This is a genomic window from Sorangium sp. So ce204 (assembly GCF_051526795.1).
Taxonomy (GTDB): Bacteria; Myxococcota_A; Polyangia; order Polyangiales; family Polyangiaceae; genus Sorangium; species Sorangium cellulosum_B.
This window is the reverse complement of the sequence record NZ_CP150317.1, coordinates 10558273-10615943: the sequence shown is the minus strand read 5'-3', so window position 1 is coordinate 10615943 and position 57671 is coordinate 10558273. Positions and strand designations below refer to the sequence as shown.

Annotated in this window: 48 protein-coding genes (2 of these 48 only partly in view); 38 read left to right on the top strand and 10 right to left on the bottom strand. The window is 71.5% G+C overall.

Annotation, left to right across the window (positions count from 1 at the left end):
- The 15 genes from WMF22_RS39880 to WMF22_RS39810 form a co-directional block, all read left to right on the top strand.
- Nucleotides 1-1040, top strand: the 3' portion of a protein-coding gene (locus tag WMF22_RS39880; RefSeq protein WP_438033123.1) for a PGRS family protein. 256 nt of this gene lie to the left of the window's left edge; 1040 of the gene's 1296 nt are visible here — the last part of the coding sequence; its start codon lies off the left edge, out of view; the stop codon is at nt 1038-1040.
- A gap of 358 nt (nt 1041-1398) precedes the next feature.
- Nucleotides 1399-2322 carry a hypothetical protein gene (locus tag WMF22_RS39875; RefSeq protein ID WP_438033122.1) on the top strand — a complete coding sequence of 308 codons (924 nt, stop codon included), beginning with the start codon at nt 1399-1401 and terminating at the stop codon, nt 2320-2322.
- Nucleotides 2323-2389: 67 nt separating this feature from the next.
- On the top strand, nt 2390-3934 hold the full coding sequence (locus WMF22_RS39870; protein ID WP_438033121.1) for a hypothetical protein: 1545 nt from the start codon (nt 2390-2392) through the stop codon (nt 3932-3934).
- A 442-nt stretch (nt 3935-4376) separates the two neighbouring features.
- Nucleotides 4377-5471: a PEGA domain-containing protein gene (locus WMF22_RS39865; RefSeq protein WP_438033120.1), complete on the top strand. Its 1095-nt coding sequence runs from the start codon at nt 4377-4379 to the stop codon at nt 5469-5471.
- Nucleotides 5472-5491: 20 nt separating this feature from the next.
- Entirely contained in the window at nt 5492-7054 is a 1563-nt protein-coding gene (locus WMF22_RS39860) for a PGRS family protein (RefSeq protein ID WP_438033119.1), read from the top strand.
- Nucleotides 7055-7214: 160 nt separating this feature from the next.
- Entirely contained in the window at nt 7215-8369 is a 1155-nt protein-coding gene (locus tag WMF22_RS39855; RefSeq protein WP_438033118.1) for a hypothetical protein, read from the top strand.
- A 44-nt stretch (nt 8370-8413) separates the two neighbouring features.
- Complete coding sequence (locus tag WMF22_RS39850; RefSeq protein ID WP_438033117.1) at nt 8414-9952, top strand: PGRS family protein; 1539 nt, start codon at nt 8414-8416, stop codon at nt 9950-9952.
- A 166-nt stretch (nt 9953-10118) separates the two neighbouring features.
- The gene (locus WMF22_RS39845; RefSeq protein WP_438033116.1) at nt 10119-11234 is read left to right on the top strand and encodes a hypothetical protein; all 1116 of its coding nucleotides are present in this window, start codon (nt 10119-10121) and stop codon (nt 11232-11234) included.
- A 17-nt stretch (nt 11235-11251) separates the two neighbouring features.
- Nucleotides 11252-12808, top strand: coding sequence for a PGRS family protein (locus tag WMF22_RS39840; RefSeq protein WP_438033115.1), 1557 nt, complete (start codon nt 11252-11254; stop codon nt 12806-12808).
- Nucleotides 12809-13002: 194 nt separating this feature from the next.
- The gene (locus WMF22_RS39835; protein ID WP_437295170.1) at nt 13003-13833 is read left to right on the top strand and encodes a PP2C family protein-serine/threonine phosphatase; all 831 of its coding nucleotides are present in this window, start codon (nt 13003-13005) and stop codon (nt 13831-13833) included.
- A 73-nt stretch (nt 13834-13906) separates the two neighbouring features.
- A complete protein-coding gene (locus WMF22_RS39830; protein ID WP_437295169.1) occupies nt 13907-14761 on the top strand; it encodes a helix-turn-helix transcriptional regulator in 855 nt (284 codons plus the stop codon).
- Nucleotides 14762-15268: 507 nt separating this feature from the next.
- Nucleotides 15269-15772 carry a hypothetical protein gene (locus WMF22_RS39825; RefSeq protein WP_437295168.1) on the top strand — a complete coding sequence of 168 codons (504 nt, stop codon included), beginning with the start codon at nt 15269-15271 and terminating at the stop codon, nt 15770-15772.
- A 568-nt stretch (nt 15773-16340) separates the two neighbouring features.
- Nucleotides 16341-17117 (top strand): PP2C family protein-serine/threonine phosphatase, encoded by a 777-nt coding sequence (locus WMF22_RS39820; RefSeq protein ID WP_438033114.1) that lies wholly within the window; start codon nt 16341-16343, stop codon nt 17115-17117.
- Between the two features lie 245 nt (nt 17118-17362).
- On the top strand, nt 17363-17614 hold the full coding sequence (locus tag WMF22_RS39815; protein WP_437295166.1) for a hypothetical protein: 252 nt from the start codon (nt 17363-17365) through the stop codon (nt 17612-17614).
- A 540-nt stretch (nt 17615-18154) separates the two neighbouring features.
- The gene (locus WMF22_RS39810) at nt 18155-18973 is read left to right on the top strand and encodes a DUF434 domain-containing protein (protein WP_438033113.1); all 819 of its coding nucleotides are present in this window, start codon (nt 18155-18157) and stop codon (nt 18971-18973) included.
- A gap of 16 nt (nt 18974-18989) precedes the next feature.
- On the opposite strand, the gene WMF22_RS39805 is transcribed toward WMF22_RS39810, so the two are convergent.
- Nucleotides 18990-19949, bottom strand: a complete 960-nt coding sequence (locus WMF22_RS39805) for an NAD-dependent epimerase/dehydratase family protein (RefSeq protein ID WP_437295164.1) — start codon at nt 19947-19949, stop codon at nt 18990-18992.
- A gap of 701 nt (nt 19950-20650) precedes the next feature.
- On the opposite strand from WMF22_RS39805, the gene WMF22_RS39800 reads away from it, so the two are divergent.
- Entirely contained in the window at nt 20651-21721 is a 1071-nt protein-coding gene (locus WMF22_RS39800) for a sulfate/molybdate ABC transporter ATP-binding protein (RefSeq protein ID WP_438033112.1), read from the top strand.
- A gap of 50 nt (nt 21722-21771) precedes the next feature.
- Nucleotides 21772-22728 carry a cysteine synthase A gene (gene cysK, locus WMF22_RS39795; protein WP_438033111.1) on the top strand — a complete coding sequence of 319 codons (957 nt, stop codon included), beginning with the start codon at nt 21772-21774 and terminating at the stop codon, nt 22726-22728.
- A 96-nt stretch (nt 22729-22824) separates the two neighbouring features.
- Here cysK and WMF22_RS39790 read toward each other — a convergent pair whose 3' ends face one another.
- Nucleotides 22825-23358, bottom strand: a complete 534-nt coding sequence (locus WMF22_RS39790; RefSeq protein ID WP_438033110.1) for a hypothetical protein — start codon at nt 23356-23358, stop codon at nt 22825-22827.
- 91 nt (nt 23359-23449) lie between these two features.
- Here WMF22_RS39790 and WMF22_RS39785 point away from each other — a divergent pair, with 91 nt between their 5' ends.
- From WMF22_RS39785 to WMF22_RS39750, 8 genes are all read left to right on the top strand, one after another.
- The gene (locus tag WMF22_RS39785) at nt 23450-24514 is read left to right on the top strand and encodes an AAA family ATPase (RefSeq protein WP_438033109.1); all 1065 of its coding nucleotides are present in this window, start codon (nt 23450-23452) and stop codon (nt 24512-24514) included.
- Entirely contained in the window at nt 24511-26649 is a 2139-nt protein-coding gene (locus WMF22_RS39780) for a hypothetical protein (protein WP_438033108.1), read from the top strand. The genes WMF22_RS39785 and WMF22_RS39780 overlap by 4 nt, the downstream gene beginning before the upstream one ends.
- On the top strand, nt 26646-27890 hold the full coding sequence (locus WMF22_RS39775; RefSeq protein WP_438033107.1) for an ABC transporter ATP-binding protein: 1245 nt from the start codon (nt 26646-26648) through the stop codon (nt 27888-27890). Before WMF22_RS39780 ends, WMF22_RS39775 begins: the two co-directional genes overlap by 4 nt.
- Nucleotides 27887-29635 carry an ABC transporter permease gene (locus WMF22_RS39770; RefSeq protein WP_438033106.1) on the top strand — a complete coding sequence of 583 codons (1749 nt, stop codon included), beginning with the start codon at nt 27887-27889 and terminating at the stop codon, nt 29633-29635. Before WMF22_RS39775 ends, WMF22_RS39770 begins: the two co-directional genes overlap by 4 nt.
- A 294-nt stretch (nt 29636-29929) precedes the next feature.
- Nucleotides 29930-31123, top strand: a complete 1194-nt coding sequence (locus WMF22_RS39765; RefSeq protein WP_438033105.1) for a serine/threonine-protein kinase — start codon at nt 29930-29932, stop codon at nt 31121-31123.
- 27 nt (nt 31124-31150) lie between these two features.
- Nucleotides 31151-31399 (top strand): hypothetical protein, encoded by a 249-nt coding sequence (locus WMF22_RS39760; protein ID WP_438033104.1) that lies wholly within the window; start codon nt 31151-31153, stop codon nt 31397-31399.
- A gap of 695 nt (nt 31400-32094) precedes the next feature.
- Entirely contained in the window at nt 32095-33330 is a 1236-nt protein-coding gene (locus WMF22_RS39755) for a hypothetical protein (RefSeq protein WP_437295155.1), read from the top strand.
- A gap of 139 nt (nt 33331-33469) precedes the next feature.
- A complete protein-coding gene (locus WMF22_RS39750) occupies nt 33470-34330 on the top strand; it encodes a hypothetical protein (protein ID WP_437295154.1) in 861 nt (286 codons plus the stop codon).
- Nucleotides 34331-34370: 40 nt separating this feature from the next.
- Here WMF22_RS39750 and WMF22_RS39745 read toward each other — a convergent pair whose 3' ends face one another.
- Entirely contained in the window at nt 34371-36230 is a 1860-nt protein-coding gene (locus tag WMF22_RS39745; protein ID WP_438033103.1) for a hypothetical protein, read from the bottom strand.
- 207 nt (nt 36231-36437) lie between these two features.
- Complete coding sequence (locus tag WMF22_RS39740; RefSeq protein ID WP_437295152.1) at nt 36438-36950, bottom strand: hypothetical protein; 513 nt, start codon at nt 36948-36950, stop codon at nt 36438-36440.
- Nucleotides 36951-37374: 424 nt separating this feature from the next.
- Here WMF22_RS39740 and WMF22_RS39735 point away from each other — a divergent pair, with 424 nt between their 5' ends.
- The gene (locus WMF22_RS39735) at nt 37375-38295 is read left to right on the top strand and encodes a transposase (RefSeq protein ID WP_437295151.1); all 921 of its coding nucleotides are present in this window, start codon (nt 37375-37377) and stop codon (nt 38293-38295) included.
- A 184-nt stretch (nt 38296-38479) separates the two neighbouring features.
- On the opposite strand, the gene WMF22_RS39730 is transcribed toward WMF22_RS39735, so the two are convergent.
- Nucleotides 38480-39244 carry a hypothetical protein gene (locus WMF22_RS39730; protein ID WP_438033102.1) on the bottom strand — a complete coding sequence of 255 codons (765 nt, stop codon included), beginning with the start codon at nt 39242-39244 and terminating at the stop codon, nt 38480-38482.
- A gap of 950 nt (nt 39245-40194) precedes the next feature.
- On the opposite strand from WMF22_RS39730, the gene WMF22_RS39725 reads away from it, so the two are divergent.
- Together WMF22_RS39725 and WMF22_RS39720 are read left to right on the top strand one after the other, a co-directional pair.
- Nucleotides 40195-40953: a DNA methyltransferase gene (locus WMF22_RS39725; RefSeq protein WP_437301664.1), complete on the top strand. Its 759-nt coding sequence runs from the start codon at nt 40195-40197 to the stop codon at nt 40951-40953.
- Nucleotides 40954-40998: 45 nt separating this feature from the next.
- The gene (locus WMF22_RS39720) at nt 40999-41958 is read left to right on the top strand and encodes a gluconeogenesis factor YvcK family protein (protein ID WP_437295149.1); all 960 of its coding nucleotides are present in this window, start codon (nt 40999-41001) and stop codon (nt 41956-41958) included.
- A 123-nt stretch (nt 41959-42081) separates the two neighbouring features.
- Here the strand turns inward: WMF22_RS39720 and WMF22_RS39715 are convergent, their stop codons facing one another.
- Together WMF22_RS39715 and WMF22_RS39710 are read right to left on the bottom strand one after the other, a co-directional pair.
- Entirely contained in the window at nt 42082-43611 is a 1530-nt protein-coding gene (locus WMF22_RS39715) for an APC family permease (protein WP_438033101.1), read from the bottom strand.
- A 9-nt stretch (nt 43612-43620) separates the two neighbouring features.
- Nucleotides 43621-43968: a hypothetical protein gene (locus tag WMF22_RS39710; RefSeq protein WP_438033100.1), complete on the bottom strand. Its 348-nt coding sequence runs from the start codon at nt 43966-43968 to the stop codon at nt 43621-43623.
- 460 nt (nt 43969-44428) lie between these two features.
- Between WMF22_RS39710 and WMF22_RS39705 the strand changes: the two genes are divergently transcribed.
- The 3 genes from WMF22_RS39705 to WMF22_RS39695 all read left to right on the top strand — a co-directional run bounded on the left by WMF22_RS39705 (nt 44429) and on the right by WMF22_RS39695 (nt 47592).
- Entirely contained in the window at nt 44429-44812 is a 384-nt protein-coding gene (locus WMF22_RS39705; RefSeq protein WP_437295146.1) for a hypothetical protein, read from the top strand.
- A 286-nt stretch (nt 44813-45098) separates the two neighbouring features.
- Entirely contained in the window at nt 45099-46217 is a 1119-nt protein-coding gene (locus WMF22_RS39700) for an STAS domain-containing protein (protein ID WP_438033099.1), read from the top strand.
- 145 nt (nt 46218-46362) lie between these two features.
- A complete protein-coding gene (locus WMF22_RS39695; protein ID WP_437295144.1) occupies nt 46363-47592 on the top strand; it encodes an STAS domain-containing protein in 1230 nt (409 codons plus the stop codon).
- Nucleotides 47593-47602: 10 nt separating this feature from the next.
- Here WMF22_RS39695 and WMF22_RS39690 read toward each other — a convergent pair whose 3' ends face one another.
- Nucleotides 47603-48544: a hypothetical protein gene (locus tag WMF22_RS39690; RefSeq protein ID WP_437295143.1), complete on the bottom strand. Its 942-nt coding sequence runs from the start codon at nt 48542-48544 to the stop codon at nt 47603-47605.
- A complete protein-coding gene (locus WMF22_RS39685) occupies nt 48541-49443 on the bottom strand; it encodes a slipin family protein (protein ID WP_437295142.1) in 903 nt (300 codons plus the stop codon). The genes WMF22_RS39690 and WMF22_RS39685 overlap by 4 nt, the downstream gene beginning before the upstream one ends.
- Before the next feature lie 154 nt (nt 49444-49597).
- Here WMF22_RS39685 and WMF22_RS39680 point away from each other — a divergent pair, with 154 nt between their 5' ends.
- Nucleotides 49598-50995: a serine/threonine protein kinase gene (locus tag WMF22_RS39680; protein WP_438033098.1), complete on the top strand. Its 1398-nt coding sequence runs from the start codon at nt 49598-49600 to the stop codon at nt 50993-50995.
- Nucleotides 50996-51032: 37 nt separating this feature from the next.
- Here WMF22_RS39680 and WMF22_RS39675 read toward each other — a convergent pair whose 3' ends face one another.
- Nucleotides 51033-51755, bottom strand: coding sequence for a polyprenol monophosphomannose synthase (locus WMF22_RS39675; RefSeq protein WP_437295140.1), 723 nt, complete (start codon nt 51753-51755; stop codon nt 51033-51035).
- 362 nt (nt 51756-52117) lie between these two features.
- Between WMF22_RS39675 and trxA the strand changes: the two genes are divergently transcribed.
- The 6 genes from trxA to WMF22_RS39645 form a co-directional block, all read left to right on the top strand.
- On the top strand, nt 52118-52441 hold the full coding sequence (trxA, locus tag WMF22_RS39670; RefSeq protein ID WP_012239959.1) for a thioredoxin: 324 nt from the start codon (nt 52118-52120) through the stop codon (nt 52439-52441).
- 260 nt (nt 52442-52701) lie between these two features.
- A complete protein-coding gene (gene gap / locus WMF22_RS39665; RefSeq protein WP_437295139.1) occupies nt 52702-53727 on the top strand; it encodes a type I glyceraldehyde-3-phosphate dehydrogenase in 1026 nt (341 codons plus the stop codon).
- Between the two features lie 4 nt (nt 53728-53731).
- Nucleotides 53732-54967, top strand: coding sequence for a phosphoglycerate kinase (locus WMF22_RS39660; protein ID WP_438033097.1), 1236 nt, complete (start codon nt 53732-53734; stop codon nt 54965-54967).
- 5 nt (nt 54968-54972) lie between these two features.
- The gene (gene tpiA, locus WMF22_RS39655) at nt 54973-55806 is read left to right on the top strand and encodes a triose-phosphate isomerase (protein ID WP_437301663.1); all 834 of its coding nucleotides are present in this window, start codon (nt 54973-54975) and stop codon (nt 55804-55806) included.
- A gap of 106 nt (nt 55807-55912) precedes the next feature.
- Nucleotides 55913-56185, top strand: a complete 273-nt coding sequence (secG, locus tag WMF22_RS39650) for a preprotein translocase subunit SecG (RefSeq protein ID WP_437295137.1) — start codon at nt 55913-55915, stop codon at nt 56183-56185.
- A gap of 6 nt (nt 56186-56191) precedes the next feature.
- Nucleotides 56192-57671, top strand: partial view of a hypothetical protein gene (locus WMF22_RS39645; protein ID WP_438033096.1) — the 5' portion only. Its footprint extends 173 nt past the window's final position; only the first 1480 of its 1653 coding nucleotides appear in the window; it begins with the start codon at nt 56192-56194; its stop codon lies off the right edge, out of view.

Here is a 57671-nt window from a genome sequence, read left to right as displayed (position 1 = left end):
TGCAGGCGCGCGGGATCGCGCCGGATGATGTGACGCTCGCGGGAGCGTCATCGATCGCGGCGGTGGCGGAAGAGGTGAACGTAGAGCTCGCGCGGTGCGTGCTGGAGGCGGGCGATGCGGCTGCGGGCGCAGAGGGCGCCGCGTACGAGACGAGCGCGACGGGGGGAGCCGAGGGAAAGAGCGGGGGCGAGGCATGCTCGGCGGCGTTCATCGTTCCCGGGCTCTCGGTGAAGAACGACTGCGGCACGCCGGAGGACGCGAGCGACGACTCCCTCAGCGGTGCCGGTGGCATCGGTCAAGCGGACAGCGGTGGTCCCGGGGCGAAAGGCTCGCCGGAGACCTTGGCCAACGGCGGCGAGGGCGAAGGTGCGAAGGTCTGCACCGACGGGAATGCAGGCGAGAACGGGACCGAGGGCGGACCGGGAGCAGGTGCGACGGGTCTCGGCGAGCTCAGCGCATCCGGTTACGTCGGCGCCGCAGGTGGCGACGGCGTGAAGGGCACCACGGCGCAGGGCGGAGGCGGAGGCGGAGGCGCGAAGGGCGGCGTGGGCGCAGGCAAGTGCACGGACGAAGCGTCGGCCGGCGGCGCGAGCGGCGGCTCAGGTGGCGCCGGCGGCTGCGGTGGTGCCGGTGGTCGAGGTGGTGGCGCCGGCGGAGCGAGCATCGCGCTGGTGAGCCTGAGCGCGACGTTGAGCTTCGAGGACGTGACGCTGAAGACGGGGCGCGGTGGTGCGGGCGGCAAGGGCGGCGCTGGGCAGGAGGGCGGTGCTGGACGGGCCGGTGGGCCCGGCGGCACGAAGCCCGAGGGGGCGACGGCGCTCAACATCGCGTGCGCGGGCGGCGCGGGTGGCAAGGGAGGCGTTGGCGGTCCCGGAGGCGGCGGGCGAGGCGGTCACGCGATCGGGCTCGCGTACAAGGGCACGGTGCCATCGGTGCAAGGAGCGGCGATCGAGCTGGGCGAAGCGGGCACCGGCGGCACGGGGGCGAACGCAGAGGGCGAGGGAGCGGTGGGCGTGAAGGCCGAGGTGCAGGCGTTCTGAGGTGACGCGGCTCGGTGCGGTGGCCGCGGCGAAGAGGACGCCGCCGCCGCGCCGAGCGAGGCGACGAGGATGAAGGGCGAGACGTCGCGCTGGAGCTGGCGCGACGGACGGCGGACGTGTGCGTGCGGTGAGAGCGCGACGAGGCGCGAGGAGCGAGCAGGTGGACGGTGGACCTTGCGCGGACGAGGGAGCGAACGTGAGGCGAGAGCTACACGCGGGGTGGCTAGCGATGTCGGTACTGCTCGGGAGCACGGTGGCGGGGAACGCCCGAGGAGAGGAGCGAGCGCTACCGAGGCCGAGTGCAGAGGGTGAGCGTGACCGTGCAGTGCGTGACTTCGAGGAAGGGCGGAAGGCGCACGTGGAGGGTCGCTTGGAGGAGGCGGAGCTTGCTTACCTGCGTGCGTGGTCGCGGCTGAAGTCGTCCGATATCGCGGTGAACCTCGGGCAGGTGCAGCTGAGGCTGAACAAGGCCGCGTCAGCGGCGAAATACCTGGCGTACGGGGTGCGCGCCGTGGGTCCAGAGATCGAGCCGGAGCGGCTGGGGCGGATGCTGGCGCTGCTTGATGCGGCGAAGGCGCAGGTGGGGACGGTGCGGCTTCAGGTGACGAACGCTGCGGACGCGGAGGTGTTCGTGGACGGCGAGCGCGTGCCGGCGGAAGAGGTGAAGCACGAGATCTACCTGGAGCCAGGAGAGCATCGGATCGTGATCCGGCGCGCGGGGTACGAGGAGGCGGCGATCCGCGTGGTGGCGGCGGCAGGGGTGCGGGAGACGGTGCCCGTGGCGATGAAGCCGGTGGAGGCGAAGGCGCCGGAGGCGGAGCGCGCGCCGGTTGCGGGGGGCGCGCCGGTGGTCGGGAACGAGAAGACGAAGGCGCCCGCGGCGGGGGCGAGAGTGGAGGAGCGGAGCTGGGTGCCGGTGATCGCGCTGGGAGCGGCGAGCGCGGTGGGGCTCGGCGTGGCGGTGGGGTTCACGGTGGCGTCGAGAGATGCGAGCGCAGAGGTAGATGCGGACGGGAAGGCCGTCGATGACGCAGGTGGGCGGTGCAAAACGCCGACGATCGCGCTCGCCGACCTTTGCGCGGAACTGCACGATGCGGGCTCGCGGCAAGAAACGTTCGGCAACGCAGCACGGGTCGCATTTGCAGCGTCGGGTGCGTTGGCCATTGCCGCTGTGACCTATGCGTTGTGGCCACGAGCAGAGCCGCGGGGGGCGGCACCGGTGCGCGTGCTCCCCGACGTGAGTGCTCATGGAGCAGGGGTCACGCTGTTCAGCGTCTGGTGACGGGTTCGAGAGACCAACGATGAGACTCCAAACGAAATGCTGGGCGTGGGCGACCGTGGGAACGGTCATGATGGCTACCGGCTGCGATGCGCTGTGGCTCGATGTCACAGGAGACTGCGCGCGGATGCGGACCTGCGATCACGTCACATCGACCGGCCCCGGAGGCGGTACGACGAACCCCGGGTGCGAGGCGGACCCGGCGCAGGACGCGAGCACGGCGACGGACGAGTGTGCGGTGTTTGCGAGCGCGAGCGCCGAGCCTGGTGGGGATGGAACGAAGGCACAGCCGTATGCGTCGCTCGCGGAGGCGGTGGCCAACGCGAACGGCAAGCGTGTGCTGGCGTGCGCGAGCGGGGCGTTCGCGGAGAGCGTGAGGATCGAGGCCGGGGTCGAGGTGATTGGCGGCTTCGACTGCGCGGCGGAGTGGACGTGGAGCGCCGAAGCGCGGAGCGCGATCGAGGCGCCCGCAGGGCAGATCGCGCTCACGCTGTCAGAGGGCGCGAGTGGTGCGAAAGTGCGGAGCTTCGCCGTGCGCGCGGCGAGCGCGACGGAGCCGGGCCGGTCGTCGATCGGCGTTGCGGTGGCGGCCATCGAGGCGGAACTCGCGAAGGTGGACGTGACGGCGGGCGACGGGATGGACGGTGCGAAGGGCGAGACGCCGGCCGAGGCGCCGCAAGTGGGAGCGAGCGCGGCGACGATGAGCGCGTCAAACGCGTGTGCGCTACCCGCGGACGTGCGAGGCGGTGAGGCTGGCGTGACCACATGCGAGGACGGTGAGACGCGCGGCGGCCGAGGTGGGCCCGGAGGAAGTCCGGGGATGGACGAAGGCAACGGGCAGCGCGGGGAGGACGGCGCGCCGATGCCGGAGGAGAACCCCAACAACAAGGGGCTGGGCGGCATCGGTCAAACGGATGCGGCTGAGGAGTGCAGACGTGGCGAGGACGGCAAGAGCGGCGAGTCCGGCACCGTCGGCGCCGCCGGCAGCGATACGACGCTCACGCTGGCCGGCATCGCGGGCGGCGACGGTGGCACGGGCACAAGCGGCAAGCGAGGTCAAGGCGGAGGAGGTGGCGGCGGAGCGAAGGCCGGCCTGTTCTGCCAGCCAGGCGCGGACATCGTGGAGGGTCCCGGCGCGAGCGGCGGAGGTGGCGGTGCCGGCGGCTGCGGCGGAAAGGGCGGAGGCGGCGGCAAAGCCGGCGGATCGAGCATCGGGATCCTCAGCCTGGGGACGAAGCTGGAGCTGGCCGACGTGACCGTCGCGGTGGGCAAGGCGGGTAAGGGTGGAGACGGCGCCGGCGGTCGAGGCGGTGCCGCTGGGGGCAGCGGCGGGCCTGGAGGGGCTGCTTCGTCCCTCGGTGGATCCATCGGCTGCCGAGGCGGCGACGGCGGCCAAGGCGGAACGGGCGGCCCCGGCGCTGGCGGTCGAGGCGGCCACGCCGTGGGCATCGCCTATGCGGCGGCTCTGGGTGAAGCGCCGGCGGTGCAGTTCACCCCCGGCACAGCGGGCGACGGCGGCAGCGCCGCGCCCGGTGGTCCGAAGGAGAGCGCTGGCGCGCCGGGCGTGAGCAGCGCGTGCTGGAACTTCGAGGCGAACGAGAGCTGCGGGCAGTGAGGATTTCGGAGGCGTCCGAGGTCTGACGAAGGTGAGCGCTCAGCCTCGCAGGTCGAGGCGCGCGTGAGACGAAGCAAAGGCGCGCGAGAGAAGCTTGCGCGCGGTGACCGAGATGAGAAGTCGCTCCGCCATCGTGGCGGAGCAGAGCGGTGATGTGCGCATGGAGCGATGCGAACTCGGCGCGCGCAGGGGTGACGTGCGCCCTGCGGCAGCGCGGGGGTCGAGGGCAGGACGTGGGACGAGGGCAGCAATGGAAACGATGAGCAGCAGGACGGCGAGCAAAGCATCCCCTCCCGTCCCGCGCGAAGCGCGGGGCGTGGGAGGGGCGGACCGCGCGCAGGCCCGAAGGGCCGAGCACGGGCCGGGGGTGGGCATCCTTGTCTTCGGCGCCCTTGCCATGTGCACATCAGCACGGGTTGCCTGGTGCCAGGAGCGCGGCGCGTTGCGTGTCGAGCTGCCGCGGGTACCCGAAGGAGCGGAACCAGCGCTGCTCCCAGCGTGGGCGCTGAACCCGCCATTCGAGCAGCTCTACCGGGAGGGGAACGAGGCGTTCAAGCAGAAGCGGTGGGCGGACGCGGAGCTGCTGTACCTGAAGGCGTGGGCGCTGGTGAGGACGTTCGACGTCGCGGCGAACCTCGGAGAGGTACAGATCCAGCTGAACAAGGCGCGGTCGGCGGCGGCATTCCTCGCGTTCGCGCTGAGGACGGCGCCGCCGTCGACGAAGCCGGAGCAGATCGCGCGGATCCGGCACTTCCTCGACGAGGCGAAGGCACAGGTGGGGACGTTCCGCGTGCGGGTGAAGAACGCGACAGACGCGGAGGTCTTTGTGGACGGCGAGCGCGTGCCGGACGAGGAGGTGAAGCACGAGATCTACGTGGAGCCTGGGGAGCGCATGCTGGTGATCCGGCGGGCGGGGTACGAGGACGAGGTGCTGAGGGTGGTCGCGGCGCCGGCGATAACGGACACGGTGATGCCGGAGCTGAAGCCGAAGGCGGTGAAGGCGCCGGAGACGACCGTGGGCGGGGCGGCGGAGCAGGGGCCGGCGGGGGCGAATGCGCCGGGGGTTGGGGGCGCGAAGGGCGCGGCGGGAGCGGTGGCGAGCGGCGAGGCGAAGACGAAGGCGTCCGCGGCGGGGACGGGGGCGAGAGAGGAGCCGCGGAGCTGGGTACCGGTGATCGCGCTGGGGGCGGCGAGCGCGGTGGGGCTCGGCGTGGCGGTGGGGTTCACGGTGGCGTCGAACGGAGCTAGCGCGGACATGCGCACGCAGCGGGCAGCGATCTATGCCGACGGCGGCGGCTGCTTGGAGACGTCGGACTCCTTCAACAGGCGTTGCCGAGAGCTAGATGAGATGGGATCTCGTGCTCAATCGTTCGGCAATGTCGCGATCGTGAGCTATGCGGCGTCTGGCGCGCTCGCCATCGGTGCGCTGGCGTGGGCGATCTGGCCTCGTGCGCGCGCGGTACCGTCCACTGGTGTCCGTCTGTTGCCAGAAATCCATGCGGGTGGTGGGCGCGTGACCCTGTCGGGGGCGTGGTGAGGAGAGTCATGGAGGGCGCTGTGAGGCGAACGCTCAACTTCTGGTTCGCGAGCATCGTGGTCGGAAGCGCGGTGACGACCTCGGCCTGTGACGCGATTTGGATCAACTACACGGGCAACTGCGAGCTGATGCTCACTTGCGAGCATTACCGCGGTCGTGGACGCGATGACGTGACGCCTGCTGGGTGCGTTCCGAGCGAGAACCCCGCCGCCGCGGTGGACGACGGGTGTGGGGTGTTCGTGTCGTCGTCTGGGAGCGACGAGAACGCCGCGACGAAGGAGGCGCCAGTGAAGACGCTGGCGGCAGCGCTTGCGCTTGCGGAGGAGAGCGAGAAGCGTCGAGTGTACGTGTGCGCGGAGACGTTCGAGGAGGCGGTGGAGGTCACGCAGGGCGTGACGATCTACGGTGGGCTCGACTGCGCGAGCGGATGGGGCTGGGCCGGGGCGCAGAGGAAGACGGTGCTGACGGCGGCCGCTGGGGAGATCCCGCTGGTGGTGCGCGGAGGCGGAGCTGAGGCGACGGTGCGCGTGGAGGACGTGCACGTGCAGGCGCGCGGGATCGGGCCGGATGATGTGACGCTCGCGGGAGCATCGTCGATCGCGGCGGTGGCGGAAGAGGTGAACGTGGAGCTCGCGCGGTGCGTGCTGGAGGCGGGAGATGCGGCTGCGGGAGCCGAGGGCGCCGCGTACGAGACGAGCGCGATGGGTGGAGCCGAGGGAAACGGCGGCAACGTGGCGTGCTCGGAAGCCCTCGTCGTTCCGGGCGGAGAAGTGAAGAACGACTGCGGCACGCCGGAGGATGAGAGCGACGATTCGCTCAGTGGTGCAGGCGGCATCGGCCAAGTGGGCACCGGCGGGGCCGGGTCGAAAGGCTTGCCGGAGATCTCGGCCAACGGCGGCGAAGGCGAAGGTGCAAAGGTGTGCACGGAGGGCACCGCCGGCGACGACGGCACGGACGGCATGCCCGGCGCGGGTGCGAGCGGTCTCGGCGAGATCAGCGCATCCGGTTACGTCGGCGCCGCAGGTGGCGACGGCGTGAAGGGCACCACCGCGCAGGGCGGAGGCGGAGGCGGAGGCGCGAAGGGCGGCGTGGGCGGAGGCAAGTGCACGGACGAAGCGTCGGCCGGCGGGGCGAGCGGCGGCTCTGGAGGCGCTGGCGGCTGCGGTGGTGCGGGTGGTCGAGGCGGTGGCGCGGGCGGATCGAGCATCGCGCTGATCAGCCTGAACGCGACGGTGAACTTCGAGGACGTGACGCTGAAGACGGGACGAGGCGGAGCGGGCGGCAAGGGCGGCGCTGGGCAGGAAGGCGGTGCTGGAGGGGCCGGTGGGCCTGGTGGCACGAAGCCCGAGGGCGCGACGGCGCTGCACGACGCGTGCGCTGGTGGTCCCGGTGGCAAGGGAGGCCCCGGTGGTCAAGGAGGCGGCGGGCGAGGCGGTCACGCGATCGGAATCGCGTACAAGGGCACGGCGCCACCGGTGCAAGGAGCGGCGGTGGAGCTGGGCGAAGCGGGTCCGGGTGGCGTGGGCGCGAACGCGGAGGGTGAGGGAGCGGCGGGCGTGAAGGCCGAGGTGCAGGCCTTCTGAGGTGACGTGGCTCGGTGCGGTGGCCGCGGCGAAGAGGACGCCGCCGCCGCGCCGAGCGAGGCGACGAGGATGAAGGGCGAGACGTCGCGCTGGAGCTAGCGCGACGGACGGTGGACGTGTGCGTGCGGTGAGAGCGCGACGAGGCGGGAGGAGCGAGCAGGTGGACGGTGGACCTTGCGCGGACGAGGGAGCGAACGTGAGGCGAGAGCTGCACGCGGGGTGGCTGGCGATGTCGGTGCTGCTCGGGAGCACGGCAGCGACGAGCAGCGTCCGCGGAGAGGAGCGAGCGGAGGCGAGGCCAAGCGCAGAGAGCGAGCGTGAGCGCGCGGTGCGTGACTTCGAAGAGGGCCGCCGGGCGCACGTGGAGGGACGGCTGGAGGAGGCGGAGCTCTCGTACCTGCGAGCGTGGTCGCGGCTGAAGTCGTTCGATATTGCGGTGAACCTGGGGCAGGTGCAGCTGCGGCTGAACAAGCCTGTGTCTGCGGTGAAGCACCTTGCGTACGGGGTGCGCGCGGTGGGACCGGAGATCGATCCGGAGCGGCTTGCGCGGATGCTGGCGCTGCTGGACGAGGCGAAGGCGCAGGTGGGGACGGTGCGGCTTCAGGGAACGGACGTGGCAGACGTGGAGGTGCTCGTGGACGGCGAGCGCGTGCCGGACGACGCGGTGAAGCACGAGGTGTACGTGGAGCCCGGGGAGCGCACGCTGGTGATCCGGCTGGCAGGCTACGAGGACGAGGTGGTGCGGGTGGTGGCGGCGGCGGGGGTGGCGGAGACGGTCATGCCGGAGCTGAAGCCGAAGGCGGTGAAGGCGGCGGAGGCGACCGTAGCGGGGACGGCGGGGACGGGCGCTGCGGCGTCGGGAACAGCGAGCACGCCGGGGATGAGGGCGGCGAAGCCGAAGGCGCCCGCGGCGGGGGCGCGGGTGGAAGAGCAGCGGAGCTGGGTGCCGGTGATCGCGCTGGGGGCGGCGAGCGCGGTGGGGCTCGGGGTGGCGGTGGGGTTCACGGTGGCGGCAAACGCGGCGAGCGCGGATGGAGACAGGCAGCAAGCGATGCTGCGTCAGGCTGGCGGTGGCTGCGTGGATGTCCCCGGCGAGTACAGCAATCTGTGCTCGGGGCTTCGCGACAGCGCGTCGCGCCACGAAACACGCACGCGTACGGCGACTGTCGCGTATGTGGCATCCGGTGCCCTGGCGATTGGTGCGGTGACCTATGCACTCTGGCCGCGTGCACGGACTGCAACGTCCCGCGGGATGCACGCCTCACCCGAGCTGAGTCCGGGCCGTGCTGGGATCGTCGTGCGAGGTGCCTGGTGAAACGCTCGCGAGAGGTTGCGATGAGAAGGCGAAGGAGGCGCTCGATGCGTGGGATCCTGGTGCTCGCAGTGCTCTGTTGTGGTTGCGACGTTGCATGGCCCAACACGACCAAGGACTGCGAATTTCTCATGACTTGCGAGCACTTCCGCGGGCTGTGGAACGAGGTGGAAACGCCATCGGACTGCGTGCCGAACGAGAACCCCGCCGCCGCGGTGGACGACACGTGCGGGGTGTTCGTGTCGTCGTCTGGGAGCGACGAGAACGCTGCGACGAAGGCGGCGCCGTTGAAGACGCTGGGAGCGGCGTTGGCGCTTGCGGAGAAGAATGAGAAGCGGCGGGTGTATGCGTGCGCGGAGGCGTTCGAGGAGGCCGTCGAGGTCACGGGGAGCGTGACGATTTACGGAGGGCTCGACTGCGCGAGCGGATGGGGCTGGGCCGGCGAGCAGCGCAAGACGGTGCTGACGGCGGAGGCAGGAGAGATCCCGCTGGTGGTGCGCGGCGGGGGCGCTGAGACGACGGTGCGCGTGGAAGATTTCCATGTGCAGGCGCGCGCGATCGAGCCGGATGACCTGGCGCTCGCGGGAGCGTCGGCGATCGCGGCGGTGGCGGAAGAGGTGAACGTGGAACTCGCGCGGTGCGTGGTGGAGGCGGGCGATGCGGCGGCGGGAGCCGAGGGAGCCGTGTACGAGACGAGCGCGATGGGGGGCGACGACGGGGAGCCGGGCGTGGAGGCGTGCTCGGGCGAGCGAACGTTCGGCGGGGCGTCGGTGAAGAACGACTGCGGCACGCCGGAGGAGGAGAGCGACGATTCGCTCAGTGGTGCCGGCGGCATCGGCCAAGCGGACAAAGGCGGGCCTGGGGACAAAGGTTCGCCCGGGGCGATGCTGAACGGCGGCATGGGTGCGGAAGGAATCAAGGTGTGCAGCGAAGGGACCGCAGGCGAGAACGGCGCCGAGGGCGGCGCTGGTGCGGGCGCGAGGGGTCTGGGCGAGCTCAGCGCATCCGGATACGTCGGTGCGGCAGGTGGCGACGGAGCGAAGGGCAGCATCGCGCAAGGAGGCGGCGGAGGAGGCGGAGCGAAGGGGGGCGCGAGCGCAGACAAGTGCCCGAACGAAGCGTTGGCGGGCGGGGCGAGCGGCGGCTCAGGTGGCGCCGGCGGTTGCGGAGGAGCCGGAGGTCGAGGAGGTGGCGCGGGCGGAGCGAGCATCGCGCTGGTGAGCCTGAACGCGGCGGTGAGCTTCAAGGACGTGACGCTGAAGACGGGGCGCGGCGGAGCGGGTGGCAAGGGAGGCGCTGGGCAGGAGGGCGGAGCTGGCGGGGCCGGTGGGCCTGGCGGCACGAAGCCCGAGGGCGCGACGGCGTTGAACGACGCGTGCGCGGGTGGTCCCGGTGGCAAGGGAGGCGCAGGCGGTCAAGGAGGCGGCGGTCGGGGAGGGCACGCGCTGGGGATCGCATACAAGGGCACGGCGCCTGCGGTGCAAGGAGCGACAGTGGAGCTGGGCGAAGCGGGCCCGGGCGGCGTGGGCGCGAACGCGGAGGGCGAGGGCGCCGCGGGCGTGAAGGCCGAGGTGCAGGCGTTGTGACGTGAGGTGGTGAGCGGCGCTGCTGCTGCGGGGGAACCATCACCGCCGCAGCAGCGCGGAGCGGGGCAGAGGAGAAGAGGGGCGAGACGGCGCGCTGGAGCAGGCGCGACGAAGGGCGGACGTGTGCGCGGCGAGAGAACGAGCGCTGCGAGCGAGGAGCGAGCACGTGGATGGCGAGCATGGTGTGGACGAGGAACCGACGAGGAGGCGAGCGCTCCACGTGGGGTTGCTGGCGATGTCGGTGCTGCTCGGGAGCACGGCAGCGACGACGAGCGCCCGTGGCGAGGACGAGCGAGCAGCGCCGGGGTGGAGCGCGGAGAGCGAGCGTGACCGCGCGGTGCGTGACTTCGAGGACGGCCGTAGCGCGTACGCGGCGGGCCGGCTCGAGGATGCGGAGCTCGCGTACCTGCGGGCGTGGGCGCGGCTGAAGACGTACGACATCGCGGCGAACCTCGGACAGGTGCAGCTACAGCTGAACAAGCCCGCGTCCGCGGCGAAGCACCTTGCGTACGGGGTGCGCGCGGCGGGGCCGGAGATCGAGGCGGAGCGGCTTGCGCGGATGCTGGCGCTGCTGGACGAGGCGAAGGCGCAGGTCGGGACGGTGCGCGTGCGGGTGAAGAACGCGGCGGACGCGGAGGTGTTCGTGGACGGCGAGCGCGTGCCGGCGGAGGAGGTGGAGCACGAGCTGTACGTGGAACCCGGGGACCACACGCTGGTGATCCGGCGGGCGGGGTACGAGGACGCGGTGAGGCGGCTGGCGACGGTGCCGGGGGCGACAGAGGAGATCACGATCGACCTGAAACCAAAGGCGGCGACGGCGCGAGAGGCTGTGGGCGCGCCGGTGAACGGGGAGGCGACCACGAAGGCGCTCGCGGCGGGGGCGCGGGCCGAAGAGCCGCGGAGCTGGGCGCCGGTCATCGCGCTGGGGGCGGCGAGCGCGGTGGGGCTCGGCGTGGCGGCGGGGTTCACGCTGGCGTCGAGCTCAGCGAGCGCGGATGCTCGCGCGGAGCGCGAGGCCATCCTGAGGGTCGGTCCTGGATGCCTGGACGCACCGAGCGCGCTCGCCGATCGGTGCGCACAGCTCGCCCGCACCACGGCGCGCAGCGATCGGCTCGGTGACGTCGCCGGGGTGACGTACATCGCATCCGGCACCGTCGCGCTGGCGGCCTTGGCCGTCGCGCTGTGGCCACGCACGGGGTCTGCGCCGGGGAGCGCTGTTCGCGTGGTCCCCGATCTGCGCGCCAACACGGCCGGAGTGTTGCTCTCGGGGGCGTGGCAATGAGCTCGAACGAGGGGAAGATGGGGCACCATCCGATGTTCTGGGCTGTGGGTGCGGCGGGCGTCGCGCTCGTCGCTTTGGCGTGCGAAGCGCCGTGGGGACACCTGGGGGACGACTGCGAGGGCACGCTCACGTGCGTGCGCCATGACTGGCTGAGGTACGATGGACGTACGCCTCCCGCGTGCGTGCCGAGCGAGAACGCGAGCGCGGTGGACGACGCGTGCGGCGCGTTCGTGTCGGCGTCCGGGAGCGACGAGAACGCCGCGACGAAGGGGGCGCCGCTGAAGACACTGCGGGCGGCGCTGGCGCTCGCGGAGGAGAACAGGACGCGGCGCGTGTACGCGTGCGCGGAGACGTTCGACGAAGCGGTGGAGGTGACGCAGGGCGTGACGATCTACGGCGGGCTGGACTGCACGAACGGGTGGGCCTGGGCCGGGGAGCCGAGGAAGACGGTGCTGACGGCGGGGGCCGGAGAGATCCCGCTGGTGGTGCGCGGGGGCGGAGGTGAGGCGAGCGTGCGGCTGGAGGACGTGCACGTGCAGGCGCGCGGGATTCAGCGGGACGACGTGGAGCTCGCGGGAGCGTCGTCGATCGCGGCGGTGGCGGAAGAGGTGCGCATGGAGCTGGCGCGATGCGTGCTGGAGGCGGGGGACGCGGCGCCGGGAGCGGTCGGAGCCGCGTACGATACGCGTGCCAAGAGGGGTGAGGACGGGAAGCCCGGCGGCGACGCGTGCTCGGCCGACCGCGTATGGCCTGGCTACCTCAAGACGAACGACTGCGGCACGATCGACGACACGAGCGACGACTCTCTCGGGGGCATTGGCGGCATGGGCGATCCCGATACGGGCGGCGTCGGCTCGCCGGGGCAGCCGAGCTATTCAGAGAACGGCGGTAGCGGCGAGCTCACCGCGGCGTGCACGGACGGCACCCGAGGCTTGAGCACGAAGGACGGCGAGCCTGGCGCCGGCGCGACGGGGCGCGGCGAGATCGGCGCCCGCGGCTACACCGGCACCGCCGGCAGCGACGGGGCGAGGGGGTATACCGCACAGGGCGGTGGTGGTGGTGGCGGAGCGAAGGGGGGCGCGGGCGCAGACAAGTGCCCGAACGAAGCGTTGGCGGGCGGCGCGAGCGGCGGCTCCGGTGGAGCGGGCGGCTGCGGCGGAGCCGGCGGCCGAGGTGGCGGACCCGGCGGGTCGAGCATCGCGCTGATCAGCCTGAACGCGCAGCTGAGCTTCGAGCAGGTGATGCTGAAGACCGGGCGCGGCGGAGCCGGGGGCAAAGGCGGCGCCGGGCAGGAAGGCGGCGAAGGAGGCGCCGGAGGTCCCGGCGGCGAGGCGCCCGCAGGCGCCCCGCGGCTGCACGACGGATGCGCGGGCGGCCCCGGCGGCACGGGAGGGACGGGCGGCCCCGGCGGTGGAGGCAGGGGCGGGCACGCGATCGGGATCGCGTACAAGGGCAGGGCGCCCTCGACGCAAGGCGCGACGATCGAGGTGAGCGAAGCGGGGCCCGGCGGCACGGGGGCGAACGCGGAGGGCGAGGGCGCTGCGGGCGTGAAGGCCGAGGTGCAGGCGTTCTGACGTGAGCGCGTGAGCGCTGCTCCTGCTGCGGCGGAGCCAGGCCGCAGCGGCGGAGCGGCGTGGGACGGAGGCTACGCGACGTAGCGAAGGCCGCGCGCGGCGCGGCCTGAGGACATCGAGGGAACCGCGCGCCGCGGTCGACGGCGCGCCATGGCTCGGCTCGTCCTGACGACGAGCGCGCGAGGAGGACGAAGGTGGTTCCACAGCTCGCCATCGAGGCAGCAGCGCATTCGGACGTGGGCCGGCGGCGCAGTCACAACGAGGACAGCTTCGCGGTGCTGCCGTGCCTGGGGCTGTTCATGGTGGCCGACGGGCTGGGCGGGCATGCGGCCGGCGAGGTCGCGTCCCGCATGGCGATCGAGGTGGTCAAGAGCTGCTTCGAGGAAGAGGGAGATCTGGAGGATACCTGGCCCTACGGCACCGCGACGCCGCACGACCGGGACGAGGTGCGGCTGGTGCTGAGCGTGCGGCGCGCCAACCGGGCGCTCTACGAGGCGAGCCAGAAGCAAGAGGAGGTGCGCGGCATGGCGACGACCTTCGCGGGCGTGCTGCTGGCGCCGGGCATGGCGTACATCGCGCACGTCGGCGACACGCGCGTCTACCGGATGCGCGGCGGCAAGCTGGAGCGGCTGACGCGGGATCACACGCTGCTGGAAGAGCTGCTCGGGGACGGCGACGGAGCGCGGGAGGCGGTCGAGGCGCTGAGCAACCGGGCGAGGACGATCACCCGCGCGCTGGGCGCCGACGAGAACGTGGAGATCGAGTCGCGCGTGGAGGCAACCGCGCCGGGCGACGTCTTTCTCGTGTGCTCGGACGGGCTGTGGGGGCCGGTGCCCGAGCGGCGCATCGCCGGGATCCTCGAGGCCCACCGCGACCTGAGCTTTGCGGCGGAGCTGCTCATCGACCTCGCCAACGAGCACGGCGGGCCGGACAACGTGACGTGCGTGCTGGCGCGGCTGGGAGGCGGCGCGAGACGGCGCGCTGAGGCAGGCGCGACGAACGGCGGACTCGAGGGGATGCCTTAGGTCGGGCAGCACGAGGCCGGGCTCCGCTGTGCATCGGACAGGAGTGCTCACGGTTCAGGAGTCAGGAGGGAACATGGAAGACATGCTGGGTGCAATGTGGCTCGTCTCGCCGCTCGGGCTCGCGATGATCGCGTGCGTCGCGATCGGCTTCGCGGTCACCGCGCGCGAAGCGCTGGGACGAGAGCGCGGGCTTCGTGAGGCGCGCGAGCACGCGCACGATGAAGAGGAGGCAGCCCTCACCGGTGCGAAGGAGCAGGCAGCGGGGGAGCGGGACCGTTACCGGCGCCTGCTGGAGTGTCACGTCGATGCGGCGCTCGCCGAGCTGAGAGACACTCGAGGGCGCCCCGTCCCCTGGCCGGGAAGGGTCCTCGAGTCGTTCTGTGCGACGACACCTTCGTGGAGGAGAAAGCTGGGCGAGAGCACGGGGTTGGAACCGAGGGAGGTGGAGCGGCTGCTGAGGAGCGACCTGCCCATGACGCCCGGCCTCGCGCGGCAGCTGGAGGCCTTCACCGGCACGCCGGCGCGGTACTGGGAGCGCCTCTGGCGGCTGCACGACGACCGCCGGGCGGACGCGGAGGATACCGTGGCGATCCGGGTCGGGGCGCCCGTCACCGAGCGTGAGAGCTCGGCGCCGCCGCCGGTATCTCCCCGCGCGCTCGACACGCCTCCGCCCGCGGTGCCGTCTCCCGAGCTCGCGGCCAGGAGCCCGCGGGCGAAGCTCCCGCCGCCTCCCCTGCCGCAGCTCCGGCCACCGCGCCCTGCCCGCGCCGCCACGGGGGAAGAGCTCGCCCGTCGCGCTGCCCCCCTGACGAGCTTCCCGCTACAGCCCGACGGAGGGGGGACGAGCCCTGCCAGTGCGTCCGATTGGGAGGAAGCAGAGCGCTCTCCCCTGAACACGACACTTCCGGGAGTAGGGCGCCATGGGTGAGAAAGTCTCTCCCTCCGGGATCCCTGGCCGGACTCCTGGCGGGTGGACCACGAGGAGAAGCCGATCGCGGCGGACCGGACAACGTGACGTGCGTGCTGGCACGCCTGGGAGGCGGGTAGTGGCCAAATTTGAACATCAAGGCGGGAAGGCGGGAAGAAAAGATCAATGAACTTCCCGCCTTCATGTGGACTCTCTCCGGGCAACGTCGACCACGAGCTTCCAGGCGGGGCCGTCGCTCGCGTGCGGCGGGCGAGGCGGTGTGGCCGCACGCGCGGCGGTGTCATCGCGTTTCGCGGCCGAGACGAAGGCGGGATCGAGAGGAGGACCACGGCGAGGCGGTCTTCGGACCTTTCGATGACAACCGGGGTGTCGGGGATGGACGCGCCCGCCCCGTACCGCGCGGAGCGCGGGACATGGGGCGGGCGGACCGCCCGCAGGCCCGCAGGGCCGAGGACGGGCCGGGGTGGGGCATCTATCCTTCTGCTGCTCTTTCTTGTCGCTGTCGGATTGAAGCCAGTCGGTGACACGACCCGGGCGATCCAGAGCGAGGGCGAGGACGAGGCGAAGGCCTACGCGGTGGGCGAGGTCGCGCCGGCGCCGCTGCACCCGACGGTGGAGATGGAGCGGGTCCAGATCGAGGATCCGCGGCGCGTGCCGCCGCCGCGGGAGGGGGCGAGGCGGGGCGGGGGCACGGGACAGGAGGCACGCGGCGCAGGCGGGGCCGCGGAGGGCGAGGAGAAGGCTGGCGCGCCGGGTGCAGCGATGGCCAGCGCTCCGGCAGCGAGCGCGTCGGAGGGGCCGATCTCAGCGCCGGGTGGATCTGCGGCCTCGGTGCCGACGACGCCGCCCGTGGAAGGGTCGTCGGGAGCAGCGACCAGCTCCCAGCAGGACAGGTCGGGCAGGCCGGCGGCGCGGGCGGCGTTGGCGTCGGCGGCACCAAGGCAGCATGCGCCGGCGGCCAAGAACCCCGGCCAGGACGGCCTCGCCGCCGACACCCAGGAGCTGCCGTGAGCCGCCATCAGCCTGGCCGCACGGCTCCCCTCCCCGCCCCCTGCCATGGCTTCGCTGCACTGTTTAACGCATGGCGTCATCGGGGTCGCGGAGGAAAAAATGCAACCGGCGGACGATTGTGCAGCGAACCAGGGCCGCTCGCCGGAACTAGAAGGGTAGAGGAGACCGGAAACGGCTCGGCAGGGCGACCGGCGGACCACCACCGCAGCGCGGCGGTGGCCCATAACGCCGGAGGGTTGGCCGAGGGACAGCTGGATCGTCTTCAACCCCCGCGCTTGGCGCGCCGTCCAGGAACAGCGACTCCCTCCTCGCCTTTTTCTCATGAGCGCGGCGCCTGTGAAGGGCGAAATCGACCAGCGCAGGTCGCGCCTGGCGCTCGTCGGCACGGCGCTCTTCGTGCTGGGGGCTTGTGCGGCGTGGTGCTGGCAGCGCTGCGGCTGCGCTGAGGTAACGACGTAGCGACGCCGCGCGCGGCGCGGCTTGATCGGGTGCAGAAGAACGCGCGCCGCTGCCTGCGGCGCGCCATGGCTCGGCTCGTCCCGAAGACGAGCGCGCGAGGAGGACGAAGGTGGTTCCACAGCTCGCCATCGAGGCAGCAGCGCAGTCGGACGTGGGCCGGCGGCGTAGCCACAACGAGGACAGCTTCGCGGCCTTGCCGTGCGTGGGGCTCTTCATGGTCGCCGACGGTCTTGGCGGCAACGCGGCCGGCGAGGTCGCGTCCCGGATGGCCATCGAGGTGGTCAAGAGCTGCTTCGAGGTGGACGAGGATCTCGAGGAGACGTGGCCGTACGGCACGGGGAGTCCGCACGACCGTGACGAGGTGCGGCTGGTGATGAGCGTGCGGCGCGCGAACCGGGCGATTTACGAGGCGAGCCAGAAGAAAGAGGAGGTGCGCGGCATGGCGACGACGTTCGCGGGCGTGCTGCTCGGAGCGGGGATGGCGTACATCGCGCACGTGGGCGACTCGCGGGTGTACCGGATGCGCGGCGGCAAGCTGGAGCGGCTGACGCGGGATCACACGCTGCTGGAGGAGCTGCTGAGCGAGGGCGACGGCGCGCTCGCAGCGCTGGAGGCGCTGAGCGGACGGGCGGACGCGGTGACGCGGGCGCTCGGGTGCGACAAGAGCGTGGAGATCGAGTCGCGCGTGGAGCCGACCCAGCCGGGCGACGTGCTCCTCGTCTGCTCGGATGGGCTGTGGGGCCCGGTGCCGGAGGCGCGGATCGAGGGGGTGCTGGGGAGGCACCGGGACCTGAGCCTGGCGGCGAGCCTGCTGGTCGACATCGCCAACGAGCACGGCGGACCGGACAACGTGACATGCGTGCTGGCACGCCTAAGAGGCGGGTGACGTGCGCGGCATGACGCGCTGCTGCCTCCCGTCACGGGCGCAGCTGGACCCGAGCGAGTGGAGTTTGCTGGCACGTCGAGACCGACGAGCCCTGGGAAAAATGAGATCGACCATGTCATTTCATGAGAATTTTACGCAGCCCAACGTAAGCCCGCGCGACCTCTCGGATCTCGGCGAGAGCGCGCTTGGCGAGCGGGTTTGTCGGCGGCAGAATGGGTGCCCTCGTCCCACCAAGAGGAGCGCTCGTGACCAAGCGTCGGCGGTTCAGCGGCAACGGCACGCGTCGTTCGGGCAACGTGATTCACGTGAGCCCGAGGCTGATGTGGGAGCTCGCGTGGCTGCGGAAGCTGGATCTCGAGGACGTCGACTGGGATCCGGAGCGCTGTTGCCCGCACTGCAGAGCAGAGCGCTCCGCTCGAGGGGAGCCGGTGGAGGATCTCACGCCGCCCTCCGGGACGTGGCCCAAACTCCCGCTGCACGAAGACGAGCGCGAATGATCGACGGGCGCCGCCGCAAGGGCGCCCTCGATCCGCGGGCGGAGGCGGCGCTGTCGGTCGGGCGATGTCTTCCTCGTGTGCTCCGACGGGCCAGCGCTGCTGCGAGCTCCGTGGATGGCGCTGGCAACCAGGGGAGCAAGAGCCCAGTACGCCGGGCGGGAGCGGAGCGTGCTCGGCCTGCCTGTGCGCTGCGGGCAGACGAGAAATGGTGGAGCTGGGTGAGAAATTCGGGGAGCTCAGAGGAATGCGATCGGCGGAAGATACCGACCACGGCGGGCCGTGATTTCCAAGGCGGAGGCGATGAAATGAGAAGACAAGGTTGCCGTGAACAGGGTAGCGATCGACCTGTCGCGCGGCACCGCGACAAGGAGGCGGGCTGCTTCGCGCTCACGGCATCACCCACTCCCAGGTGGGTTGTCTTGGGTTCGGGCGGAAGGGCCTCTGATCTGCTGACCCCCTTCTGCGTCGAGCGGCGAGCGCGGAGCTCATCCGACGGTTGCTCGAAGCAGCCCCTCAGCAGGTCGATCTATCCATCGAGGCGTGACAGCTGCCGGCGATGGGCTGTGGCGGCCGGACAACGTGACGGCGTGCTGGTGCGCCGCGGAGGCGGGTGACGTGGCGGGCGAGCACAGCGGCGCGCCGCGCGGCGGACACCCGGACGATGCACGGCTGTTCGGCCCCGATGCCGTCCGGACGCTGCGCGTGGCCTTCGAGGAGGTGACGTGGCTCCTCGGCCGCGGCTATCCGCTGCGCACCGCGATCCGGACCGCCGGCGATCACCACCAGCTGGCCGCACGCCAGCGCCTCGCGCTGCAGCGGGCCGCTTGCTCGGACGCGCAGCGGGCGTCGCGCCTCGCGCGCTGCGCTCCGTCGTCGTCGCTCCAGGGCGCGGAGGCGAACATCGACGGCTTCAACCTGATCATCACCCTGGAGGTGGCGCTCGCGGGCGGGCTGCTCGTGCGCGGGCCGGAGAGGGCGCTGCGCGATCTCGCGGGGCTGCGCGGCAGCTACGCGCCGATCACGGAGACCGACGCGGCCCTCGATCGGATCGGCGACGCGCTGTCCGGCGCCGGCGCGGCGCGCGCGCGCTTCCTCCTCGACGCGGCCATCCCCAGCTCCGGGCGGCTGCGCGCGCGGATCCTGGAGCGGCTCGGGGGCGCGCCGCTCTCGATCGAGGCGACGCTCGTGCCCGATCCCGACCGCCTCCTCGCGGGGGCGGCGGGCGTGATCTCGTCCGACAGCGTCGTCCTCGATCGCTGCGTGCGCTGGGTCAACCTCGCGGACGAGATCGTGGGTGCGCGCGTGCCGGCGGCGCGCGTGGTCGAGCTCGTCCCTCGCGGAGGTGATGCCGGCGCGTGAGGGCGCGGAGGACCCGTCACCGGCAGAGCCCGAGCCGCCTCGTTTGCCAGGCGACCTGCGCCGCCAGTCCCTCGCGCAGGGGCACCCGGGGCACGTACCGGAGCGCCGCCTGCGCGGCGGCGGTGTCCGCCCAGGTGCGCCGGACGTCGCCGGGCTGCGGCTCTCCCCGCTCGACGCGCACGGGTCCTGCGAGCTCCCCCAGCAGCCCGAGCGCGTCGTTGAGGCTCACCCGCGAGCCGCCGCCGATGTTGAACACGCCGACCGCGCCGCCCTCCATGGCGTCGACGTTGGCCTGCACCGCGTCGCTCACGTACGTGAAATCGCGCGTTTGCTCGCCGTCGCCGTAGACGCGGACGGGCTCGCCCTTCAGCACGGCGGCGATGAACCGGTGAAACGCCATGTCGGGGCGCTGCCTGGGGCCGTACACCGTGAAGTACCGGAGCGAGATCGTGGGCAGGCCGAAATTGCGCCGGTACAGCTCGCAGAGCTGCTCGGCGGCGAGCTTCGTCACCCCGTAGGGGGAGTGAGGGGCGGTTCGGCTGGATTCGCGCATGGGCATATCCCCCGTGTCGCCGAAGGGGTCGCCGTACACGGAGGAGGACGAGGCATAGACGAGCTTGCGCACCTGGCCGTGCGCCCTGGCTGCCTCCAGCAGCCGCTGCGTCGCGAGCACGTTGTCGCGGAGGTAGAGCTCGAAGCTCTGTCCCCAGCTCGGGCGCACGCCCGCCTGCGCCGCCTGGTGGAAGACGACCTCGCGGCCGGAGAGCAGCGGGCGGAGATCGTCTGTCGCGAGGTCGGCCGTCGAGAGAGAGAAGCGCGGTTCGCCGCGCAGCCGTGCCAGGTTCCCCTCCTTGAGCTCGCGGGCGTAGTAGTCGGTGAAGCGGTCTACCCCGAGCACCTCGTGCCCGAGCTCGATCAACCGCTCCGCCAGGTGGGAGCCGATGAATCCGGCCACCCCCGTCACCAGACAACGCATCCGCCTTCCGTCCTGGTCCTGCCGCGTCGCGGCCTCGCGTCCTCGTCCAGCCGCGCCGCGGCCTCCGGCCCCGGGCCTGCCGCGTCGCGGCGCGGCGATGCTAGCACCTCGGGCCATCCGTTGAGTCGGGCAGCAGCCGGCCGCGCGAAGCCCGCCACGCCGCTGAGCTCGCTCCGGGGCTCGGGAACCGACTGGAAACCGACCGAGGTTGAGGACAGCGGACCGACCGAGGTTGAGGACAGCGGACCGACCGTGAGGACAGCGGACCGACCGAGGTTGAGGACAGCGGGCCGACCGAGGTTGAGGACAGCGGACCGACCGAGGTTGAGGACAGCGGACCGACCGAGGTTGAGGACAGCGGACCGACCGAGGTTGAGGACAGCGGACTGGGGACCGACCGAGGTTGGGGACCAGCGAGCGGGCCGACCGAGGTTGAGGACAGCGGACCGACCGAGGTTGAGGACAGACCGACCCCTGAGGGGGGACGGCCTGAGCATGAGCTCCGCGCTTCCTGCCTTCTGTCAGCCTCCTCGCATCAGCACGCCCCCACCCGTTCTTGCAAATACGCCCACCTTTCCGATGTGTATTTCTGAATCTGGTTGCGCCTACCCGCCCGGCGGGCGACGCTGGTGCGCGCTCGGGCCCCTCGCTTTTTCTGTCCGAGGCGCGATCGAGACGGGTCGGAAGGCTAGCTGTTGCTTATGGGAATTGTTGTCGAGCGGCTCACGAAGCGGTTCGGTCCGAACAAGGTGGTCGATGACGTCTCGTTCGAGATCGAGAGCGGCGCGCTGGTCGCGCTCCTCGGGCCGAGCGGAGGTGGCAAGAGCACCGTCCTGCGCATCATCGCCGGGCTCGAGAGCCCCGACTCCGGCGAGGTCATCCTGAACGGCAAGAACGCGACGACCACCCGCGTCCAGGACCGGAACATCGGCTTCGTCTTCCAGAACTACGCGCTGTTCAGGCACATGAGCGTGCGCGACAACATCGGCTTCGGCCTCAGCATCCGGAAGCGGCCACGGAAGGAGATCGCGACCACCGTCGACGAGCTCCTCAACCTCGTGCAGCTCGACGGGCTCGGCGGCAGGTTCCCGCACGAGCTGTCCGGCGGCCAGCGGCAGCGCGTCGCGCTGGCGCGCGCGCTCGCGCCAGGCTCGTCGCTGCTCCTGCTCGACGAGCCGTTCGGGGCGCTCGACGCCAAGGTCCGCCTCGAGCTGCGCGAGTGGATCCGGAGGCTCCACAAGGAGCGCGGGATCACGAGCGTCTTCGTGACCCACGACCAGGAAGAGGCGATGGACCTCGCCGATCGGGTCATCGTGCTGCACAAGGGGCGGGTCGAGCAGATCGGCACCCCGGAGGAGATCTACGACCGGCCGGCGACCGAGTTCGTCGCGAGCTTCGTCGGGTCGATCAACGTGCTCAAGGGGCAGGTGCGCGACGGCCAGGCGGCGCTCGGTACCCTCGCGGTGCACGCTCCCCCCGGGACCGGCGACGGCGCGAGCGTGCACGCCTTCGTACGTCCGCACGACATCGAGGTCCACACCCGGATCGACTCCTCGAAGACGCCTGCCGCCGACGACGCCAGCGTCGCGCGCGTCGAGCGGCTGTCGCGGGTCGGGTGGATGGTCAAGGCAGAGCTCCGCCTCTCCGACGGCCAGCCGCTCTCCGTCGAGCTGACCAAGGATCGCGTCGCCGAGCTCGGCCTGTCCGAGGGGGACAGGGTGCTGGTAAATCTCCGAGACGCCAAGATCTTCGTGCAAGATTACTCCATCTAGCCCGCTGGCCGGCGCTCCCGTCTGCCAACGGCCATCACGGGAGGCGGCACGTGGCTTCAATCTTCGACGACATCGCGGCGACGATCGGGCGCACCCCCCTCGTCCGCCTGAGCTCTGCGGGCAAGGGGCTGCGCGCCGAGCTGATCGGCAAGGTCGAGAGCCGGAACCCCGGCGGCAGCGTCAAGGATCGCATCGGCCTCGCGATGGTCGAGGACGCGGAGCGGCAGGGCAAGCTGAAGACCGGGAGCGTCCTCGTCGAGCCGACGAGCGGCAACACGGGCCTCGCGCTGGCGATGATCGCCGCGGCCAAGGGCTACCGGCTGATCCTCACGATGCCCGAGTCGATGAGCCCCGAGCGGATCGCGCTGCTCCGGGCCTTCGGGGTCGAGGTGCTGCTGACGCCCGGGTCGCTCATGGTGCAGGCCGTCGCGCGAGCGCGCCAGATCGTGGAAGGGACGCCCGGCGCGGTGATGCTCCAGCAGTTCGAGAACCCGGCGAACCCCGCCGCGCACCGCGTGACGACCGCGCGCGAGATCTGGGAGGACACGGACGGGACGGTCGACGTCGTGGTCGCCGGCGTGGGGACCGGCGGGACGATCACCGGCGTGGGCGAGGTGCTCAAGCAGAAGAAGCCGGGCGTGAAGATGATCGCGGTCGAGCCCAAAAACGCGGCCGTGCTGAGCGGCGGCCGCGTGGGCGCGCACCTCATCCAGGGCATCGGCGCGGGCTTCGTCCCGAAGATCCTCCGGCGCGAGCTCATCGACGAGGTGGTGCCCGTGTCCGAGGACGAGTCGTTCGACGCCGCGCGCCGGCTCGCCAAGACCGAGGGCATCCTCGTCGGCATCTCCGGCGGCGCGGCGATGGCGGCGGCGCTGTCGATCGCGGCGCGCGACGAGATGCAGGGAAAGAGGATCGTGGTGATCCTTCCCGACGGCGGGGAGCGGTACGTCACCTCGCCGCTCTTCAAGGAGCTCGTCGGCTGCGCTCGCGCGGCCGTGCCCCGCTGAACCGCCAGGGAAGGCCGCCGCACGTCGGGTCGCCTTCCCTGCAGAAGCACTCCGTCTTCCTGGGCGCCTGCGGCGCCGCCGTCCTCGCGGCCTCGATCACTCGATGCGGACGGCGACGAGGACCTTCATCCACACGCCTTCGGGCGGGATCGTCTTCGTCAGATCGACCTTGCCCTCCCAGTCGACGTGCACCGTGTAATCGCCGCTCGCGTCGTCCTTGTAGAAGAAGGGCCGGATGTCGTCGTGATAGACCCGATCGAGCGGGACGATGCGCTCCCCGGTGGGCATCGGCGCCTTCTTGGCGACGACGGTCGACTTGCCGTCGACGACGGCCGAGGCGGAGACGCTCTTGAGGAAGGTGAGATCCGGCACGTTGTCATCGCGTGCTTCCAGCCGGATGTACATGAGCTCGGCCCTGTCGACGGAGTTCGGGTCCTCCGAGACGGACAGCTCGCTCCATCCGGAGAAGGCCGACTGCGAGGTGGGCTTCACGAGGAACTTGGTCTCCACCTCATGCTCACCGACGACCGACGCGCAGGCGCTCGCGCCGAGCGACAGCACCACGGCGAGCGCCGCGCCGCTGCGCGCGGCAAGGCAGAGCGAGGCGAGCCCACGGCGACAGGTCAACATAAGCATCCTCATTCGCAAGACATAGCATGTGGCGAGGTCCGATCGACGCGCGGGGCGCGGCCGGCTATCGTCGTCGGCCGAGGGCGACCAGATGGCGGCGGAATCAGGCGCGGGTATTGACGGCGGGCAGGGCGCGGCCCCTGCGTCCTTCGAGGCGAGGCTCGAGCTCGCCCAGCGGACGAGCACGCGGCTGCGAGAGGCGATCGGGCAGGCCGTGGTCGGGCAGGACGACGTCATCGAGCAGACGCTGTGGGGGATCCTCGCGGGAGGGCACGTCCTCCTCGAGGGGGCGCCGGGGCTGGGCAAGACGCTCCTCGTCAGGACCATCGCCGGCTGCCTGGATCTCGCGTTCTCGCGCGTCCAGTTCACCCCGGATCTCATGCCGAGCGACGTGACCGGCACGAACGTGCTCGTCGCGGCGGCGGACGGCTCGCGCCACTTCTCGCTGCACAAGGGGCCGATCTTCGGGCAGGTGATCCTGGCCGACGAGATCAACCGGGCGACGCCGAAGACGCAGAGCGCGCTTCTCGAGGCCATGCAGGAGCACGCGTGCACCATCGCGGGCACGCGGTACGCGATGGAGGAGCCGTTCTTCGTGCTGGCCACCGAGAACCCGATCGAGATGGAAGGGACCTACCCGCTGCCGGAGGCGCAGCTCGATCGGTTCTTGCTCAAGGTGCTCGTGCCGAGCCCGACCGAGGATGAAATGACCGAGATCCTCGCCCGCACCACGGGCCACGATCGCGGGCCGCCGCCGCGGGTGCTCACCCGCGACGACGTGCTCTCGCTGCGGTCGCTCTGCCGCGACATCGCGGTCGCCGAGCCCGTCATGCGGTACGCGTCGCGGCTCACCCGGGCGAGCGATCCGGCCGCCGAGGGGGCGCCCGAGATCGTGCGGAGGTCGCTCCGGTTCGGCGCCGGCGTGCGCGGCGCGCAGTCGCTGGTGCTGGCCGCGAAGGCCGCGGCGCTGCTCCAGGGAAGGGCGCACGTCGCCTTCGCCGACGTGCAGCGGGTCGCCAAGCCGGTGCTCCGCCACCGGATGATCCGGTCCTTCGAGGGCGAGGCGGAGGGGATCACGACGGATCAGGTGATCGCGGCGCTCCTCTCCGCGATCGAGGCGCGGCCCGAGCCCGTGGCGCAGGCGATCCGGCGATGAGGCGCGTGCAGGAGCCGCGGGGGCAGGCGATCCGGAGCGGGTCGCTGGCGAGAGGCGCGAAGGGCCTCGCGGGGGCGGCGTCGCTCGCGGCGCTCTTCTCGGCGGGGCCCGCGTCCGGGCAGGCGCCGCCCCCGTCGACCGCGGCGGCGCTCGTCATCGACGTGGCGCCCGTGCTCGGGACGAGCGGCGGGATGCCCTGGGGCTGGAACCAGGTCGTCGTGCGCGTCCAGAACTACGGCGGCCGGGCGGCCAGGGGCGAGGTCGAGGTCGAGTCGAAGCGCTACTCCGATGACCGCGTCTTCGTCTCGTCGGCGCCGTACGCCGTCGGGGCTGGCACGTCGGTCGACGTGCGCGTGCCCGTGCACGTGTCGCCTTTCGGCGACGTGCAGGTGCGGGCGCTCGATGAGGGCGGAGCGCAGGTGTCGTCGCAGGGGCTCTCGTCGACCTCGCAACACGCGGTGGTGCTCTTCGACGTCAGCGAGAGGTCGCTGCTCCGCGGGGGCCTCAACGACGCGCCGATCGCGCCGCTGTACATATCGACCAGCCGCGCGCCCGGGGGGACGCCGAGCCCTGTCCTCTGGGTCGGGCAGCCTCGTTTCGACAGCGCCACCGGCGACCCGCTGCTGCCCGACCGAGCGGCCCTGTACAACGCGGCGGACGCCGTGCTCATGCGCACCGACACGCTGTCCAGGCTGGGCGGCTCCGAGCTCGAGGCGCTCGCCGGCTTCGTCCTCTCCGGCGGCACGCTGGCGCTGTCCGTCGCCCGCCCCGAGGATCTGCGGCACCCGACGCTCGCGGCGTTCGTCGGCGGTGAGGTCGCGAGGGCGGCCGTCGCGCCGCCCACCCTCGCGGAGATCGCGCCGCCCGGCGGCTCCAGCGGCTTTGGCAAGCAGGGCAACGTGCTCCTGCCCGCGCCGAGCGCGACCCCCGCGGTGGCCGAGTCGCTCTCTGGCTGGTCGGGCGGCAACCTGCGCGGGAGCGCGTATGGCAGCTCGGCGTTCTACGGCCTCGGCGAGGTGCACCTGCTCGCGTTCGACCCCACGCGCGCGCCCGCGGCCAGCGACCCGTGGGTGAAGATCCGGGTGGCCGATCTCGCTCGCCGAGCCTACGACCGTCGCTCCACCGTGGCCTTCCGCCCGGGGGAGGATGCGATGGGCGTCGACCTCGATCCGGTGCGGCGGGAGCTCGATCCGAACGAGAGCTCCCGCTGGGCGATCGGGGTCTCCGCGCTGCTGCTCTGCATTTACGCGGTGCTCGCTGGTCCGATCAATTTCTCGCGCGCCGCGCGGCAGGGGAGGCCGCTCCGCGCGCTCTGGCACCTGCCGGTGCTCTCTGCGGTCACGTTCGCGGTGATCGTCGGCGTGGGCTTGCTCGCGAAGGGGGTGCGCGGCCGGGCGCGCCACCTCACGCTGATCGAGGCGGGGGCCGGCATGACGAAGGGGGCGGTGCGCCGGTTCCGGGGCTTCTTCGTCGCCAGCGCGGAGGAGCTCACGGTCCGCACGACCGACCCGAGCGGCGTGATCAGCACGGCGGTGGTCGCCGAGCTCTCGGAGCGGCGTGACCGGTTGCTCGTGGATCGCGACGGGGCCCGGCTGACGAAGGTCGCGGCGCTCCCCTGGCAGACGGTGATCGTGCGCGAGGACGGGGCCGCGTCGCTCGGCGACGGCATCGCGATCGTCGCCGATCCGAGCGGCGACGTCGTCGTGAGCAACCGGAGCGGCCGCGACCTCCGGGCCGGCGTCCTGTGGCTGCCGGAGGGCGCGGCCCGCTACTTCGCCCGCATCGGCGACGGGGAGAGGGTCTCGTCGCGCGCGGGGATCGATCTCGCGGCGCGGAGCGAGGGGCAGGGCTGGCTCTCGCACGCGGGCTTCGGGCGGCGGGTCGGCGGCATGGACGTCCACGACCTCGGCGGGAGGCTGCTGACGCCGCTCCTCGAGCCCGACGCGCCCGGGCTGGGCGCCGCGTGGCTGGCCATCGAGGAGGCGGCCGGCGGATCGGTCGACTGGTTCCCGGCCGGCGTGCCCGTGCTGTTCGGCCAGCTCGACGGCGGCGAGGGGCGCGTGAGCGACTCCGGGTTGCGGATCGACAGCGACCGCGTGCTCGTGCGGGTCGTGGGCTACGGAGGCAGGCCGTGAGCGCGGCGCTCGGCGGCGCTCCGCTCTCCACGGCCGCGGCGCAGATCGAGCGGCCTCGGCCGACGATCCGCGTCCGGCACCTCTCGCACCGCTTCGGCGCGCTCGACGTGCTGAAGGACGTCACCTTCGACGTGGGCCCCGGCGAGATCTTCGGCTTCATCGGGCCGAACGGCGCGGGCAAGACGACGACGATCCGGGTCATGGCGACCTTGCTCGAGCCCATGGCGGGGCGGGTCGAGATCGACGGCGTCGACGTGACGATCGACCCCGCGGCTGTCCGCCGCAGCATCGGGTACATGCCGGATCACGCCGGCGTCTACGACAGGATCACGGTGCGCGAGTACCTCGAGTTCTTCGCGGACGCCTTCCGGGTTCCGTCGCTCGACGTGGTCGACGCCGTCCTGGAGCTGACCGACCTCGGCAAGATCCAGGACCGGATCGTCGCCACGATGTCGAAGGGGATGAAGCAGCGCCTCCAGCTCGGGAGGATCCTGCTGCACGATCCGAAGGTCCTTATCCTGGACGAGCCGGCGAGCGATCTCGATCCGCGCGCGCGCATCGAGATCCGCGATCTCTTGCTCGAGCTCCGGAGCCTGGGAAAGACGATCTTCCTCTCGTCGCACATCCTCACGGAGCTCTCCGACGTGTGCACGTCGATCGGCATCCTCGAGAAGGGCCGGCTCGTCGTCGCCGGGCCGATCGGGGAGATCGCCGCGCGCCTCGAGGCGGTGCGCGCGGCGCAGGCGCACGGGCACGCGCCGCCGCGCCATGGCGCCGCGCCGAGCGCGTACGGGCCGCAGGCGCACGGGTACGCGCCGCCGCGGCACGGACCCGAGGCGGCCACGCCCGACGGCGCGCCGGTGGATCCGGCCGCCGTCGATCGCGCGCAGGACGGCGCTCCGCCGCCCGGATACGGCCCGCATCCGCCGCACGCCGCTGCGCCGGCGAGCGCGGGGCAGGCGGCCTATCCGGCGCTCTCGCAGATCTCCCGGCGCAAGGTCAAGGTGCGGGTCCTCGGCGATCCCGAGGCGGCGGCCTTCCTGGTCAGGGGCGGGCCGGGGATCACCGACGTCGACATCGTCGCCGGAGCCGTGCACGTCGGTTACGTGGGCACCGACGTGAAGATCGCCGAGATCGTGCAGCACCTCGTGCGCAGCGGCGTCGGCGTGATCGGCGTCGAGCCGGAGCGCAATGAGCTCGAGAGGATCTTCCTGGAGGTCACGCAAGGAGAGGTGCAGTGAGCGTGCAGACTGGCACATCGCCGCCCGCCGGTCCGGCGTCGCAGCGGCTCGTCGATCGGGCGCGGCATCGCGTGGGGCACGTCCTGCGCGAGCCGAACCCGATCTGGATCCGTGAGCTCAAGCAGGCGGCGCGCCTCGCCCGCACGCCGATCATCCTGCTGGTGCTGGCCGTGCTGATGGCGCTGCTCGTGGCGACCATCGGCGGCATCGCGGCGAAGGAAATCGCGCCGGCGAAGACGGGCGTGATCCTGTTCCAGGTCTTCTTCTCGCTCGCGTACTTCGTGGTGGCGCTGGTCGGGCCGGCGGTCGCCGCGAACAGCATCGCTTCGGAGCGCGAGGGGCGCACCTGGGAGGCGGTGCTCCTGACGGGCATCCCGCCCGGCGAGATCGCGCGAGGCAAGTTCCTCGCGGCGTACACGGCGATCTCGATGTACGTGGTGATGCTCGCGCCCGTCGGGGCGCTGCCGTTCCTGTTCGGCGGGATCACCGCGATGGAGGTGGTGATCGCCTTCCTGTTCCTCTTCTTGATCGCGCTGCTCAGCGTGGCCTTCGGCCTGGCGATCAGCTCGAAGATGGGGAGCCTGCGCGCGGCGATCCTCGTCACGCTGCTGCTCGCGTTCCCGCTGTCGATCGGCCTGTTCTCGGCGGGCGGCTCGGGGCTCTCGTACGCGGCCCACCTGGCCTGGCCGGAGGTCCCCGAGGGGCCGCCCATCTGGCTCCCGATCGCCTACCAGCGCGCGCCGCTCGGCCTCGATTACGTGCTCTTCCTGATCCTCCTTCCGATCGCGGCGGTCGGCATGCCCGCGTGGTTCCTGTATCAGGTGACCGTCGCGAACCTCACGGGCGAGAGCGACGATCGCTCCTCCGGGCTGAAGACGTGGTTCGCGGTCTGCGCGCCGGTGACGACCGCCGCCGTCGCGGTGCCGGCGTTCTCGGTGGACGCCTCCGATCGCCTGCCCGCGATCGTCGCGGGCGTGTGCGCGGCGCTCTCGTTTCTGATCTTCTGCGTGTTCCTCTTTGCCGGAGAGCCGATCGGTCCCTCGCGCCGCGTCGAGGTTCACTGGGCTCGGAGCCGCGCCAGCCGGCTGCGTCGCTTCTTCGGCCCCGGCGTGATGCGCTCGGCGTACCTCCTCCTCGCAGTGGGGGTCCCCGCCATCGCCGCGCTCTGGGTCGTCGGGCACCGGCTGTGCCTCGGCGCGCCCGTCCCGACGCCGCAGATCCAGGCGCAGCAGGTCCAGCACGTCGCCGTCTACGCGCTCGCCGTCCACGTGTTCCTCGTCGGGCTCGGCGCGTTCCTTCGCGCGCGGATCGCCTCGCCCCTGGTCGCGCGGGCGCTGCTCCTGACGCTGCTCTTCACGATCGCGGTCGGCCCATGGATCGTCGCCGCCATCGCCGGCCTCGTCGCGGAGCTCGACAGGAGCGAGAGCGCTCTCCTCGTCGCGGCCCCGTCGCCGTTCTATGCGTTCGTGATGCTCTCCAAGGCCGATCAGGGCGACGCAGGGTCTGTCCTCGCCGCCGGGTACACGGCCGCAGCTGGCTGGATCGCCGTCGGGCTCGGCCTGCTCTCCGCGGCCCGCGCGCGCTGCGCTGCCGTCGTCGCGCAACGCGAGGCAGCCTTCACCGAGACGGACGCGCTCCTCGCCCGGGAAGACGAGGCGGCGCTCGCGGCGGAGCAGGCAGCGCCGCCGCACGCGGCCACGCCCGAGCACGCGGAGCCAGGGAGCGCCGCGGGCACCGCCGCCTGATCACGGGGCGTGATCGCGGCGCGCTCCGAAATCGTACGTGCGCGTCTCTTTGTGTGGAAATTTGGAACGCGTCCGGGGAATGCAGCAGGATGCGCTGCGCGCAGATCTGTCGAAATCTTGGGCGTCCCGTGGCGAGCGTGTGAGAAGAGCGCTCGCGCGCTCGAGGTCCGGGAGCGAGAGGGGATCTCGATTCCTCGCGTCGTGTGACGACGGCGGCACCACCTCGACCCGCAGGGGATGGCCTTGCCTTCGCACGAAGACTGCCGATGCGCGGCGCCTGAGCTGAGCGATACCTTGCTGGATGGAACGCCGTACCGGCCCGTGCGCCGGCTCGGGCGAGGGGGAATGGGCGAGGTGATCGAGGCGGCGCACGTGGGCCTCGACAAGCGAGTGGTGGTGAAGCTCTTGCACCGCGACCTGAACCGCGAGCCGCGGCTCGTGGAGCGGATGCGCGTCGAGGCGCAGTCGCTGGCGCGGCTCGCCCACCCGAACCTGGTGACCGTCACCGATTTCGGGCGGACCGCCGAGGGGAGGACGTTCCTCGTCATGGAGCGGCTCTACGGCCGGACGATGCGCGAGGAGCTCGCGGCGCGCGGCGCGCTGCCCGCGATGGAGGCGCTCGATCTCGTGACGCAGACGCTGGCGGGCCTCGCCGCGGCGCACGGCGCGGGCATCGTTCACCGCGACGTGAAGCTCGAGAACCTCTTCGTGTGCGACGCGGATGCGCAGGGTCGGCGCGTGGTGAAGGTGCTCGACTTCGGGATCGCCAAGGTGGTGGCTCCGCGCGGCGATGGGCGCGCGCCGGCGCCGTCGCTCTATCAGACGGAGGAGGGCGTTCTCGTCGGTACGCCGCGCTATCTCTCGCCCGAGCAGGCTTGCGGGCTCGCCGTCGATGCGCGCACCGACGTGTATGCGGCCGGCGTGGTGCTCTACACGCTGGTCGCCGGTCGCGATCCGTTCGAGCATATGAGGCGCGTCCACGAGCTCGTGCGCGCCCATGCGAGCGAGGTCCCCGCGCCGCCGTCGAGCCACGCGCCACGACCGGTGCCGCCGGAGCTCGACCGCGCGATCATGAGGGCGCTGGAGAAGAGCCCGGAGCTCCGTTTTCCGGACGCAGTGGCGTTCGCGGCGGAGCTGTCGCGCATCGCCGCGGGGCTTTCGGGAGGGGTGGATGGTGGGTCGGTCATACCGTCCGGGGCGTACTGGCAGCGCACGGCGCCGCTGACGCTGCCGCCGGTCCGGGCGCCGGTGCTCCCACCGACGTTGAGCGCGACCGTGAAGGCGTTCGGCCTCACGGCGGCGTATATGGCAGCGCGGCCCGCCCCCGGGGCTGCGCTGCAGCGGGCCTCGGAGGCGCACAGAAGCAGGCCGCGGCGCGCGCGACAGCCCGCGCGCGCTCAGGCCAGCTGGGCGGCCATGGGATTGCTGGTGGTGAGCGTGGTGCTCTTCGGCTTCACCTTGGCGCTGCTGGTGAGCTTCCTGGGATGACAGGCGGGTACGGCGTCGTCGCCGCGGATGCCAGGAACGTCACCCGGTGTGACGAACCCGCTACGATGCGGGCTGCGGAATGGGAGCGCCGGCGCTGAGAGGGCAACCTGGGTCGGAAGGGGCAACCTCGGAAGGGGCAACCTCGGAAGGGTCAACCTCGGAGGGGTCAACCTCGGAGGGGTCAACCTCGGAAGGGGCAACCTCGGAAGGGTCAACCTCGGAAGGGTCAACCTAACCTCGGAGGGGTCAACCTCGGAGGGGTCAACCTCAACCTAGGCGCGCGGTGGAGGTCAACCTGGGTGCGGGCCACGAGGCAGCTCAACCTGGGTGCGGGCCAGAAGGCAGCTCGGCAGCTCAACCTGGGTGCGGACCGTCGTGGACCTTGGATGCTGGATGGGTGCAAAAAATCGATGTCGTGGCACACGGGAATTTTGGCAGCGCAGTATTGTACAACACGCGCGTGGTTCGGTGTGGAAGCAAGAAGGTGGCCAGGGTCAACTTCGCACGCCGGCGACCCGCGGAGCCGCGCCTCGCGCGACGTCATGGTCCGCGACACCGGCGCCTTCGGGCATCGGGAGCCGCCGCCGTCACGGACGTGACCGCGGCGGCTCCCGATGCCCGCGCCCTGCCATGGAGCGACCTTGGCATCGCTCCGGAGGGGGTGGTGACGCTTGGGTGCGTGGTGGTGGCGGCCGGGTGGAGTATCTTCGGGTCCATGCCGTGGCCCTGTCCCCGAGCGAGCTCCGAGGTACCATGCGCGGACCAGCGCACGTTCGACGCTGGTCTCCGGCGCTCCCGGGCTCGTCGGAGCGCTGCCGCGGCACCCGCCACGCCGTCTGCGGTGCAGCGGTCGAGGCAGATCACCTCGGGAGCGCGCCCATGACAGCGCGGCGTCTTGTACCGGGGGCTCGATGCGCTGCTGCTCACGTGGGGCAGCAGCGCGCCTTTTGCGCGTGGCGAGAGGGGCAGGCATGACCAACAGGAACGCGAACAAGAGCTCGCCAGGGCAGCCGGCGGCTCAGGGCGCTGCGGGCGACGCCGCGCCGCAGCAACCGACGCTGCCGCAGCAGCCGCCGCGCGGGTACGACACGCCGAATTTTGCATCGCAAGAGCACCCCTCACCCGCGCAACAGCGAGCGCTTACGCAGGAGCCGCGCCGCAGACCTGAAGAAGGGAACACCGGCCCCGCAGCGCCGCCCGCCGAGCGGATGGTGCAGTGGGGCGAGCCCAGGCCGCGGCGCCGCCAGGATCGCGAGGCGGGGCCGAGCGACAAGCAGGTGTATGTTCCTCCGGTCACGCTGCCTCCGAACCGAGAGCACCAGGCGATGGATCAGCAGAAGATCCAGGTCGCGCCGTCGCTGTTGAAGGGCGTCGACGAACGGAATCGGCCGACGATGCGCAGGATCCCTGTGCAGGGGTTGCCGGGTCCGCCGACGGGGGCTCCCGATGGGCAGGGCGGCGCGCGTCCCGGTGGCGTCCGCACGGCCCGCGTCGGTGTGGGCAGCGGCGTCTGGCCGCCGCCCGAAGACGAGTCGTCCGGCTCGCGCGGGCAGTCGTCCCGGAAGCAGCGGCCGATCGCAGCGGCCGCTCCCCCGCAAGCAGCTGGCGCGCCTCGAGCGGGGCTGCAGCCGACCGCGGCGCGGTCCGACGACACCGCGGTGACCGCAGCGGCCGCCGCGGCGGTGCTCGCGGCGCGCCGCCGGCGGGCCCCGCTGGCGCTCTTCGCGTTGCTCGTGTTTCTGGGGAGCGCGACGGTCGCAGGCTTCTGGGTGCTGTGGCGCGCCGCCAACCCGACGAGCGAGCAGGATCCGGCCTTGGCCGAGGGCGGCCGCGCTCCCACGCCCGATCCCGCTGGTCTCGCGACGTCCACCCCGAGCGCGCAGCCCGAACATCCGCCCCCGGTGGCGATCGAGCCGCCGCCCACCGCAGAGCGACCTGTTCCCGCCGCGCCCGAGGTTCCGACGGCGTCGCCCACGGCGGAGCCGAGCTCGCCGCCCGCTCATTCCGCGGCCACGGTCGCCGCCCGTCCGTCATCACCGCGCCCTGCCGTGCAGGTGAGGCGCCCCGTCAAGCCTTCGACGGCGGCGGACGACTTCTACGACTTGGCTGTGAGCCCTCCGATCCCACCCTCGGTCCCGCCGTCCGCGCCCTCTGCGTCGCCCACAACGCCCCCGGGGACGACCGCTCCCCCGCGTCCGTTCCCCTGAGGCGTCGCCTCTCCGGATTGCATTCCTCCCGCCAGCCATCATGCGAAAGCCATTCTTGAAATACCTGTCTCTGCTCCTCCCATGCGCGGCGGTTCTTCTGGGGCCGAGCGTCGCGAGCGCGACCGGCGAGGCTCGGCTGATGCCGAACTCTCCGACCGACGCCCCGCCTGCGACGTCGCGCGCGGGCGAGCGCGCCGCGCAGCTCTACCGGGAGGGGAACAGGTTCTACGATGAAGCGCGATTCGCCGAGGCCGAGGCGCGTTATCAGGCGGCGTGGGATCTCCAGCAAAGCTTTGACGTGGCCGGCAACCTCGGGAACGTCGAGCTGGAGGTGAACCAGCCCCGCGAGGCGGCCGAGCACCTCCTGTACGCGCTCAATACCTTTCCGCTCGGCGAGAAGGCCGAGAAGAAGAGCTTCCTGCAGAAGCGCCTCGCCGTCGCCAGGTCGCAGGTCGGCGCGCTTCGCATCAGCGTGAACGTCGACGACGCCGAGGTGCTCGTCGACGGCAAGGTCGTCGGGCATTCGCCCCTCGACACCCAGGTGTTCGTCGATCCCGGCAAGCGCACGATCGAGGCACGCCGCGCTGGCGCCAGGACGTCGACGTCGCTGCTCGTGGCGAGGGGCTCGGACCAGAGCATCGCCCTCAGCCTCGATTCGGGCCCGAGCATTCCGCTGGTGGTCGCGGGCGGGGCCGTCGGGCTGCTCGGGCTCGCGTCGGGCGTGACCTTCGCGATCCTCTCCACGGCAAAGGGCGAGTCCGCAGCGACGGAGCCGTTCGGCAGCGCGAGGCGCACCGACCTGCGCGACGCCCAGACCACGCTCGCCAACGTCTCGTTCTGGAGCTTCCTCGGCGGCGGCGTGGTGCTCGCGGGGACGGCCTTGTACGCGTTCTCCACGTCGAGCCGCCCGCCGGTCACGAAGGCCGGGCTCCCCCGGCTGTATGCCGCGCCCTTGGTGAGCGCGGAGGCGAACGGCCTGCTGCTGGGCGCGAGCTTCTAAGGCCGGTGGGCGCTGCGCGCTCCACGTCTCGTCCCCGGACTCAGCGCGGCTGGAAGTAACGGCCCACCTGCTCGCGGTACTCCTCGGGCACATCGCTGCGCTCGACACCGCCGACCTCCTGGGGACCCACGACACCGAGCGCGCTCTCGCCGCGCACGTTGGCGGTGTCTCCGGAGCGCCCGGCTGCTCGGCCCGTCACGATCCCCGGCATCGGCCTACCCGGGTTGAGCCTTGCGCTGGCCCGTGAGCGCAGCTCACCCCCGGCGATCGCGTCGGTCTGCCCTTCGTGGCTGCCCGAGCCGCCGCCCTCCGAGTGACCTGGCTGCGCCGACCCCTGCTTGCCCGCCCCGCTCGCCGACGAGCCCTGCTGCCCGCCCTGTCCGCGCTCCTGGCCGCCCAACCCCGGTTGGCCTGACCCACCTGCGATCGGCATCGGGAGCGGCGTCCCCCCGAGCTGCCCCTCGGCCTCGCCCGCCCCGCGCTGTGCATCGTCGAGCGCTCGCTGGCGCTTCGATTCCTCGCTGCCCGGGCCCCCCTCCTGGGCCATCTGGCGCAGCTGTTCCTCGAGCTGCCGCTGTCCGTCCGGCGTCTCGAGCTGCCGTGCGAGCTCGCGCATCTGCTCCTTTGACATCGGCTCTCCGAGCGCGCTCTCGGGCGACTGCGCCATTCGCTGCTTCAAGCGGTCGGCGAGCCGCTTGCGCTCCTCGGGGCTCAATTTTTCGAGCGCCTCCTCGAGGCTGCCAGCAAGCCGCCGCGCGTCGCGGTCGCTGCCGGTCCGGGCGAACTCGCGGAGCGCGTCGCGCCCCTCGTCGCCGAGCCCGTCGCCGAGCGCCTCCGCCAGCTCCCTCAACGCGTCGGCCTGCTTGCCGCGCTGATCCAGCAGCTTGCGCTGTTCCTCGAGCGCCTTGGCCACGCCGGGGGCGCCGGCCCTTTTGGCGGCTTCGGCGGCCTCCTCGAGCACCTTCCTGGCCCGCTCGCGGTCGTCCCGCTCGAGCTTGTTCGCGAGCCGCGCCATCTCCTCGTCGAACGCCACGAGGTCGCGATCGCCGAGCGCCTTCGCAGCCCGCTTCAGCTGAGGGTCTTCTCCGAGCTTGCCGAGCGCCGACTCCATCCCATGACGCTGCTCGCCCTCGCCGAGCGATAGCCGCTCGGCCGTGATCGCGTCGCGGAGCCTGCCGAGCTCGGCCTGCGCTTCGCGGCGCTCGACGCCGCTCTTCAGCTTTTCGCGGAGCCTCTTCGCGTCGTCTGAGAGCTTTTTCAGCCGGTCGTGTTGCTCCGCGTCTCGAGCGTCGATCTCGGAAAGCTGGACCACCCGCCCGAGGCCGGCGATCTCGGCGAGGCGTACCTGATCGGCCCCGGGTGGGGGCGCTGCTGCCGCGGGCGCTGGTGGCAGGGGAAGCCAGCTGAGATAGCCAATGGCCGCTGCCGCGAGGGGCGCTCCGGCATGCCAGCGTCGCCCCAGGGGCGTGCGGACCTGCCGGGCGGTTGCGGCATCGAGGGCCGCGGTCGCGTGGGCGAACACCACCTCGCGGGCCGCGGCTGCGCTGGCACCGGGCGCGCCGTCCGCCGCGTCCTCGGCTGCTGCGAGCTCGACGGCCGTGGAGACCGACTCGGCGGAGCCGAGCTTGCCGTCGAGAAACAGCGCGACGTTCGGGTCAGTCCACCGGCGCCGGCGCGCCACCGCTGCGCCAGCGACGGCGCCGAGCAAGCCGCCCGCGGCCATCCAGGGGCGCAGCGCTCCTTGACGCATGTGCCAGGCGACCGCCGCGCCTACCGCGCCGAGCATCATCCCAGCGGCGGCGCCGGTGAGGATCAGATCGAGCGCGAGCCGCCGCCGGACGCGGCGAGACCACCGAACGAACGCGGCGCTGAACCTCCGCCGGGGAGACGCATCGGCCATGGATCGAGGTGTACCTGCGGGTCGACGCGCCGGCCAGAGCTGCTTCGGGGCGCTCCTCCAAGCCTCATTGCGGCACGCCGTGCCCGACGTCGCGCCCGGTGCGAGCGCCTCGCGCGCTGTCGGGACGCCCTGTGGAGCGGCGTCGGTCGTCTTGCGCCATGACGCGCCGCGGAGGAGCTGTCCTTGGACATATCGCGCTCCGCCCCGTCACGGGACGAAGCACCATTTCAAGTGGAATGACGCGAACTCGAGGCGCGCTGGGACAACGTCCTGGGCAGCGCCGAGCAAGTTCAGGCGACAGTCAGCGAAAGAGAACTTGCATTCGTGCGAGTCCTCGGACGATGTCCGGAGCGTCGCATGGCAAGAGCCATAGAAAAGCGCATCGTCGACGTACATTCGCATGTTCACGACAGCAGCGTCGCCGCCCTTGCGCTTGCTGCCGAGCAGATGGAGATTGAGGTAGTAGAAGCCCCTCCTGTCCTTCGAGTGATCCACCAGCTCCAGATTGGTTTCGCCATTGAGGCGGGAGCAGTCAACGTCCCAGCTGTCGTCGAATCCGGCGACAGGCAGCTTGCCGCTATCCCCCGTGTCAAGCACCAAGCTCTCCCCGTTCACGGTCATGACCGCCATGCCGTACGCTTCAGGAATTTCCGGGCTAGTAGAGCACCCGAACGGCGAGAGCGACAGCACGAGGCCTTGGGCGAGGAGGGGTCGGTGCATGGGAGTTCTCCAGCAGCATGGCGGGCGAGAGCATCGCACGAGGTCGACAACCATGAACGCGCGCAATGTGGTTGATCCATGCGCCGTGCCAGATGTCAACCGGAAACGGAGGCCGCTGTTGGGCCCGTGCCACCGGAAACGGAGGCCGCTGTTGGGCCCGTGCCGAGCTGACTGCCGGTCTGACCGACGTTGCCGTGGACTGTCGACCTGACCGACGTTGCCGGTCTGCCGGCCCGGCCGGTCGGGTCGGTCTGACCGACGTTGCCTTGGTGGTGAGACCCGATACGTGTTGTCTATGATGCGGTCCCGGGCATAGGCCATGGCGGGCGCCGGCGGAAAACAGCAACCGCCAGGATCTCGAAGATTCAAGTATGCGAAATCATTGGCTGTAGGCCGCGGCACGCATTTGGCATAATCAGCGGCGATGAGCCAGCCTCGCGCTATCGTTGCAGGTGCCACCTATCTCCTCACACGACGCGCGTTGCGGCGACACCTCCTCTTCCGACCGGATGCCGCGATTACTCAGCTGATCATCTATGCACTCGCGGTTTCGGCCAGGCGCTACGGCATTCGCCTGCATGCATTGTGTGCTATGTCCACGCACCTGCACATCGTCGTCACTGACGTCGAAGGGGTGCTTCCGCGGTTCCTGCAGCTGTTTCATCGCCTCGTGGCGCTGGGGACCAAGGTGCTCCGAACCTGGGAGGGGCCGGTGTGGGGCCACGAAGCAACCAGCGTCGTTCGCCTCTTGACGCGGGCGGCCGTGGTGGAAAAGATTTCATATTCACTGGCGAACCCGGTCGAGGCGGGGTTGGTGCGACGTGCGAAGGAATGGCCGGGAGCGAAGGTGCTCGTCAACGAAATCGGCCGCGGTGAGCTGCGGGCGAGGCGTCCTGACGTCTACTTTGCTCCGAACAATCCTGTATGGCCCGAGGACGCCGCCATTGCGATCTCGCTTCCGCCAGCTGTGGCGGATGATGACGCTGACGCCTTCCGGCGCGAGGTGGCGGCGGAGCTGGAGCGGAAGGAAGCCGAGGCGCACGCCGCGATGCATCGAGCTGACCGCGGTTTCCTCGGCCCCGAGCGCGCATGCACGGTGTCGCCCGACGCTCGCGCGACGAGCTTCGAGGCGCCTCGCGGCCTCAATCCGACGTTTGCGGTGGGGAGAGGACATGCAGACGCACGAAGGACCGCGGTCGCCGCTGTCCGGGCATTTCGCGCAGCGTACCGCGAGGCGCTTCAACGATGGCGTGCAGGGCTGCGCAGCGTGGTGTTTCCGGCACAAACGTGGTGGATGCGCGTATTCCATGGCGTGGCCGTGAACGATGAACCGCTCGTGTCGTAAAATGGACGATCGGGATACCGACGCGGCACCTGGGCTGCTGAACGAGGGCGAATGAGCGGCAGGCGCCCTCCGTTCGCGTGCATGAACGCGCACCTGGTTTTCGTGTGGAACTACACGTCAAGGGCGCCGGGATTGCGTGAGCCGGCCTGGTGGTCGCGGGGGCGCGGGCGGTCCGTGCGCGTCGCTACAGTGGTAGGGGGAGCTCGATATACGGCTCGGTGATCCGGCCGACGACGATATCGCGCACCTGCGTCCCATAGTAGGTCGATCCCGATTGCGTGCTCCAGGCGTGTCCCACGATCGTCCCGTTGCTGTTGGCATAGAGGCGCATGACGCCCCTGCCAACACCCGCGTGCCAGGAGCCGTCCGCGTTGCGCCGGGTGTCGGTTGTCCCGTGGCCCGTGGTGCTCGAGTCGAGGACGAGGAGCGAGTACTGGATTGTACCCGTGACGAACGGATAGGTCGCCACGCGTGGCACCGCAGGGCCTGCCGCGATGGCGACGTGCCCGCTCGCCGTGCTCCCCGCCGGATACTCGATCGCGACGATATCGCCGGCCTCGATCTCGCTCGCCGTCACGATCTGCTCGAAGCCGACCTCCTCGATGATCCTGTCGTGGTAAAGCGCGGCGTTCGGGCTCGTGCTGCCGAACCATGTGTTGATGTCGTAGACGGACAGCTGATAGGCCTGCTTGAGGACGTTCGTGACGAACGACGCGCACAGGCTGCGGCTCCGGTAATCCGTGGCTCCTCCGACGCCGGCCCAATAAACATAGGTGGTTCCGTTTCCATATTCGTTGTTTGCCGGTGCGATGTGGGTCACGAGCGTGTCGGCCCAGTAGAAATGGCCCGGCTCTCCGGCCGTCTGGCCCTCTGCCGGGCGCGGCGCGAGCAGGCTCACCCCGGCCAGAATGGCGGCCGGGAGCGCGCGAACAGCGGCTCTCGAGCTCATGCGCTTCAATGCATTCATGATTTCCTCCCGTGTGGAATCGATGGCCCCGCGTAGGCTGGTCACACCGGTGTCGGCCTCATCGCGGGCATCGCCGCGGAGCGCCGGCAAAGCGAAGTTGCGCACCAAGCCACCGAACATACGCTGGACGAGCGAGCTCTTCAATCACCGGCACGAAGGCGGCACGCGGGCCGTGCGTGATCCTGCGCGGATAGTGTTCCCCTCATTTCCACAGGCTGTCTCCTCGGGGCGACGTCCGTGCACGTCTTCGTAGATCCGCGCGTCGATGCCCACCGCGGGGGCGGCGCTGCGGTGGCGCCGGGATCACGGCCGGTACGGGGAGGGCGCGGCCGTCGCGACCGCGGCCGTCGCGACCGACGTTGCGCCCGACGCCGACCGACCGAGGCGACCGACGTTGCTCCCGGACCGAGGCGACCGACGTTGCGCCCGACGCGACCGACGTTGCGCCCGACGCGGCCGACGCCGACCGACGTTGCGCCCGACGTCGACTGGAGGGCGGCGATGTCGTACGGATGGGCCGATCCCGGGCGCTCGGGGCTCGCGCTCGGCGAGCGCCCGGCGCGCTGGCGAAGCGCGCCCCGCCCGCGCCGCGTGGCGCGCGGGCCCAGGCGGCTCGCGGGGGACGAGCTCCGCCGTTTTGTTGACAGATCCGCGCAGTTCGATTGGATGGCCGCGTGTCCCCCGTGAAGCGCGCATCGACCAACCTCCACCCCACCCTGACGCTCGGCGACGCGCTGGAGCACTACGCCTCCTGGCCGAGACCCACCGTGATTGTCTCCGACGGTGCTTATGGCGTCTCCGGTTTTCCCGGCGATCCCCCGACGCACGACGGGCTCGCCGCCTGGTACGCGCCCCACGTCGCCGTCTGGTCGGAGCGCGCCTTGCCGTCCGCCACCCTCTGGTTCTGGGGGACGGAGATCGGCTGGGCGACGGTGCACCCGCTGCTCGAGCAGCACGGCTGGGAGTACCGGACCTGCCACGTCTGGGACAAGGGGATCGCCCACATCGCGGGCAACGCGAACACCCGGACCCTGCGCAAGTTCCCCGTGGTGAGCGAGGTGTGCGTGCAGTACGTGCGCAAGGTCCTCCTGGAGAGCGCCGGCGTGCGGCTGCCCCTCAAGACCTGGCTGCGGCATGAATGGGAGCGCTCGGGCCTCCCCCTGCGCCAGACGAACGAGGCGTGCGGCGTGAAGAACGCGGCCACGAGGAAGTACTTCACCCGCTGCCACCTCTGGTATTACCCCCCGGCCTCGGCGTTCGAGCAGATCGCCGCCTTCGCGAACGCGCACGGCCGCCCCGAGGGGCGACCCTACTTCTCGGTCGATGGCAAGCGGCCGTTGACGGGCGAGGAATGGGCTACCCTGAGAGCCAAGTTCCATTGCGAGGTCGGCGTGACCAACGTCTGGCACGAGCCGGCCGTCCGCGGCCCCGAACGCTTCAAGGAGGACACCCGGTCGATCCACGGCAACCAGAAGCCCCTCAAGCTGCTCGATCGCATCATCCGCGCATCGTCCGATCCTGGCGATGTCGTCTGGGAGCCATTCGGGGGGCTCTGCTCCGTCGCGGTGGCGGCCTTCACCGCAGGGAGGCGCTGCTACAGCGCCGAGATCGCGCCCACGTACCACGCCGTCGCGTCGCGCCGCCTCGCGAAATGCGCGCCGCGGCCGCGCGTCGAGATCTCGGCGGCCTGACGGTCGGTATCGGCCCCGCTCGTCCGCATGGTAGCCTGCTCCCCCATGGCGACGCCGAAGATCGTGACCGTGGGAGGGGGGACGGGCCATTACGCGCTCCTCACCGGCCTGCGTGACCTGAGCGTCCGCATCACCGCGATCGTGACCATGATGGACTCGGGCGGGAGCTCCGGGAGGCTCCGGGACGAGTACGGCCTCCTGCCGCCAGGCGACTTCACGCGTTGCCTCGTCGCCCTGTCCGAGCACCCGGAAGCGCTGAAGGAGCTGCTCGGCCACCGCTTCCGCTCGGGGAGCCTCGGCGGGCACACCCTGCGCAACCTGATATTCACCGCGGTGCAGGAGATCACCGGCTCGCTCCCCCTCACCGTCGAGCGCCTGCACGAGATCTTCTCCGTCAAGAACCGCGTCCTCCCGGTCACGATGGATCACGTCGATCTCGTGATGCACCTCGAGAACGACCGGACCATCCGCGGCGAAGCGTCGATTGACAACCTCTCCGACATGCTCGATGCGCCGGTGCTCTCGGTCTACCTGGATCCCGAGGCCCAGGCGTATCCAGCGGCGCTCGACGCGATCGCGGAGGCCGATCTCATCATCCTCGGGCCGGGAGATCTTTACACGAGCCTCGTGCCGAACCTCCTGGTCAAGGGTGTGCGCGAGGCCATCGCGGCGAGCCGCGCCCGCGCGATGTTCGTGTGCAACCTGATGACGAAGCCCAACGAGACCCCCGGCTACACGGTCGAGGACTTCGTGGGGACCATCGCCATGTACCTCGGCGAGGCCCGGCTCGACGCGGTGCTCGTCAACGACGTCTGGCCCTCCGAAGGCCTCGAGGAGTACGCCTCCGCCGGCTCTGAGCCGGTCGTGACCTCGCCGGACAAACCGCTCGCCTCCGACCTCCTCGTCCCTGCCGACCTGCTGTTCGGCGGCAAGCTGATTCGCCACGACCCGCGCAAGCTCTCGGCCGCGATCGTGTCGCTCGCCCGCCAGCGCTCCTGGTGGTGAGGCCCCGGGCCCGGCTCCGCCGCGCCTGGCCCCACGCTCCACGCCCACCCGCGGCGCGCTTCCGGGACGCGGCGCTGCCGCGTCGTCCGGGCGGCCTCGGGCTGGCGCGGCCGCGCACGACGATCAGGCGGCCTCCGGTGCATCGGGCACATAAAAAGGCGTGTTGACGATCACGATGCCCTTCCCGCCCCGGAAGAGAAGGAGCCATTTGAGGACCGATGCCGTGTGGTTGTGGAGCAGGTAATGGTACCAGCGTGACTCGACCACCTCTGGCACGACGACCGCCACCTGCCGGTCCGGGTGGGCGCGCGCGAGGGTCGTGACGAAGCGGAGCAGCGGCCTGAAGAGCCGCCGGTAGCGGGACCGCACCACCGAGAGCCGCGGCGCCGGTACCCCCTTTTCCTTCGCGGGCTCCTCCACCAGATCGTGCCATTCGCCGCTCAGGTCCTCGACGCGAGGATCGTCGAGGAGCACCTGGAGCGCGTAGACCTCGGGCGAGAGGCGGAGCGCGAAGCGGAGCCCCTTCTGCGCCACGAGATCCCAGCGCCTGATCGGGACCACCACGATCGGCGGCGGAGGCGGGGTGAGGTCGAGCGGCGCGCGGGCGCGAACCACCTCGTCGATGTGCTTGTAGTGGCGTCGCACATGGCAGAAGATGAGAATGGCCCCGAGCACGAGCAGGGTCGAGATCCACGCCCCCTCGGTGAACTTCGAGAGGATGATGATGACGAGCGTGGCGGCCGTGGCCGTGGCGCCGGTCGCGTTGACGGTGAGGTGGAGCCGGGAGCGCTCGCCGCCGACCCTGCGCCAGTGCGCGGTCATCCCCGCCTGCGACATCGTGAAGGCGAGGAACGCGCCCACCGCGAAGAGCGGAATGAGGGCGTCGGTGATGCCCTGGAAGACGACGAGCAGGAGGGCCGAGAGCCCGGCGAGGACGCCGATGCCGTAGGAGAAGGCGAGGCGCCTGCCGCGGTGGATGAAGGGCTCGGGCAGGAAGCGATCGAGCGCGAGGAGCTGACAGAGGCGCGGGAAGTCGGCGAAGCTGGTGTTGGCCGAGAGCATGAGCACCGCCACCACGGCGGCCAGGGTCACGTAGTAGAACGGGCCGCGCCCCACGACCGCGCCCACGATCTGCGAGACGATGCTCTGATAGCCGCTCTTGCCGGGCTCGGTGGCGGTGATGCCGTATGCCCGCGCGAGGATCGCGATCCCGGCGAGCAGGATGCCGAGCGAGGCGACGATGTAGGACAGCGTCCGGCGCGCCTGCTCGCTGCTCGGCTTGCGAAAGGCAGGGACGCCGTTGCTCACCGCTTCCACGCCCGTCATCGCGGTGCACCCGCTCGCGAAAGAGTGGCAGAGGAGCGCCAGGCTCGCGGTCCCGAGCGCGACCGGCAGCGAGGGCGGCGCGACCACGGGCGGCGGGTGCCCTCCGTGGAGGATCGTCTTCCCGATCCCGATCCCGATCACCGCGAAGAGACAGCCGAGGAACGCGTATGTCGGCACCAGGAACACGAGGCCTGCGGTGCGGAGCCCGCGCAGGTTGGCCGCGGTGAGCACGACGAGGACGGCGATGCAGAGGCCCAGGGTGTGGGGCAGGAGCGAGGGCACCGCGGAGACCAGCGCGCCCACCCCCGCGGAGATGGCGACCGCCACGTTGAGCACCTAGTCGATGAGGAGCGCCGCCGCCGCGACGAGGCCGGCGCGCGTGCCGAGGTTCTCCTTCGCGACGATGTACGAGCCGCCGCCGTTCGGGTACGCGGCGCTCGTCTGGCGGTACGGTACGTAGACGATCGCGAGCAGCCCGATGACCAAGGCGCTGAGCGGCACGATGTAGTGGACGCCGAGCGCGCCGAGGGGGAGGAGCACGGTGAGCGCGGCCTCGGGGCCGTACGACGCGGAAGCGAGCGCGTCGAGGCCCAGGACCGGGATCCCGGAGAGCGGGCCGATCTGTTCCTTCTCCTCTTCATCCGAGGCCAGCCGCCGGCCGAACAGCACCGTCATGAGCGACATGGGTGAGGCAGCTCACGCAAGGCGTGTGCCGGGAGCGAGCTTCGTCGCGCGTGCGTCGGTCGGAGCCGCAGCGTGCAACCGGTGCTCCAAGCTCGCGCCGAGCGCTCGTCAGCGGTGCTGATCGAGCACGAGCGTCGCCTGCATGAGCGTGGGGGCAGCCCGCCGCATTCGAGGTTTGCACGGCCAGCCTCTCCTCCGATGCGAGCCGATATCGTGTGAGCTGATCGAGGTGGGATCATTTGCCACGCCAGGCCAAGTTGCCTCATCGCAGGCGGGCGCCCTCGCCTGCGAGCGCGCTCGCCGCTGGAGCAAGCGGCTCGCCCGCTGCCGCGCGAGCCGCGCGGGCGTACGCATGGCTGCGCGTCGGCCGTCCGGCGCTCGCGGCTGGTATGTGCTTCGCATGGCGCCGGGAGATATCGCCACTTCCGTGGCTGATCATCTCAGGACGAGGTAGAGCGCTATGAGTATCGGTAACGACCAGTACACTTCGGGCGGGTACAAGAACGGGATTTACGAGGCCGGCTCGCAGGAGTCCGGCTCGCACGAGGCTGGCGCGCCGCAGACGCAGGGCGGCGAGGGCGCGGTGAGCCTCGACATGCTGCTGAAGTTCGCCAAGGACATCCAGACCAAGGTCAAGGACGTCCCGTACATCGTCCCGATCGCGATCGGCGGAGCGGCGTTTGCGATTGGCGTGCTCGCCAGCTCGAAGATCCTGCGCCAGCTCACCGTCCTCGCCGGCGGCTACGCGGTCAAGTACGCGATCCAGAACGTCCCCAGGGAGCCGATCATCGACTTCGCAAAGAAGGTCGTGTCCGACTCGTACCGGGCGTCGTCGAGGGCCTGAGCCGGAGACGCTCTCCTCCGTACGCCATGAAGATACGCCCGTTGGGCGTGGCTCGCCGCCGCGAGCGCCTGCTTGCACGCACCCGCGCTGGAAATGGCACCGCCGCGAGAGACGTTCCCTCGAGGGCATCGCGTGGGATACCTTCCTGCCATTCTGATATCCAGGGGAGAGGGCCTGCGTGATGAGCGTTGCTTCGAATGGGTTATTTGCTGAATTTTTCTCCAGCTGTCCTGAGCTGCTCTTCGTCGCCTCGGCCGCAGGCGGACTGCTCCACGAGAATGAAGCCTTGCGGGAGATCCTTGGCCCCCTGAGCGAGGGGGGGACGACCCTTACAGAGCTCGCTCACCCCGAGGATCGCGCGGCGCTCCTGGACGCGTGGGCGAAGCTCGAGCAGACCGGCGAGCCCATCTCTCTTCGCCTCCGTGTCCGCGACGCGCGCGGGGCGTACCGGTCGCTGTCGTGCAACGCGAAGCGTTCGCCCGATCGCAGCGCGGTCTTCGGGTCGCTCCGGCCGACATCCGAGATCGATGACAAGGAGCTGACGACCCTCCGCAACAAGGCGCGCATCCTGGACAGCATGGTCGAGCACGTGGACAACATGGCGTTCTGGGCGCTCGACAGCGAAGGGACCTGTTTTTATCACGATGGCAAGGCGCTCGGGACCGCCGGATTCAAGCGCGGGCAGCTCGTCGGGGTCAACTGGTTCGAGCTGTATGGGAACCAGGCAGACGCGGCCGTCGACGACGCGCCCGTCGACAGCGTGCGCGAATGGTTCGACGGGAAGGTGCGCCGCTTTCGCAGCGACATGCTTGGCGTCTACTGGGACAACTGGATCACCCCGCTCCGTGGGGAGGACGGTGAGCCCGGCGGCGGCTTGCTGGGGCTGTCGTTCGACATCTCGGAGTCCAGGAGCAGGGAGAAGGAGCTGCGCGCCCAGCTTCAGCAGATCGAGGCGCAGCAGAAGGTCATTCGCGATCTCTCCACGCCGATCATCGAGGTCTGGGACGGCGTGCTCACGCTGCCGATGGTGGGGACGGTCGATAGCATGCGCACGGCCGACGTGATGGACAGCCTGCTCTCGAAGGTCGTGGAGAAGCAGGCGCGCTTCGCGATCCTCGACCTGACGGGCGTCGAGGTGGTCGACACGAAGGTCGCGAGCCACCTGATCGAGCTCGTCACGGCGATCCGGCTGCTCGGGGCCGACGGGATCGTGGCGGGCATCAAGCCGAACGTCGCGCAGACGATGGTCGCGCTCGGGCTCGACCTCTCGCAGCTCAACACACAACGTAACCTCCGCGCGGCGCTCCAGCATGCGATCCGGAGCATGACCCGCCCGGAGAGCCCCCCGCGCAACGGCGCCGCGACGGCCGGCGCCGTGACGCCCGGCCTGCCGACGCCGGGCTGACCGCGGCGCGTTACGGGAGCTCGCCGCCGCAGCAGGGCAAACACCAGAGCTGGAATCGGCCGCAACGCAATGGGGCCCTTTCCGCGAGGGCTTCGCGTGCGATACCCTCGTGTCCTTCCGGATGCCGCAGAGGGAGGCTTGTGTCATGAGCGTTACTTCGAGCGCGCTGTTTGCGGAGTTCTTCGCCAGCTGTCCTGAGCTGCTCTTCGTCGCCTCGGCGGCCGGCGGACTGCTCCACGAAAACGATGCCTTGCGGGAGGTCATCGGTCCCGCGAGCGAGGGGGGGACGACGCTCGCAGAGCTCGCTCACCCGGACGATCGCGCAGCGCTCCTTGCGGCGTGGGCGAAGCTCGAGCAGACGGACGAGCCCGTCTCGTTCCGCGTCCGCCTCCGCGACGCGCGCGGGGCGTACCGGCCGCTGTCGTGCAAAGCGAGGCGATCGCCCGATCGCAGCGCTGTCTTCGGGTCGCTCCAGCCGACCTCCGAGCTCGATGACAAGGAGCTGGCGACCCTCCGCAACAAGGCGCGCATCCTGGACAGCATCGCCGAGCACGTGGACAACGTGGTGCTCTGGGCGATCGACAGGGATGGAGTCTGTTTCTATCACGACGGCAAGGGGCTCGGGGGCGCCGGGCTCAAGCCCGGGCAGCTCGTCGGGGCCAGCTGGTTCGACATCTATGCGGACAAGCCAGAAACGACTGGCATCACCCTCTCCGCCGCGGATCTGCGCCAATGGTTCGACGGGGAGGTGCGCGGCTTCCGCACCGACGCGTTCGGCGTCTACTGGGACAACTGGATCACCCCGCTCCAGGACGAGCGCGGAGGGCCCGTGTGCGGCGTGATGGGGCTGGCGCTCGACATCTCGGAGTCCAAGCGCACGGAGGAGGAGCTGCGCGCTCAGCTGCAGCAGATCGAGGCGCAGCAGAAGGTCATTCGCGATCTCTCCACGCCGATCATCGAGGTCTGGGACGGCGTGCTCACGCTGCCGATGGTGGGGACGGTCGACAGCATGCGCACCGCCGACGTGATGGACAGCCTGCTCTCGAAGATCGTGGAGAAGCAGGCGCGCTTCGCGATCCTCGACCTGACGGGCGTCGAGGTGGTCGACACGAAGGTCGCGAGCCACCTGATCGAGCTCGTCACGGCGATCCGGCTGCTCGGGGCCGACGGGATCGTGGCGGGCATCAAGCCGAACGTCGCGCAGACGATGGTCGCGCTCGGGCTCGACCTCTCGCAGCTCAACACGCAGCGCAACCTCCGCGCGGCGCTCCAGCATGCGATCCGGAGCATGAGCCGCCCGGAGAACCCCCCGCGCAACGGCGCTGCGACGCCCGGCGCCGGCGCCGCGACGCCCGGCCTGCTGGCGCGGGGCTGACCGCGGCGCGTCACGGGAGCTCGCCGCCGCCGCAGAGCAGCGCGGCGAGCTCCTCCGTCCGCTCTGGCGTCGCGAGGTCCCCGGCCGTGACGGTGATCGCGCGGATCCCCTCGGCTCTCCAGCCGCCGTGCTCGCGCTCCGGGGCCGCCGTGATCCGGACGCGCATGAGCTCGCCGGACGCCACGACCGCGAGCTCCACGCCTTCGCCCTCCGGCCCGTCACCGCGGCGGATGGTCACCGCCACCGCGCCGCGCGCCGCGAGCGCCCGCGCGAGCTGGGCCTCCGGCGCCGCCGCTCCCCCGAGCGGGTAGAGCGCCGTGGCGAGCTCCACGGACGCGATCGCCTCGGAGGCGCGCGTCCCCGCGTCGCGCACCGCCCGCCGCAGCCGCTCCGCGCGCTCGCCGTCGCGGTCGAGCGCCGCGCGATCCGCTGGATCGAGCCGCACCACGCAGCGCACCAGCGCGGCGCCCCCGCTCGCGACCTGCGCCGCCTCGAGCCGCGCGCGGCGGAGCATCGCCGCGCCCCGCGCGTCGCCCAACGCCTCGAGCAGGGCCGCCGCGCCGCCGAGCACCGCGTCCGGAGCCGGTCGCTCCTGCGCCGCCGGGAGGGCGGCCTCCCGGTAGATGTGGCTCCACCCGCGCCCGACGCCGGGCAGGCGCAGCACCAGCGACAGATCGGCGAGCTCCGTCTCCGGCGTGCGGACCGCGCTCGCGAACGCCTCCTTCACCGCCGCGAGGCGGCTCGGATCCGCGGTGAGCGCCGCGAACTCGGGCGCGTCGACGGCCAGCGAGAGGCGCGACGCGCTCACCTCGCGCGACCCCAGCGTCCACCGCTGGGGAGGGGCGGCGAGCGCGAGCTCCCCGCCGGCGACGAGGGCGGAGAGCCCGCGCTCGCCGCGCGCCTCGAGCAGCGCCGCGACCGCGGCCTTGAGCGCGGTCAGCGCCGGGATCACGCCCCGCCCATGCGCCCGCGCCGCGCCGTCCGCTGCTCCTCGAGCGCCGCCTCCTCCTCGAGGGCCGCCTCGGCCTCGCGCTGCGCCTCCGCGTCGACCGGGCGTTGCCCCTGCTGGACGCGCACGGGCTTCGCCTCGGTGGCCGCCGCCTCGGCCATCGCGACCGCCGCGTGCCGCACGTCGTCGTACGGCTTCGCGAGGTCGAAGATCACCTTGGTGTTGCCCTGGCTCAGGTTCGCCAGCGCCTCGAAGCGGCGCAGCTCCATCGCCCCGGGCGAGCGCGCGAGGATGCCCGCCGCCTCCGCGAAGTTCTTCGCGCTCTCCACGTCGGCCTCGCTCTTGATGACCACGTAACGCCTATCGCGCTCGGCGATCGCGCCCTTCGCGAGCACCTCCTGCATCTGGGGCGGCAGCGCGATGTCCTGGAGGCCGATCATCTCCACGTGCAGGCCCCACGCGGCCGCCACCGCCTCGACCTGCGCGCGCACCTTGGCGGCGACCTCCTCGCGGTGCGCGAGCAGCTCGTCGAGCCGCGTCTCGCCCACCACGTCGCGCAGCACGACCTTCGCGCGGTCCTTCATCGCCGTCTCGTAGTTCTCGACGGCCAGCGTGGCCTTCTCCGGATCGACGACGCGGTAATAGACGACCGCGTCGACCATCGTGGTCACGTTGTCGCGGGTGATCACCATCTGCTGGAGGAGATCGCGGTTCTTCATCCGCGTGTCGATGCGCCGCAGCTCCTGGATCCCCGGGAGGAACAGCGTCACCCCGGGGGATACGCGGCCGGTCAGCTTGCCGAGCGTGAAGCGCAGCGCGGCCTCCCACTGGTTGATCTGCCGCAGCCCCGACAGCAGGTAGAGCGCGGCGAACAGCCCGAGCACGGTGAGGATCAGCGACATCGCTCGCGACTCTAGCAGAGCGGATGGCGCGGGCCGCGCGAGCGGCCCGCGTCGGCGGGCGTTCGGACGTCCGGACGTTCGCGCCTGCTCGCGGGCGCCCAGGCGCGGCTTCGACCTGGTGTCGTTGCCCGGGCGGTGTACTCTCGCTCCCTCGATGGGTGCCGAGCCGAGCCAGGCGTTGCGCGACGGCCGCTACGCGATCACGCGCGCCCTCGGCGAAGGGGCTCAGGGACACACGCTCGAGGCGGTCGACAAGCGGCTCGGCAAGCTCGTCGCGATCAAGCGGTTCCAGATCCGCGGCGCCTCGAGCTGGAAGAGCGTCGAGCTCGCCGAGCGCGAGGCCCGGGTGCTCGCGTCGCTCTCGCACCCGAGCCTGCCAGGCTACCTCGATCATTTCGAGGAGGACGGAGCGCTCTTCCTGGTGATGGAGAAGATCGAGGGCGAGAGCCTGGGCGCGATGCGCCGCCGCCGCGCGGTGCTCGGGCGGGACGACATCCTCCGCTTCCTGCGGGACGCCTCGGGCGTGCTCGACTACCTGCACGGCCGCGCGCCGCCGGTCATCCACCGCGACATCAAGCCGAACAACGTGATCCGCCGGCCCGACGGCTCCTTCGCGATCGTCGACTTCGGCGCGGTCCGCGATCGCATGCGTCCCGAGGGCGGGAGCACCGTGGTCGGCACGTTCGGGTACATGGCGCCGGAGCAGTTCCAGGGCCGCGCGCTGCCCGCGTCGGACGTCTATGCGGTCGGCGCGACCGCGCTCTGCCTGCTCACCGGCGAGGAGCCGGAGAACCTGCCGCACCGAGGGCTCGCGATCGACGTGCCCGCTGCCCTCGGCGATCGCGCCGATCCGCGCCTCGTCCGGGCGCTCTCCGCGATGCTGGAGCCCGACCCGGACCGCCGCGCCGCGCGCATCGCTCCGCTCCTTTCGGGGCTCGAAGTGGGCGGCGCGTCCCCCCATCCGCCGCGCGCTGGCGAGCCCGCGGAGCGCGGGGCGCGCAAGGAGGAGCGGCGCACGCGCAAGGACGAGCGCAAGGAAGAGCGGCGCGCGCGCAAGGACGAGCGCAAGGAAGAGAAGCGCGCGCGCAAGGAGGAGCGGCGCGCGCGCCGGCACGAGGGGCGCCCGTCGCTCGATCGCGGCCTCGTGGGCCTGCCGCTCGTCGCCGCGCTGTTCGGCCTCACCGTCGCGCGCATCGCCGTCGGCCTCGCGCTCGGGGTGGTCGTCCCGACGGTGCTGACGCTGCTGTCCCTGGTGTTCGGCCGCGTGCTGCGCGAGAAGGCCGCGCCGAACGTGCGCAGGGCCGGGCGGGTCGCCGATCTCGCGCTGCGCCGCGCCACGCGCGTCGTCCGCGGGCACCCGGCGCCAGAGGACACGGCCCAGCGCGGCCAGGGCGCGGCGGCGCGCGTGCGCTTCGAGGAGCAGGAGGCCCCCGGTCGATCGCGCATCCACGACGGCGACGCCGCGCTGGACGAGGAGCTCGACGAGCTGGAGCTCGACGAGCCGGGCCGCACGCGCGCCGCCTCGCGGCCGCCTCGCGCGGGGGAGCGCTGAGCACCGCGCGCGCTCGCGCTCCGGCGGGGCCGCGCGATCAGATGCGACCGCGCGCGGCGTCGAGCTTCAGGCGGAAGACCTCGACGATCGCCTCGGCGAAGATCCGGCGGCTCATCTTCGAGCGGCCTGCGCGGCGGTCGACGAACACGATCGGCACCTCGACCACGCGCAGCCCTTTGCGCAGCGCGCGGTAGGTCGTCTCGATCTGGAAGGCGTAGCCGTTCGATCGCACGCTGCCGAGATCGAGCGAGAGGAGCGCGCGCCGCGTGAACGCCTTGTAGCCGGTCGTGAGGTCGCGGATGCCGACGCCCAGGATGGTCCGCGCATAGAGCGAGCCGCCCTTCGAGAGCACGTGCCGCCCGAGGCCCCAGCCCTCGACTCCGCCGCCCGGCATGTTGCGGGAGCCGAGCACGACGTCGGCGCCTCGCGCGATCGCGTCGAGGAACGCCGGCAGGTGGCGCGGGTCGTGCGAGAGGTCGGCGTCCATCTCGAACGCGACGTCGTAGCCGCCGTCCAGGGCGCGCTGGAAGCCCTCCAGGTAGGCCGTGCCGAGCCCGCGCTTCGCCGCCCGGTGGAGCACGCGGACGCGCCCGTCGCGCGCGGCGAGCTCGTCGCCGAGGGCGCCTGTCCCGTCGGGCGACGCGTCGTCGACGACGAGCACGTGCGCCTCCGGCGCCGCCGCGAGGACGGAGCTCACGAACTCGGCGAGGTTGTCTCGCTCGTTGTACGTCGGCGTGATGATGAGGGTTCGGGGGGCCATCCTGGCTCGGCGCCGCGCGAGCGGGCGCTCGCACGCGGGGTCGTGCGCGCCGCGCAGCGTCGCGCGCCAGGTCCGCGGGCGTCCGCTCGCGCTCAGGCCTCCGCTGCGTCGGCCAGCACGGGCGCTCCGGCGCCGGGCGATCTACCAAAACGACGGCGCAGGCGGAAGGTTCCGCGGGCGCGCCGCGAGCGCCTTGTGGGTTGCCGGAGGCGTGCGCGCCGGGTACTTTCCTTTCCCGACAGGGCGGTCCGCTCTGCATCGGGCCGACAGGCCGGCGCGGGCTCGGTCAACTCACGGGGCGCGCCCCGCGCACCACAGGCGCGGCCCCGAACATGAACAGCGCGGCACCGACGGAGACAATCATGGCAGGCGAGCACATCGTCACCTTCACCAACGAGAATTTTGAGTCCGAGGTCATCAACTCCCCGATCCCGGTGCTCGTGGACTTCACGGCCACCTGGTGCGGACCCTGCAAGCAGCTCGCGCCGATCGTCGAGACGATCGCCAAGGAGTCCCAGGGCACGCTGAAGGTCGGCAAGCTCGACATCGACGCGGCGCCCAAGCTCGCCCAGAAATACAACGTCCGCGCCGTTCCGACGTGCATCCTGTTCCGGGGCGGCGAGAAGGCGGGCTCGTACACCGGCGTCGCGAGCAAGGAGAAGCTCCTCCGGGAACTCGGCGTCTGATCCGCCGCCGCGCGTGACGCCGGCGTGACAGATCCCGGCGCGGCAGCGCCCAAGCGCGCCGGCGCTCCCCTTCCCACAGGCCGAAACCTCCCCAAATACCGACCGAAAGCCCTCCCGGCGAGGCGCCGCTCCGGCCAGCCGGCCGCGGCCCCGCCGCCGCCGGCGCTCCACGTCGCCGGCGCCCCGCGGCTGAGGCTTTGCTTGACCGTCGCGCGCGAGGTGACTACGACTCGCGCCGGCCACTTTCCCAGGAGTTCGTGATGGCGACGAAGATCGCAATTAACGGTTTTGGGCGCATCGGACGCTGCATTGTCCGCGCGCTCTACGAGCGCGGCGTGAAGGATATCGAGCTGGTCGCCATCAACGACCTGACGGATCCGAAGACCCTCGCCCACCTCTTCCAGTACGACTCGATCCACCGCGAGTTCAAGGCGGCGAAGGTCGGCGCCGGCGACAAGTACATCAGCATCGGCGACCAGAAGATCGAGGTCCTCGCGCTGAAGGATCCGGCCGAGCTGCCGTGGAAGAGCCTCGGCGTCGACATCGTCCTCGAGTGCACCGGCCTCTTCACGGACAAGGCGAAGGCCGCCGGCCACATCAACGCGGGCGCCAAGCGCGTGATCATCAGCGCGCCGGCCAAGGGCCACGACCTCACGGTCGTGATGGGCGTGAACGACGAGCTCTACGACGCGCAGAAGCACACGGTCATCTCGTGCGGCTCCTGCACGACGAACTGCCTCGCCCCCATCGCCAAGGTGATGCTCGACAACTTCGGCATCGTCCGCGGCCTGATGACGACGGTCCACTCGTACACGAACGACCAGCACCTGCTCGACATCCCGCACCGCAAGGGCGACCTGCGCCGCGCGCGCGCCGCCGCGGTCAACATGATCCCCTCGAGCACCGGCGCCGCGAAGGCGCTGTCCGAGGTCATCCCGGCGCTCAAGGGCAAGTTCGACGGGCTCGCGATCCGCGTCCCCACGGTCGACGTCTCGCTCGTGGACCTCACCCTCGAGACCGAGAAGCCGATCACGAAGGAGAGCATCCACGCCGCGATGAAGCAGGCCGCCGAGCAGGGGCCGATGAAGGACGTCCTCAACTACACCGATCGGGAGCTCGTCTCGGGCGACTTCATCGGCTCGCCCGCGTCCAGCACCTTCGACTCGACCATGACGTCGGTCCTCGGCGATCGCTTCGCGAAGATCTTCTCGTGGTACGACAACGAGTGGGGCTTCTCGAACCGCATGATCGACCTCGCGCAGCTCGTGGCGAGGAAGGGCGTCTAGCGCCGTGAAGCTCACCGGAATCCGCTCCGTCGAAGACCTCGCCGCCGCCGGGGGCGCCGCTGGCCTCAGCGGCAAGCGCGTCTTCATCCGCGTCGACTTCAACGTCCCGCTCGACAAGAAGACGGGCAAGATCACGGACGACTCGCGCATCCGCGAGGCGATCCCGACGATCAAGCTCGTCATGGAGGCGGGCGCGAAGGTGATCCTCGCGTCGCACCTCGGCCGCCCGAAGCCGGGCAAGACCGAGGGGCTCTCGCTGGAGCCGTGCGGGGGGCGGCTCAGTGAGCTCACGGGCTACGAGGTCCACCTGCCGGACGACTGCGTCGGCGACTCGCCCAAGAAGGTCATCTACGACCTCCGGGCGGGCCAGATCTGCCTCCTCGAGAACCTCCGCTTCCACGAGGAGGAGGAGAAGGACGACGAGGGGTTCGCGCGCCAGCTCGCCGAGCTCTGCGACGTCTACGTCGACGACGCCTTCGGCGCCGTGCACCGCGCCCACGCGTCGGTGCACGCGCTGCCGCGCCTCATGCGCGAGCGCGCCGCCGGCCTCCTCCTCCAGAAGGAGCTCAAGGCGCTGACCCGGCTCGTCGATCGCCCGGAGAAGCCTTACGTCGCCGTCCTCGGCGGCGCCAAGGTCTCCGACAAGATCGACGTCGTCGAGGCGCTCCTCAACGTGGTCGACACCCTGTGCATCGGCGGCGCGATGGCGAACACCTTCCTCGCCGCGCAGGGCAAGAACCTGCAGAAGAGCCGGATCGAGGAGGACAAGCTCCCGCTGGCGCGCACGATCATGAGCAAGGCGCGCGATCGGGGCATCCAGCTCCTGCTGCCCGTCGATGCCGTCGTCGCCTCGAGCATCGACGCGACGCAGGGCGAGCCCGCGTCCGTCGACACGATCCCCGAGGGCACGATGGCGCTCGACATCGGCCCCCGCTCGATCGAGCAGTTCGGCCAGGCGATCGAGCGGGCGAAGACGGTGTTCTGGAACGGCCCGATGGGCCTCTTCGAGACGCCGGCCTTCTCCAAGGGCACGTTCGACGTCGCGCGCATCATGAGCGGCGCCTCCGGCTTCACGGTGGTCGGCGGCGGCGACAGCGCGGCGGCGGTCAAGCAGGCCGGCGAGCAGATCGCCAAGGGCTTCGATCACATCTCGACCGGCGGCGGCGCTTCGCTCGAGCTCATCGAGGGCAAGCGTCTCCCGGGCGTCGAGGCGCTCCGGTCGGTCGAGGTGAGCGAGTGAAGCCCGTGAACGATGGGGGCACGTCCGCGGAGGCGGGCGCCGCCCCGCGGGCGGCCTCGCGTCGTCCGCTCATCGCCGGCAACTGGAAGATGAACGCCGGGGGCCAGGACGCATGTCCTCTCTCGGCGGCCGTCGCCAAGGCGACGCGCGAGCTCACCCGGGCCGATGTGGTGGTCGCTCCGCCGTTCACGGCGATCGCCGCCGTGGCCCACGAACTCGCGGAGGCGAAGAGCGAGGTCGGCATCGCCGCGCAGAACATGAGCGCCGAGGTCTCCGGGGCGTTCACCGGCGAGGTCTCCTCGGGCATGCTCAAGGACGCGGGCGCGACGTGGGTGATCCTCGGGCACAGCGAGCGGCGGCAGCTGTTCGGCGAGACCGACGAGTCGGTCGCCCGGAAGGTCGCCTCGGCGATGGCCGCCGAGCTGCGCCCCATCGTCTGCGTCGGCGAGACGCTCGAGCAGCGCGAGGCGGGTGAGACGCTCGCCGTGGTCGAGCGGCAGGTCCGCGCCGTCCTCGACGAGCTCGCGAAGCAGCCCGGCTTCGGCGTCATCGCCTACGAGCCGGTCTGGGCGATCGGGACGGGCAAGGTAGCGCGCGCCGAGGACGCCCAGGAGGTGCACGCGTTCATCCGCGGCCTGCTCGCGAAGGCCTCGGAGGACCTCGCGGGCGTCACGCGCATCCTCTACGGCGGCAGCGTCAAGGCCGACAATGCGGAGGCCCTGCTCGCCCAGGACGATATCGACGGCGCGCTGGTCGGCGGGGCTTCGCTCGATGCCGCTGGCTTCGCCAAGATCGTCGACGCCGCTCACCGACTGGCGGAGCGCGCGGAACAGGGGTAGATCGCAGGCCGCTCCCGTCTCGCCACGGGAGCGCCGGCCTGTCCTCTCGCCCACTTGCCCCTTGGGCCCCTCGCGCGGTCCAGACTCACCCAGCTGAAAGACGCCGATGCTTCACACGTTCCTCAACATCGTGCACGTGTTCGTCTGTCTGTTCCTGATCCTCGTCGTGCTCCTCCAGCAGGGTCGCGGGGGCGGGATGGGCTCGGCCATGGGCGGCGCGACGGCGCAGGTGTTCGGCGGCCGCGGCGCGGGCAACTTCATGACCCGCCTCACGGCCGTCTGCGCCGTCGTCTTCATGGCGACGAGCGTGTCGCTCGCCTACCTCTCGTCGGCAGGCGACCGCGAGCTGCGCGAGTTCGAGAAATCCCAGGAAAAGTAGGCTCGCGTGCTAGGGCCCGCCCCCGCGCCGGGGAGGGAAGCGGGCAGGGCGCTCGACGCGAGGTCGTCCGTGGAGGCGGCGTCGGCCGTCTCCTTCCCTTTCGCGCGCGACCTTGCCCTCGTCGCCCTCGCCAAGGCGGTCGTCTCCGCCCTGGTCCTCGCGCTCGGCTTCCGGGCGGTGAGCGATGACGACTTCGCGCGCGTGGTCCTCGCGCAGGCGTGGGCCCACGCGCCCCGGCTCGACCCGACGGGGACGAGCTGGCTGCCTGTCCCTTTCTGGCTCATCGGCGCGCTCTTCCGTGTCTTCGCGCCGACCCTCGAGGTCGCGCGCGCCATCGCCTTCGCCCTCGGCCTCGCTTCGGCCGCGCTCGTCCACCTCGCCGCCCGCTGGATCACGGGTGACCGGCGCGCCGCGCTCGCCGGCGCGCTGCTCGCCGGCGCCTTCCCCTGGAGCGCTTGCCTCGGCGTGGCGACGGTCCCCGAGCTGCCGACCGCCGCCCTCTCGCTGTTCGCTGTGGCGTCGCTCGTCACGCCGCCGGCCGGGCCTGCGCCCCCGGCTGGGCGCGCCCTCCTCGGCGCGTTCGCGCTCGTGCTCGCGACGCTCTCCCGCTACGAACCCTGGTCCGTCGCCGTCGCCTTCGCGGCGATGGCGCTGCTCGCTGCCGCCCGCCTCGGCCAGGGCCGCGGCGCGCAGGCGAAGCTCGCGCTCGCCGCGCTCGTCGCGCTCGCCGGGCCCGCCGCGTGGATCGCGTGGAACCACGTCGCTCACGGCGACGCGCTGCAGTTCCTGGCCCGCGTCGCCTCCTACCGCAACGCGATCGGCCCGGGCGGCGACGGCTCGCTGCTGCGGCTCTTCGCGTACCCTGCCGCGATGGTCCGCGAGGAGCCGGAGCTCTTCGTGTGGCCCATCGCCATCGCCCTCGTCGCATGGCGTGCCCGCCGCGGCGCTGCGCCGGGGGCGGCCCGACCGCTCCCGCCGCTCCTTCGCGCGGCCCGTCCGTACGCGCTCCCTGGCGCCGTCGCCGCCTTCCAGATCGCGGCGCTCTCGCTCGCCCTCGTGCGCGACGGCGCGCCCACCCACCACCCCGAGCGAGCGACCCTCCTCGCGTTGCTCTTGCTCGCGCTCGCCGTCGGAGATCTCTCGGCGCGCGCCTTCCGGGGCGCCTCGGCAGGCGCGCGGCGCGCCCTCGGCGGCGCGCTGCTGGTGGTGCTGGCCCTCGGCGCCTTCTTCCGCCCGCACCTGCGCCGCGAGCACTTCAATCCGCGGAGGGACGAGGTCGCCATCGGCCGCGCCGCCGCGGAGCTCACGCCTCCTTCCGCGCCCCTCCTCCTCGAGGTCGTCGACTATGGCCACCTCGCGGCGCTCGCCGCCCTGGGGCGTCCCGAGGGGGTGCACCCCGATCGCTCGATCGATCCCCGTGATCCGCCTGTCCGCTCGAGCTTCGAGGACCCCGCCGCGCTCGCGCGCCGCGCCGCCGGCCTGGGCG

Coding starts and splice junctions, on each gene's coding strand:
- WMF22_RS39870 (WP_438033121.1), top strand. CDS start 2,390: ATGATGGCTACCGGCTGCGATGCGCTGTGGCTCGATGTCACAGGAGAC.
- WMF22_RS39850 (WP_438033117.1), top strand. CDS start 8,414: ATGCGTGGGATCCTGGTGCTCGCAGTGCTCTGTTGTGGTTGCGACGTT.
- WMF22_RS39840 (WP_438033115.1), top strand. CDS start 11,252: ATGGGGCACCATCCGATGTTCTGGGCTGTGGGTGCGGCGGGCGTCGCG.
- WMF22_RS39830 (WP_437295169.1), top strand. CDS start 13,907: ATGGAAGACATGCTGGGTGCAATGTGGCTCGTCTCGCCGCTCGGGCTC.
- WMF22_RS39805 (WP_437295164.1), bottom strand. CDS start 19,949: ATGCGTTGTCTGGTGACGGGGGTGGCCGGATTCATCGGCTCCCACCTG.
- WMF22_RS39800 (WP_438033112.1), top strand. CDS start 20,651: ATGGGAATTGTTGTCGAGCGGCTCACGAAGCGGTTCGGTCCGAACAAG.
- WMF22_RS39790 (WP_438033110.1), bottom strand. CDS start 23,358: ATGTTGACCTGTCGCCGTGGGCTCGCCTCGCTCTGCCTTGCCGCGCGC.
- WMF22_RS39785 (WP_438033109.1), top strand. CDS start 23,450: ATGGCGGCGGAATCAGGCGCGGGTATTGACGGCGGGCAGGGCGCGGCC.
- WMF22_RS39780 (WP_438033108.1), top strand. CDS start 24,511: ATGAGGCGCGTGCAGGAGCCGCGGGGGCAGGCGATCCGGAGCGGGTCG.
- WMF22_RS39760 (WP_438033104.1), top strand. CDS start 31,151: ATGCCAGGAACGTCACCCGGTGTGACGAACCCGCTACGATGCGGGCTG.
- WMF22_RS39755 (WP_437295155.1), top strand. CDS start 32,095: ATGACCAACAGGAACGCGAACAAGAGCTCGCCAGGGCAGCCGGCGGCT.
- WMF22_RS39750 (WP_437295154.1), top strand. CDS start 33,470: ATGCCGAACTCTCCGACCGACGCCCCGCCTGCGACGTCGCGCGCGGGC.
- WMF22_RS39745 (WP_438033103.1), bottom strand. CDS start 36,230: ATGGCCGATGCGTCTCCCCGGCGGAGGTTCAGCGCCGCGTTCGTTCGG.
- WMF22_RS39740 (WP_437295152.1), bottom strand. CDS start 36,950: ATGCACCGACCCCTCCTCGCCCAAGGCCTCGTGCTGTCGCTCTCGCCG.
- WMF22_RS39735 (WP_437295151.1), top strand. CDS start 37,375: ATGAGCCAGCCTCGCGCTATCGTTGCAGGTGCCACCTATCTCCTCACA.
- WMF22_RS39730 (WP_438033102.1), bottom strand. CDS start 39,244: ATGAGCTCGAGAGCCGCTGTTCGCGCGCTCCCGGCCGCCATTCTGGCC.
- WMF22_RS39720 (WP_437295149.1), top strand. CDS start 40,999: ATGGCGACGCCGAAGATCGTGACCGTGGGAGGGGGGACGGGCCATTAC.
- WMF22_RS39710 (WP_438033100.1), bottom strand. CDS start 43,968: ATGTCGCTCATGACGGTGCTGTTCGGCCGGCGGCTGGCCTCGGATGAA.
- WMF22_RS39705 (WP_437295146.1), top strand. CDS start 44,429: ATGAGTATCGGTAACGACCAGTACACTTCGGGCGGGTACAAGAACGGG.
- WMF22_RS39695 (WP_437295144.1), top strand. CDS start 46,363: ATGAGCGTTACTTCGAGCGCGCTGTTTGCGGAGTTCTTCGCCAGCTGT.
- WMF22_RS39685 (WP_437295142.1), bottom strand. CDS start 49,443: ATGTCGCTGATCCTCACCGTGCTCGGGCTGTTCGCCGCGCTCTACCTG.
- WMF22_RS39680 (WP_438033098.1), top strand. CDS start 49,598: ATGGGTGCCGAGCCGAGCCAGGCGTTGCGCGACGGCCGCTACGCGATC.
- WMF22_RS39675 (WP_437295140.1), bottom strand. CDS start 51,755: ATGGCCCCCCGAACCCTCATCATCACGCCGACGTACAACGAGCGAGAC.
- trxA (WP_012239959.1), top strand. CDS start 52,118: ATGGCAGGCGAGCACATCGTCACCTTCACCAACGAGAATTTTGAGTCC.
- gap (WP_437295139.1), top strand. CDS start 52,702: ATGGCGACGAAGATCGCAATTAACGGTTTTGGGCGCATCGGACGCTGC.
- secG (WP_437295137.1), top strand. CDS start 55,913: ATGCTTCACACGTTCCTCAACATCGTGCACGTGTTCGTCTGTCTGTTC.